Annotated in this window: 40 protein-coding genes and 1 pseudogene; 27 read left to right on the forward strand and 14 right to left on the reverse strand. The window is 70.8% G+C overall.

What is annotated here, in order from left to right:
- Positions 1-925: EamA family transporter (locus FFA01_RS11385; RefSeq protein ID WP_146856193.1), on the reverse strand; the 925-nt coding region annotated here is incomplete at its 3' end.
- A gap of 72 nt (positions 926-997) precedes the next feature.
- On the opposite strand from FFA01_RS11385, the gene FFA01_RS11390 reads away from it, so the two are divergent.
- From FFA01_RS11390 to FFA01_RS11405, 4 genes are all read left to right on the forward strand, one after another.
- A complete protein-coding gene (locus FFA01_RS11390) occupies positions 998-1,549 on the forward strand; it encodes a CGNR zinc finger domain-containing protein (RefSeq protein ID WP_146856195.1) in 552 nt (183 codons plus the stop codon).
- A gap of 124 nt (positions 1,550-1,673) precedes the next feature.
- Complete coding sequence (locus FFA01_RS11395) at positions 1,674-2,867, forward strand: PP2C family protein-serine/threonine phosphatase (protein ID WP_182501081.1); 1,194 nt, start codon at positions 1,674-1,676, stop codon at positions 2,865-2,867.
- Positions 2,867-3,283 carry a BLUF domain-containing protein gene (locus tag FFA01_RS11400; RefSeq protein WP_146856199.1) on the forward strand — a complete coding sequence of 139 codons (417 nt, stop codon included), beginning with the start codon at positions 2,867-2,869 and terminating at the stop codon, positions 3,281-3,283. The genes FFA01_RS11395 and FFA01_RS11400 overlap by 1 nt, the downstream gene beginning before the upstream one ends.
- Positions 3,284-3,656: 373 nt before the next feature.
- Positions 3,657-4,058 carry a hypothetical protein gene (locus FFA01_RS11405; protein ID WP_146856200.1) on the forward strand — a complete coding sequence of 134 codons (402 nt, stop codon included), beginning with the start codon at positions 3,657-3,659 and terminating at the stop codon, positions 4,056-4,058.
- A 61-nt stretch (positions 4,059-4,119) separates the two neighbouring features.
- On the opposite strand, the gene FFA01_RS11410 is transcribed toward FFA01_RS11405, so the two are convergent.
- Positions 4,120-5,493, reverse strand: coding sequence for a chymotrypsin family serine protease (locus FFA01_RS11410; protein ID WP_146856202.1), 1,374 nt, complete (start codon positions 5,491-5,493; stop codon positions 4,120-4,122).
- A 195-nt stretch (positions 5,494-5,688) separates the two neighbouring features.
- Here FFA01_RS11410 and FFA01_RS11415 point away from each other — a divergent pair.
- A pseudogene (locus tag FFA01_RS11415) lies at positions 5,689-6,165 on the forward strand (recombinase family protein); the annotation flags it as partial.
- 94 nt (positions 6,166-6,259) lie between these two features.
- Here the strand turns inward: FFA01_RS11415 and FFA01_RS11420 are convergent.
- Positions 6,260-7,282, reverse strand: a complete 1,023-nt coding sequence (locus tag FFA01_RS11420; protein ID WP_146856206.1) for a hypothetical protein — start codon at positions 7,280-7,282, stop codon at positions 6,260-6,262.
- Positions 7,283-7,590: 308 nt separating this feature from the next.
- Between FFA01_RS11420 and FFA01_RS11425 the strand changes: the two genes are divergently transcribed.
- Entirely contained in the window at positions 7,591-8,478 is an 888-nt protein-coding gene (locus tag FFA01_RS11425; RefSeq protein WP_146856208.1) for a DUF2268 domain-containing putative Zn-dependent protease, read from the forward strand.
- A 30-nt stretch (positions 8,479-8,508) separates the two neighbouring features.
- On the opposite strand, the gene FFA01_RS11430 is transcribed toward FFA01_RS11425, so the two are convergent.
- The 3 genes from FFA01_RS11430 to FFA01_RS11440 all read right to left on the reverse strand — a co-directional run bounded on the left by FFA01_RS11430 (position 8,509) and on the right by FFA01_RS11440 (position 10,935).
- The gene (locus tag FFA01_RS11430) at positions 8,509-9,312 is read right to left on the reverse strand and encodes a MerR family transcriptional regulator (RefSeq protein WP_146856210.1); all 804 of its coding nucleotides are present in this window, start codon (positions 9,310-9,312) and stop codon (positions 8,509-8,511) included.
- Positions 9,313-9,564: 252 nt separating this feature from the next.
- On the reverse strand, positions 9,565-9,969 hold the full coding sequence (locus tag FFA01_RS11435; protein ID WP_146856212.1) for a RidA family protein: 405 nt from the start codon (positions 9,967-9,969) through the stop codon (positions 9,565-9,567).
- Between the two features lie 450 nt (positions 9,970-10,419).
- Complete coding sequence (locus FFA01_RS11440) at positions 10,420-10,935, reverse strand: hypothetical protein (RefSeq protein ID WP_146856214.1); 516 nt, start codon at positions 10,933-10,935, stop codon at positions 10,420-10,422.
- 249 nt (positions 10,936-11,184) lie between these two features.
- On the opposite strand from FFA01_RS11440, the gene FFA01_RS11445 reads away from it, so the two are divergent.
- Positions 11,185-11,385 (forward strand): hypothetical protein, encoded by a 201-nt coding sequence (locus FFA01_RS11445; RefSeq protein WP_146856216.1) that lies wholly within the window; start codon positions 11,185-11,187, stop codon positions 11,383-11,385.
- A 736-nt stretch (positions 11,386-12,121) separates the two neighbouring features.
- Here FFA01_RS11445 and FFA01_RS11450 read toward each other — a convergent pair.
- Together FFA01_RS11450 and FFA01_RS11455 are read right to left on the reverse strand one after the other, a co-directional pair.
- Positions 12,122-12,892 carry a hypothetical protein gene (locus FFA01_RS11450; RefSeq protein ID WP_146856218.1) on the reverse strand — a complete coding sequence of 257 codons (771 nt, stop codon included), beginning with the start codon at positions 12,890-12,892 and terminating at the stop codon, positions 12,122-12,124.
- A gap of 143 nt (positions 12,893-13,035) precedes the next feature.
- Entirely contained in the window at positions 13,036-13,476 is a 441-nt protein-coding gene (locus FFA01_RS11455; RefSeq protein WP_146856220.1) for a hypothetical protein, read from the reverse strand.
- A gap of 85 nt (positions 13,477-13,561) precedes the next feature.
- Here FFA01_RS11455 and FFA01_RS15955 point away from each other — a divergent pair, with 85 nt between their 5' ends.
- Complete coding sequence (locus FFA01_RS15955; RefSeq protein ID WP_167627354.1) at positions 13,562-13,738, forward strand: hypothetical protein; 177 nt, start codon at positions 13,562-13,564, stop codon at positions 13,736-13,738.
- Between the two features lie 28 nt (positions 13,739-13,766).
- Here the strand turns inward: FFA01_RS15955 and FFA01_RS11460 are convergent, their stop codons facing one another.
- The gene (locus FFA01_RS11460; RefSeq protein WP_146856222.1) at positions 13,767-14,633 is read right to left on the reverse strand and encodes an NmrA family NAD(P)-binding protein; all 867 of its coding nucleotides are present in this window, start codon (positions 14,631-14,633) and stop codon (positions 13,767-13,769) included.
- Between the two features lie 102 nt (positions 14,634-14,735).
- Between FFA01_RS11460 and FFA01_RS11465 the strand changes: the two genes are divergently transcribed.
- The 6 genes from FFA01_RS11465 (at position 14,736) to FFA01_RS11490 (ending at position 19,645) form a co-directional block, all read left to right on the forward strand.
- The gene (locus FFA01_RS11465; protein WP_146856224.1) at positions 14,736-15,458 is read left to right on the forward strand and encodes a TetR/AcrR family transcriptional regulator; all 723 of its coding nucleotides are present in this window, start codon (positions 14,736-14,738) and stop codon (positions 15,456-15,458) included.
- A gap of 84 nt (positions 15,459-15,542) precedes the next feature.
- The gene (locus FFA01_RS11470) at positions 15,543-16,235 is read left to right on the forward strand and encodes a GAF and ANTAR domain-containing protein (protein WP_220478088.1); all 693 of its coding nucleotides are present in this window, start codon (positions 15,543-15,545) and stop codon (positions 16,233-16,235) included.
- Positions 16,236-16,386: 151 nt separating this feature from the next.
- A complete protein-coding gene (locus FFA01_RS11475; protein ID WP_146856229.1) occupies positions 16,387-17,520 on the forward strand; it encodes a fatty acid desaturase family protein in 1,134 nt (377 codons plus the stop codon).
- A 245-nt stretch (positions 17,521-17,765) separates the two neighbouring features.
- Positions 17,766-18,359, forward strand: coding sequence for a hypothetical protein (locus FFA01_RS11480; protein WP_146856231.1), 594 nt, complete (start codon positions 17,766-17,768; stop codon positions 18,357-18,359).
- A 34-nt stretch (positions 18,360-18,393) separates the two neighbouring features.
- The gene (locus FFA01_RS11485; protein ID WP_146856233.1) at positions 18,394-18,858 is read left to right on the forward strand and encodes a hypothetical protein; all 465 of its coding nucleotides are present in this window, start codon (positions 18,394-18,396) and stop codon (positions 18,856-18,858) included.
- A gap of 199 nt (positions 18,859-19,057) precedes the next feature.
- Positions 19,058-19,645, forward strand: coding sequence for a DUF1349 domain-containing protein (locus FFA01_RS11490; protein WP_146856235.1), 588 nt, complete (start codon positions 19,058-19,060; stop codon positions 19,643-19,645).
- A gap of 120 nt (positions 19,646-19,765) precedes the next feature.
- Here the strand turns inward: FFA01_RS11490 and FFA01_RS11495 are convergent, their stop codons facing one another.
- On the reverse strand, positions 19,766-20,746 hold the full coding sequence (locus FFA01_RS11495; RefSeq protein WP_146856237.1) for an alpha/beta hydrolase: 981 nt from the start codon (positions 20,744-20,746) through the stop codon (positions 19,766-19,768).
- Positions 20,739-22,283: an MFS transporter gene (locus tag FFA01_RS11500; RefSeq protein ID WP_280178076.1), complete on the reverse strand. Its 1,545-nt coding sequence runs from the start codon at positions 22,281-22,283 to the stop codon at positions 20,739-20,741. The genes FFA01_RS11495 and FFA01_RS11500 overlap by 8 nt, the downstream gene beginning before the upstream one ends.
- A 189-nt stretch (positions 22,284-22,472) precedes the next feature.
- On the opposite strand from FFA01_RS11500, the gene FFA01_RS11505 reads away from it, so the two are divergent.
- Positions 22,473-24,374 carry an ABC transporter ATP-binding protein gene (locus FFA01_RS11505; protein ID WP_146856239.1) on the forward strand — a complete coding sequence of 634 codons (1,902 nt, stop codon included), beginning with the start codon at positions 22,473-22,475 and terminating at the stop codon, positions 24,372-24,374.
- 35 nt (positions 24,375-24,409) lie between these two features.
- Complete coding sequence (locus tag FFA01_RS11510; protein ID WP_146856241.1) at positions 24,410-25,015, forward strand: class I SAM-dependent methyltransferase; 606 nt, start codon at positions 24,410-24,412, stop codon at positions 25,013-25,015.
- Between the two features lie 33 nt (positions 25,016-25,048).
- Here the strand turns inward: FFA01_RS11510 and map are convergent, their stop codons facing one another.
- Positions 25,049-25,831, reverse strand: coding sequence for a type I methionyl aminopeptidase (map, locus tag FFA01_RS11515; RefSeq protein ID WP_146856243.1), 783 nt, complete (start codon positions 25,829-25,831; stop codon positions 25,049-25,051).
- Positions 25,832-25,878: 47 nt separating this feature from the next.
- On the opposite strand from map, the gene FFA01_RS11520 reads away from it, so the two are divergent.
- The 9 genes from FFA01_RS11520 (at position 25,879) to FFA01_RS11560 (ending at position 36,045) form a co-directional block, all read left to right on the forward strand.
- Complete coding sequence (locus FFA01_RS11520; protein ID WP_146856245.1) at positions 25,879-26,169, forward strand: helix-turn-helix transcriptional regulator; 291 nt, start codon at positions 25,879-25,881, stop codon at positions 26,167-26,169.
- Between the two features lie 90 nt (positions 26,170-26,259).
- Positions 26,260-26,646, forward strand: coding sequence for an ArsR/SmtB family transcription factor (locus FFA01_RS11525; protein ID WP_146856247.1), 387 nt, complete (start codon positions 26,260-26,262; stop codon positions 26,644-26,646).
- Positions 26,643-27,695, forward strand: coding sequence for a cation diffusion facilitator family transporter (locus FFA01_RS11530; protein ID WP_146856249.1), 1,053 nt, complete (start codon positions 26,643-26,645; stop codon positions 27,693-27,695). Before FFA01_RS11525 ends, FFA01_RS11530 begins: the two co-directional genes overlap by 4 nt.
- Positions 27,696-27,925: 230 nt before the next feature.
- Entirely contained in the window at positions 27,926-29,623 is a 1,698-nt protein-coding gene (locus FFA01_RS11535) for a glycoside hydrolase family 13 protein (protein WP_146856251.1), read from the forward strand.
- A 98-nt stretch (positions 29,624-29,721) separates the two neighbouring features.
- Complete coding sequence (locus FFA01_RS11540; protein ID WP_146856253.1) at positions 29,722-30,696, forward strand: D-isomer specific 2-hydroxyacid dehydrogenase family protein; 975 nt, start codon at positions 29,722-29,724, stop codon at positions 30,694-30,696.
- 86 nt (positions 30,697-30,782) lie between these two features.
- Positions 30,783-31,391, forward strand: a complete 609-nt coding sequence (locus FFA01_RS11545; RefSeq protein WP_146856255.1) for a hypothetical protein — start codon at positions 30,783-30,785, stop codon at positions 31,389-31,391.
- Positions 31,392-31,610: 219 nt separating this feature from the next.
- Positions 31,611-33,437, forward strand: a complete 1,827-nt coding sequence (locus tag FFA01_RS11550; RefSeq protein WP_146856257.1) for a lipopolysaccharide biosynthesis protein — start codon at positions 31,611-31,613, stop codon at positions 33,435-33,437.
- Positions 33,434-34,798 carry a glycosyltransferase gene (locus FFA01_RS11555; protein ID WP_146856259.1) on the forward strand — a complete coding sequence of 455 codons (1,365 nt, stop codon included), beginning with the start codon at positions 33,434-33,436 and terminating at the stop codon, positions 34,796-34,798. The genes FFA01_RS11550 and FFA01_RS11555 overlap by 4 nt, the downstream gene beginning before the upstream one ends.
- A gap of 44 nt (positions 34,799-34,842) precedes the next feature.
- A complete protein-coding gene (locus FFA01_RS11560) occupies positions 34,843-36,045 on the forward strand; it encodes a glycosyltransferase family 4 protein (RefSeq protein WP_167627355.1) in 1,203 nt (400 codons plus the stop codon).
- Here FFA01_RS11560 and FFA01_RS11565 read toward each other — a convergent pair.
- Positions 36,033-37,037, reverse strand: coding sequence for a glycoside hydrolase family 16 protein (locus FFA01_RS11565; RefSeq protein WP_146856263.1), 1,005 nt, complete (start codon positions 37,035-37,037; stop codon positions 36,033-36,035). The two genes, FFA01_RS11560 and FFA01_RS11565, sit on opposite strands and share 13 nt — an antisense overlap.
- 411 nt (positions 37,038-37,448) lie before the next feature.
- Here FFA01_RS11565 and FFA01_RS11570 point away from each other — a divergent pair, with 411 nt between their 5' ends.
- Complete coding sequence (locus FFA01_RS11570) at positions 37,449-39,782, forward strand: hypothetical protein (protein ID WP_146856265.1); 2,334 nt, start codon at positions 37,449-37,451, stop codon at positions 39,780-39,782.
- A complete protein-coding gene (locus tag FFA01_RS11575; protein WP_146856267.1) occupies positions 39,775-41,643 on the forward strand; it encodes a DUF7402 domain-containing protein in 1,869 nt (622 codons plus the stop codon). The genes FFA01_RS11570 and FFA01_RS11575 overlap by 8 nt, the downstream gene beginning before the upstream one ends.
- A gap of 98 nt (positions 41,644-41,741) precedes the next feature.
- On the opposite strand, the gene FFA01_RS11580 is transcribed toward FFA01_RS11575, so the two are convergent.
- Positions 41,742-42,095, reverse strand: a complete 354-nt coding sequence (locus tag FFA01_RS11580; RefSeq protein ID WP_146856269.1) for a PRC-barrel domain-containing protein — start codon at positions 42,093-42,095, stop codon at positions 41,742-41,744.
- Positions 42,096-42,176: the final 81 nt, after the last annotated feature.

A 42,176-nucleotide genomic window follows, 5' to 3' on the forward strand; every position in this document is an offset into this window, starting at 1 on the left:
CGACCCGCGCGTCCGGGGCGGCGTCTCGATCGGAGCGGACGAACGCGATGCCGACGAGGATCGCCAGACCGCCCAGGGCCTGGACGAGGGTCAGGGCCTCGCCGAGCAGGAGCCAGGCCCAGAGGGCGGCGGCGGCGACCTCGAGCAGCCCGACGAACGAGGCCAGGCGGGAGCCGAGCATGGCCGTCGCCGTGACGCTGGCGGCGTACGAGACCGCGGTCGCGACGACCCCGACGATCAGGATCGGCAGCCACCACGGCACCGTCGAGCCCCAGAGTTCGACCGGGGCCGCCGAGGCGGCGAAGGGCACGAGGCCCGTCGCGCCCAGCCCGCCGAGCAGCGCCGCGCCGACGAGGAGTCCCGAGCAGGCGAGCGCGACGGGAGGCAGGCCCCGGGCCGGACGGGCGGCGATGACGAAGAAGGCGGCGCAGCCGACCATCGCGACCGCGGCGAAGGCCAGTCCGACGACGTCGAGGCCGCCTCCGCCGTCGGGCCGGACGACCAGGACCAGGCCGAGGGCCGCGACGGCCGCTCCGACGAGCACCCTCGCGCCCGGGCGTCGCCGGGTCACGGCCCAGGCGACGGCGACGAGGAGGAGCGGCGCCATGTACTCGATGAGGATCGCGGTGCCGACGGGGATGCGGCGCACCGCGGCGAAGTAGAAGACCTGCGTGCCGCCGACGCCGATGGCGGCCATGCCGAGGATGCGCCACCGAGCCGTCCAGACGGTGTGGAAGCGCCCCCGGAGGGTCACGAGGGCGAACGGGGCGAGCACGAGGCCGCCGACGAGGGCGCGGAGCGTGACGGCGGCGGCGGGGCTCCAGCCGCCCTCGAGCAGCGGTTTGACGAGCGCCCCGGAGATGCCGAACGAGGTGGCGGCGACGAGCGCCACGAGGAGGCCTGCGGTGGGGGAGCGGTCGGTCATGGCCAGCCTTCTGTCAGGAGTGAGGGGGTGTCGTGGTCCTGACAGTAGAGTGGTCGAGAATAAGGAGTCAACTTGCATTTCGCCCCTGACACGAACGATGTCCTCGCCTTCGACGTCGCGCTGCTCAACACGGTGTCGACCGCATCGCGCTCGGGCACCGACGAGCTCGCCACGGTGAGCCAGCTCGCCGACCTGCTGGCCGGGAGCGGCTTCTCGGGACGCATCGACCACGACGAGCAGGAGCTGCGGGAGGTGCACGAGACCCGCGCCGACCTCCGGCGGGTCTGGTCGCTCGACCGGGACGACATGGTGGTCGAGCTGAACGGCTGGCTGGCGACGACCGGGGCGACGCCGCGGCTCGTCCGGCACGATCGGCTGGACTGGCATGTCCACGCCACCCCCGACGACGCGCCGCTCGCGGTGCGCATCCGGGTGGAGGCGGCGCTGGCGCTCGTCGACGTGGTGCGGTCGGACGAGACCGGGCGGCTGCGGGTGTGCGAGGCGGACGACTGCGACGGCGTCCTGGCCGACCTGTCGCGCAACGGCTCGAAGCGCTTCTGCAGCGTCCGCTGCGGCAACCGCGTCAACATGATCGCGTTCCGTGCCCGCTCGGCCGGCGGCTGACGTCGTCTCGTGGGGCTCGGCCGTCGCTCCACGCCGGCGGCACCGGTGAGGGGACGCTTCGATGACCCCGGACGCGGGGTGCCTGACCGACGATCTCTCGCGTAGCGTGATGGGGGTGCGCGAGATGATGACAGACCGTTCGGATGCGCGAGAGCGCCTGCGGCTCGCGGCGCTCGATGACCTGGGGATCATGGGCACCGGTGCCGAGGAGCGGTTCGACCGGATAACACGGATGGCGAAGCAGCTCTTCGGGGTGCCCATCGCGGAGATCAACTTCATCGATCAAGATCACCAGTTCACGAAGTCGCCGCAGGCACCGGGCGGGTCGCCGTTCGGGCCTCGGGAGGACTCGTTCTGCGACGTCGTCGTCCAGCAGCCCGACATCATCGTGGTGCCCGATGCCCTCGACGACACCCGGTTCGCTCACCGGGGCACCGTCACGGGGGCACCTCACATCCGCTTCTACGCGGGTCGCCCTCTGAGCGTGTCGGACGGGGCCCGAGTGGGGACGATCTGCCTCGTCGACACGGCGCCTCGAGACCTCTCCGCCGACGAGCAGGAGCTCCTCGACGAGCTCGGTGCGTGGGTCGAACGCGAGCTGCGCCATGTGCACGCCGCCGATCACGCCCGTCGCACGCAGCAGCAGCTGCTCCCCGCACCGAGCACGCACAGCGACGGCTTCACCGTCGCGGGCTTCACGCGGCCGCATTCCGAGGTCGCGGGCGACTACTTCGCCTTCACCTCCTCGCCCGGGCGGATCGATCTGACCCTGGCCGACGTGATGGGCAAGGGGTACTCCGCCGCGATCATCGCCGCGACCGTCCGATCCGCCTTCCAGGCTCGGCCCGGCTGGGAGCCGGCGGCGGCCGTCGCCGCGGTCAACGAGCAGCTGCTGGCCGATCTCTCGGCGACCGGGACCTTCGCCACTCTGTTCCACGCGGACCTGGACACCCGGACCGGTCTGCTCCGGTACGCCGATGCCGGCCACGGCCTCTCGGTCATCATCCGCGCCGACGGGACCCATGAGCAGCTGACCTCGGCGGACCTTCCGATCGGGATCGCCGAAGGCAACGGCTGGCAGGCGCACGAGGCCACGCTCGCGCCCGGGGAGATCCTGTTCTCCTGCTCCGACGGGGCGCTCGATCTGTACGACGGCACGCTCGACGCTCTCGACGAGATGGCGGCTCTCGTCCGAGGAGCCGTCGACGACACGAGCCTGTTCGCGGAGCTGTCCGAGGTCATCGCCGCAGGCCGCCCCGAGGACGATGTGACGATGCTGGTCATCCGACGTGACGAGAAGAAAGCGATGGTTCCGTGATGCTGTCCCTGACCTACATCAGCACGGCATCCGTGCCGTTCGAACCGCCGGAGATGACGGCCCTCCTCCGGCAGAGCCGCGAGAACAACGAGCGCCGTGGCCTGACCGGGATGCTGTTGTTCAAAGAGGGTCGCTTCATGCAGGTTCTCGAGGGGCCCGATGAGGTCGTGCGCGAGAGGTACGACGTGATCGCCGCCGACCCGCGGCACACGGACGTCAGAACGCTGCTCGACGAGTCCATCGAGGAGCGCCGATTCCCGCAGTGGTCCATGGGCCTGCCCGGCCCCGCCGACGACGAGCTGCGCCGAGCGCCCGGGTACGACTCGTTCTTCGAGACGCCCGCCCGGCGTCGCCACAGCTGGGAGGACCCGTCCCGCGCCCAGCTCCTCCTCGACTGGTTCCGGCGCAGGGCGTAGGCCGCGGCCGCCCGCACAGTGTCCCGCCGTCCGGTCCGACGTGCGGCGTTACGGAGCCGCTGGAGCCCGAGCACGCTGCAGACTGGCTGGATCGGACTGTCGACTCAGCCGATCAGCCTCATCGCGACCCCATCTGTGTCTCGCAACCGACGTTCCTGACAACAACTGTCGACGACGGTTGCGACACGTGGTTATGAGACACGCCGTTCCCCGCCACTGCCGAGCTGGACGCTGGACAATCACGAGTCTCTCGAGACGTCTTGCAACCGTGAGCTTGTGAGACAGCGGTTCCAGCGCGTCTGCGACGCTTGCTCGGTGGTCTGCGGTGCTGCCCGACACGCAAGGCTCGCCGAATGGCTGGGGGGAGTGGCGGATGAGCATCAGGCTTCAGCTTGTAGTGAGGCTGCCGCGCATGGAGAGTGGTGACATGGATAGTCGAGTTGATGCCCGCGAAGATCGGACGATCGGCATGGGCAAAGTTGTCGCCCTGCTCGCTGCTGTTGCTCTTGTGACGATCGTGGCGCTTGCGTGGCTCTGGATCGCTCCAGCGTCGATGCCGACTTCTATGGGCGGTGACGTCAGCCTCTCGTCTGTGGACAATCGACGCGCTCTCGCTGTAGCTGGCATGGTTTCGGTCGCAGGGCTGGGTATCGTCGCGTCGACAGTATGCGGATTCGTGTCCGACAAACGACGTCTGGTCCTTCGTACGGGGATCCTGCTCATTCTCGTTGCAGGGGCGGGGTTCGGTATTGCGGCCATCGGCCACGGTGTCTGACTAAGAGAAGTGGGGCGCACTTCGGGGTGCGCCCCTCTCGAGGTTGTTCAGGCCACGATGGTCAGTTTGATGAGATCAACATGACGAAGTTGGACTGGGCGTTCATAAACCTTGCGACTGGGGCGAACATGACGAATTTGCTGCAGAGGCGGAAGTCCGTGTCGCTTCGCTGATAGCCGGGGTCACCTGTGCAGCTCGTGCTGCCACCAGTGATGCCACTGTTGATCCCGACCCCGTAGGCCCCCAGCGTGCCGTCGGCTCGCTGCACAATGCCGAAAACGGGTCCGCCGCTGTCGCCGTTACCCACAGCGGGCTGGCCTTGGATCTGCGTGGTTGTGGCAATCCAGTAGCACTGGAAGCCGGCGTAGCAGATGTAGGAGCTTGCGCTGGTGACCTCGTTGCCGCACACGAGGCCTGAGAAGGCGCCGCTGTAGCACAGTCGGTCACCGACGACAGTGTTGGCGTACCCGCGGATGGGTATGCCCGTCGTGGAGTCATTGTTGTTCGTCGTGTAGACGTATGGGTAGACGGCGGAGGCGGTACTGCCAAGGAAGACTTCGAGGTCACTTCCCCCGGCGGCTTGGCCGGTCGTCAGGCCGACGTTGATCGGTGCCGTGCCCTGACCTGACGTGCCCCAGGTCCACATCGAGTTCAGTGCTTTTCCGCAGTGATCCGCGGAGAGGTTGCCGTAGGTCGTGTCCTGAGCCCGCCGCACCGGCCAGCCCGTTGAGCATGCCGAGCCTTGACCCGCAAAGTAGCCACCGGTGATCATGGGGGAGGAGTTGCGAACCCGCGTAGTGGGCACGCTCTCGTCGACCTGTTCGAAGGTCACCTCGAGGCCGTCGACTTCAGAAGGCAGCGGTGCTGCCCTGCGTGCCTGGGTGGGTAGCTCTGTGACGCCCACCGTGAGGCGTGAACCGTCCGATGAAGGCGTCACGCTGACCACGTCGCCGAGGCCCTGCGGAGAAGTAGCCAGCGTGGCGACGAAGTTCTCCACGGTCGATTCAAGTTGGGACTTGGTGACGGCTGCGGGGATGTAGTCGATTTTCTGGTCGGCAGGGAACAGCCCTGTTGCGTCTGCCGCGGCTGCTACCGCTTCGATGTCGTGGGTGAAGATGCTGAGGCCGGCGTCGTCGTGGTTCCACTTGAATTCAAGAATCTCGTTGTCGAGGCTCGAATGGGAAAGTACAGAGATTGCCTCGCGCGTCTCCTCTGGGATGGGACTTCCACCCCCTGCCGGCATCTCGGTCAGGGTCGTAAGACCCTCTGGGGCACCAGGCATCTCCGCTACGTTCGCGGTCGACTCGGCTGCCTCATCTGCTGAGGCCATGCTGACCGGCAGCATGACGCCTGCCGCGACTCCGGCGCTGAGGCAAAGTGCGCCGAGACGCCTTCCCCTCCGCTTTCCTTGCTTCTTTGCCGTGCTGTTTCTCATGCGGTCTCCTCATCTTCGTGGTGGGCGCTGCATGAGGGAGCTGACTACCACAAAGACCGAGCTGGTCAGGTCTGGCGTCGTGGCCTGTTTGCTTCCCCCACTTGGAGGGTGCCGGACCCCGTAAACAAACAGAACGGTTTGGTTCTATGTGTTACATAGCTGTTACATAGTTTTGACGCCCCAAGCTGATCGCACGTGCGTGTTGACCACGGTCTCTCGGGAACGACTCGAGCCCGGCCGGGGCTTCGTGAGGCGCTGGCCGCGTGCCGGGCCGGCGACGTGCTTGTCGTCACGAAGCTCGACCGCCTCGCGCGTTCACTCCGGGACGCGACGGACATCGCGGATGAGCTGACGGAGAAGGGTGTCGCTCTGAACCTTGGGGGAGCGGTCTACGACCCTACTGACCCCGTCGGCCGACTGCTGTTCAACGTCCTCGGCATGGTCGCCGAGTTCGAGGCCGACCTGATCCGTGCGCGAACCAGGGAAGGCATGGCGATCGCGAAGGCCGCCGGCAAGCTTCGCGGCCGCAAGCCCAAGCTCACCGCCTCGCAGGAGAAGCACCTCGTGCAGCTGCACCGAACCGGCGCCCACACTACGAGCGAGATCGCTGAGCTTTTCGGGGTCGCCCGCTCGACCGTCTACCGCGCGATCCAGCGAGCGGAGCAGGCCTAGATGTCCACCCAAGAGCTAGCACGACCTCGCCGAGAACGACGCAAGAACGAGACCCAGCTCCCCTCAACACCCTCGATCCGCGTCGATCGTGCTGTCAATCGTCTTGGCTGTGTGCTGGCGAGTCAGGACTAGGAGCGGCGTAAGTTGCGTTTGCAACTCGGCCACCACTGCGGCGGGGTAATAGCCCCTCGCTCCAACCCGTGAGGTGGCCAGCCATCGCGTCGAGCGCCTGATATGCCTCAAAGAGGCTCGACCCAATAACCGGGTACTTGTCACCGTGCTTTAGGGCCGCGAGATCGAGCTCGCGCTGCAAGAGCTCGAGCTCGGGCCGTGTGTCGAACTTCCCCATGGCCTCATGGAGAAGAAAATGCACCATCCCGCGAGTGATCGGGCGTCCTGATTCCGGGTGCCTTGACTCGTCTTCACGTTCCGGGAGGCGAATGTACAGCTCGCGCCAAATAACTGCGAATGGTGTGAACTTTGGCGAATCAGGGATCGCGGTGTAGTCACCGTGCTTGATGCGCCAGCGTCGTCTCCAGCTCGACTTCTGGGGTCGCTTGGTACGTCCAGCGACGCTCACGAAGCCGCGGAGGGCCAGTTGTTTTTTCGGCGCTTCTTCCAGGAGTCGAGGAATGACGCTCCAGTAGTCGAGAAGGAACGTTACGCGTCCATAGGACTCCAACCGCACCACTGAGTCCATAACCGCCCGGTCGGGACCGAACGTATCCTCGGTCTCGAACATCCTCGGCGTCAGCGTATGCCGGCGCTTGCCATGACCGCTGATTGCGAGGCCAGGGGAGTAGATAGTGACGGGGACCCGGCCGGGGTTTTCGACTACGAGCTGGGCCAGCTCCAGAGCGCGGCCCCGCGTAACACTCGCCACGCCGTGTTCTTCCGTGAAGGAGAAGCGGCCCGTACGCATGGTTGCGACCATGAACTCCGGCTCAAGTACGGCGACGTTCAGGTAGACCTTGACTCGGCCGCCATCGAGGAAGTGCTTCGTTACTTGCCAACCCAGCGCGACCATGGCGATCCCAAAGCTCAAGAGGGAGACGAACAGCGCCCACGTAGCGGTCGGCAAGCCGAATAGTTCTGGAGCGGGAGGCGTCAGGGGCACGCCCTGATACTCCCATCTCGTTCGACCAATGTGTCCGCAGTGAGGATGCGCTTCGTGCCTTAGGCGCCGCCACAAGACGCCTCACGACCAATTGGCGAGTTCACGGCTGTCTTCTCGGTGGTTGGTGTCTCCTCCTGTCGTCATGAAGGACTTCCCCTTCCCGGCGCCGCCCCGGAGACGACTGCCGCGAGCCCATCGCGCGCACGTAAATCGCTCCGCAAGCGCCCGATAGCCGATCCTCAACTGGTCACGCGTTCAAGGCGAGGAGACTTGAGTCTGACGTTGTGTGAGGCTTTACGGTCTCGGCTATGACGATCACGGTCCTTGACACGTCCCGCGGTATGGCCGAGCTGCTGGCGACGCCCGCCCCGAAGCAGGCCGACGTGCTCCGCGAGATGCTCGCGCCCATGGCGGGGATGTTCCGCTGGTTTCCCGTCGATGTCGACCTGGTGGCCATGCACACGGCGAGTTTCGGCTTCTCCCTCGATGCCCCGCCGGTCGAGATCCGCTGGGCGCTGGACCAGCTCCGTGCCGCTGATGCGTGGCAGCGGATCGAACGGGCGCTGAACGAGGCCCTCGAGATGCAGTCGCTCACGGTTCCAGGCCTCGAGGTTCCCGACGTGACGGTCCTGCTGATGGTGGGCGATGCTAGCGACGACTATTTCGTCGGTCCCGCGCGCGGCTTCAGCGGCAACGGGAGCGTGCCCGGTTTCATCACGCTGACACTGTGGCCGACAGCGGAAAACCTCGATCGTTTAGAAGCGGCCGCCGTTCACGAACTGCACCACAACCTGCGGTACTCCCCAGGAGGCGTCGTCTGGGACCCGGTGACTGTCCGGGTCGGTGAGCAGATCGTGTCCGAGGGCCTCGCCGACGCGTTCGCGCGCCAGCTCTACGGTGAGGTCGGCTACACGCCTCTAGGGCGGCCCCATCTCGACGATGATGGGGTCCTGCGTCGCGTCGTCGAGGGTCTCAATGTGACCGGGATGCAGGAGTTCGTCGCGTGGGTCCACGGCGACACAGCAGCGCAGAGGTTCGGGGCGACGCCGGTGGGCCTGCCGACGGGGGCCGGTTACGCCGTCGGCAACCGCATCGTCGACGCCTATCTCGTATCGACGAGGACCACGGCTGCTGATGCGTTGCACGTACCGGCGAGCACGATCATCGAGATCGGAGTCGCGCGATTGATCGGCTGAGGAGCACACGAGGACAGCGAGGTGCCAAGATCACTCCCACCGCGCCTCGTCGGGCTCCACTCCGTGCTGGCGCGCGGCCTCCTCGGCAGCCAGCCGGAGCCACGCGCCGAGGCCCTGCTGAATGCCCTCGTGGTACTCGACGAACCCGGGCTCGTCGGTGAACCGTCTCGTGATGAGCACGTGCATCGACGGGCTGCAGGTGAAGTACCCGCTCATGGCGGACCGGTGACGCTCCGCGGCCTGCACGCCAGCCGGGCTCCGTGGATCGACGCCGGCCCGCATAGCCTCGGCCGCTGCTCCCGTCGCTTCCGTCACGGCCAGGGTCACGGCATGCCAGTCCTCCGCAGTGCGATCGGCGGACCGCTCGGCCCATTCTTCCCACTGGGGTGAGTCACCCCATAGGGCTCGCGCCTCGGCGGTCCTGCTCGGATCCCACCCGCTCCCGAGCGCGTGGGCTCGTTCGTTCGCGTCGACTAGGGGGCCGTGCTCGTCCGCGACGAGGAGGCGATCGAGACCAGCAGCGGCCTCCCGGAGTTCGTCGGCCCTTGAGATCACGGAGGCTCGGTGCAGCTCAAGCCGTCGGCGTCGGCCGTCAGAGTCCCCGTCCAGCAAGGCTCTGACGTCGTCCAAGGTCATGCCCAGCTGCCGGTATCGCTGCACACGACGGACCCTGTCAACGTCCAACGGAAGATAAACGCGATACCCGGCTGCTGTCCGACCTGAGGCACTCGCGATGCCCTCCGCATCCCAGTGATGCAAGGTGCGGACAGTGAGACCAGTCGCCTTAGACACCGCCCCGACGAGCTCGCCGATTCTCGCGTCCTCAGATTTCATGCGAACAGGCTCGCACGGACTCAAGTGGGCGGGCGAACAGAGAACGTAGGGGACATCCTGAGCCGCCTTACCTGCGATGCCATTCTGTCGAGGCAGCCCGGTAGGGGATTGGCTACCGGGCGTATCGAGGCAGAGACCTGCCAGTGGTCGCCCCGCGCGTTAGCCCGGACGTCGGGGTCTAGGCCGCCGTCATGTTTTCTTCGGACAGGAAGGCAGTCGGCATCGTCGAGAAGTCGTCGTGGTCGCTGCTCATCAGCGCGGTGATCGGGCCGCGATCGGCTCGATCTCCACGAGCTGCCCCGGGTAGCCAAGCACCGGAACGCCTTGCAGGGTCACGGGGACCTCGTGATCTCCGAAGTGCTCCCGCACGACCACCCAAGCGGCGCCCAACTGCTCCGGTTCGGTGGCGACTACCAACACGCGAAGGAAGGCGACATCCTCGAGCCCAACGCGGCAGCGACTCAACACCTCATCCATGTTTGCGAGGGCCTGTCGAGTCTGTGCGGCTATGTCATCGCGCGCGACAACTAGGCCGTTCCGATCGAGCGGACAAGCACCGGAGAGGAAAATGACTTCTTGGTCAGCGGGGACGATCGCCGCGTCGGCGTACTCGGCGTGATTGAGCAGGGGCGAACGGATCAGACGCACATTGGTCATGGCTCCGACGATACCTACGCCCGAACCGCCTGATGCAGGGCAGGCCGCTCAGGAGGCCAGACGGCCGACTCATAACCCGGCCCGTCCGAAACACCCTCCTGAACCGACTGGCTTTCCGGACCAGCGACTGAATTGGCGCCCGATAGTCGATGGTCTAGCGCGCCGTACGAGATGCCTGGCAGGGTCGCGCCATGACTACTGGACGTCGTGGCTTGTCGCTGGCGTCGCGTGTGCCGTGTCTTCTGGCGTACGCGAGTGACGTTGACTTGGTCAGCGGCTGCGTGGAGGGCGAGGGAAGCATCGGTGAGGTCAGGGGGCTGACCTTTGTCGTCCTTCCCGACGGTGCACCCGTTCCCGACGATGTTGACCGGGTCTGGGACAACGTCTTCGTGCGCAAGCAATCCCAATAGGGGATTGGATATCGGGAATCATCGCTCTGAGTTTCCGTGTCTAGGGCTTCATGGCCACTTGGCGGTAGGCGCTGTAAAGGGTGTCGACGTAGTCGGGGCACTCGGCCGAGCTGCCCCGCGTGTGACCCTCGGGGTTCGCCGTGAGGGTCATGCAAGCGACGAGGGCGCGTGTGTCCGAGCCGAACAGTCCGACACTGCCGGTGCTCTGATCAGCTATGAGGAAGGACACCGACACGACCCCCTGCTCGTCGGTGCTCACGTCGTAGACGACGCTCGTGGGAGGGCCGAGGGGAGAGTCGCTGGCCGGTTCGGCGCCGTCGAGCGCGAGGTCCGTGTACAGCTCGCCCGCTCGTATTCGCTGCTCGGTCGAGTCTCCGGTGGGGTCGTCGCCGATGTACTCCAGGTAGCTCCGCACCTGTTCCGCACGCTCTTCGATCTTGCCCTTGACGGTGTGATCGACCGAAGCGGCGCAACTCGTGCACGCTGCGGCAAGCACGAGGGTCACGGCGCCGGCGCCGGCCATGCGGACAGCTGACCTGGGGACGAATCGGCTCATGAGTCATCACCGTGGACCACCGACCGGACTCGGTCAACGTGACGTGACTGCGGCCCGACCACCTCTCGTCGGCACCGTCATTCGCGGACTAGGGACGGAAGACACCGTCAGCTACGGAGCGAGCGTTGATCGGCGGCCCCATGGAGCTCGATCGAAGGGCTGCGCAAAGGTGCACGTGAGACGAGGGGTTGACGCGAGCACGCGTGCGATCGGCTTGACGTGAGTCGACAGGCGGGAGAGTGTGGAGCCATGGACTCCGATGACGGCCGAAGCGTGAGGCGTTCAGTATCGCTGTTCTTGTTGATCATCGCGTCGCTCGTGGCCATCGCTGCGGTGACGCTCCTCGTTCTGGATGCGTCACGAACGGGCATGTACTTCACGTTGGCCGGCGCCTTGATCACGGTCTATCTCAACGCCCGAAACCTGAAGCGGGGCCAGGCTACCCGGTAGACGATGGCTTATCGAGATGGGCCTCTGCGATGTAGGACCTCGCGGCCGAAAGCTGCCGACGCCCCCGCGCAAAGAGGATGCCCGCGCCGTTCCTGAAGTCGGTCGCCCAGGTAAGAAGGGCGTTGAGGTCTTCCTCTTGCATCGGAAGTCGGCCTCGCGGGCTTGGTCGAAACCGGTACTAGTCGGGGCGTCCGTTCTGGGGTTCGTCAGTCGGGACCAGGACATCTCCGACCAGGACATCTGTGTTGCAGTCGAAGGGGCCGGCGGTGGCAGGGCGCGAGATCTGCCACCAGCGCCGGTCGAAGCGTTCACACACGACGCTGGTGATGTCGCCGGCGACGGCGACGTATTCAAGGGTGCCGTCCGGGTTTTTCGTGAGTGTCCCGGCCGCACCTTCTCGCTCACCTAGATCGACGATGGGCCCCGTCGTCGGGGTCGATGTAGGAAGCGCATCAGTCGCAATCGACGGTGTTCCTGGACTCGAGGACGTAGCAGGCGGTGGTACTGCATTGCTCGTGCACGAAGCGGATGCGAGCACGAGGGCCGCGGCGAGTACGGGCGTCACGAGCCAGGGACGAACCTTCATCTGATGAGAATAAGTCACTCCAGGTCGTTGGAGAGCTCCCGGCACGCAACGGCGCCGAGCATCCGGTGGCGGCCAGAGGTCAGCCACTGACCATGCAACCTCTTCGTCTAAGAGCGTCCGGGTGCGTCCCGATAGCCGATCGCTGACCGGTCAGCGGTCGTGATCTCGTCGAAGGCCGTCGATCACGGTTGCCGTGTCGTCGGCTGCGAAACGCAGCTCCGTCACACGGTGGGCCGTGGAGCGGGGCGAGGCGTTCAGGCGAACCGAGGCCGGTGCGCTGAGGGTGACCGCGATGTTGCATCCGGCGAGGGTCGCTATGCGCGCGGTCGTCCCCTCGACTGCCGGCGTCGTCGTCGTCCCGTCACGATGCACGCGGGCCGAGGCGATGTCCTTGCGGGGCACCGTCGCGACCACGTGGCGGCCAGTGCGGATGACGAGGTCGGTCTCGGTCAGGTAATGCGGGTGCTGCCACCTGACCGCCACGAAACCGAGTAACAAGACGACACCGTAGACACTCAGCGCCGTCAGCGCTGTGGCGAGAGCCGGGTACGGGAGAACGAGATGGAGCACGGTGATCTCGACGCCGCTCGCCACGACGAAGGCCGCCGGGAGAACCGCCGTCCCGCTCTTCGCAGGCACAGGCAGCGCGCCGACCGGAACTGTCGGAGGTCGTCGCTGCACCACCCACGCCAGTGCTCGAAGCGCCGCGACCTCGTGTCCGATGGCACGCGCGACGGGAGCAGGCGGGAGCGCTCGAGCGATCCGCTGCCAGCCAGCCCGGACGGGTTCACTCCGGCGGCGGAGGATGAGCCCGGTCACGAGCAACGTCATCCACAGAAGATCGAGCTCGAGCAGGAGCAGCACGAAACTGACCTCGCCGTGCCCCGTCGACCTCGCCGCGATCACGGACGCCGCCGTCATGGCCATCAGGATGAGTCCGCACCTGGCGGCTCGACCACCCGTGACAGCTGCTCCTTGCATGCCATCAGACTAGGAAGCAAGACACCGTGGCGCATCCCCAGCACGAGCTAGATCTCCCCGAAAAGTGCCCGATAGCCGATCGGCTACTGGTCGTCGGGGTCCGGGTAAGAACCGAGATCGATCGTCGCTCGTTTGCCCTCGTTGTCTGTGGCAGTGATGTCGAGCGAGGCACTTCCGTCTGGGGTGGAAGTGGTCAAGAACACCAAGGTGCTGAGTTGGTCGGTCGTTGTGACGGTGACGTCGGCGGGGTCGATCGTCCCGAAGGTGTTCGCGATGGTGCGGACGTCAGACATCGTGTATTCGAATCCCGGTGTCACGTAGCGGCAGACGTCATGAGTGTCCGACGCGTCCCTGGAGGCCGAGATCAACGCCCTCAGGGCTGCTTCGGAGGTGTGGACCCCGCGGCCGCAACTCTTCGACTGAACGGCGACGATGGTGGCGCCGACGAGGACCACCGAACCTGCCAGTGCTGCCCAACGAAGGCCCGCGCGTAGAGCCGGGGAAACGGTATCCGCAGGGTTCATGGTGATGAACGTAGCGGTATGCCTGCCCTGTCTCGTTAGGCCATCCTCGACCGGCACCGTAGTTTCGGATGGTTAGCCTTGATTGATGATGTCTCAGCTCAGTCAGCTTGCCGGGCTCACCGCCGGTCTCTCGATCCTGACCTCGTTCCTGGTGGTCATCGTCTTGGCGTTGGGCGCATACGCCCTCGTCCTCACGATCAGAGTTCTTCGATCGCGACTCGAGCAGGACGGCTCGATGCAGAGCGGTGACGATTCCCGATAGGGGATCGCCGTGCGGGACGGCAGGTGACCTAGTGGGTGGTCGTGATGGGCTGCGCGGCGAGCAGGTCGCGGACGGAGCGTGGCTCGCGACCGAGGATCTCGCCCAGCAGGGGGTCGGTGCCGGCGAAGAACCCGCCGGCGGCGGCGTGGTACATGTCGAGCATGAAGCGTGCCATGAACTCCGGCTGCCCCGACGACACCTGCTGCGCGACCCAGTCGTCGTCGCCGAGCACCACGGTCTCGACCGGTCGCCCCGCGACGTCGGCAGCGATCGCTGCGACGTCCGCGAACGTGGGAGCCGCGGGTGCGGTCAGGGTCGTCGGCCCGTCGTAGTCGCCGTCCGAGAGCAGGATGCGCGCGGCAGCCTCGGCCGCATCTTCGCGAGCCGTCCACGACACAGGCCCGTCGGCAGGCACCGTGATGACGCCCGTCGTGCTCCAGTCTCCGAGGAACCAGGTCAGGCTGTGCGCGTAGAAGCCATTGCGGAGCGAGGTCCAGGGCAGTCCCGACTCGGCGAGGAGATGCTCGGTCGCTTCGTGGTCGCGACCCGGCCCGAAGGGCGTGTCCCGGGCCGCCCCTTGGTGGCTCGTGTAGAGGACGCGGCCGACGCCCGCCTCCACCGCGGCCTCGACCGCGTTGCGGTGGAGCGCGACGGCGTCGGCCTGCGGGTCGCTCGCCGAGACGAGGAGGAGCTGATCGGCTTCCGCGAAGGCGGCAGGCAGGGACGCGCGATCGGCGTAATCGCCGGTCCGCACCTCGACTCCTCGGCTCGCGAATGTGGCGGCCTTCGCGGCGTCGCGGGCGACGATGGCGATCTCGGACGCCGGAAGGGTCTTGAGGAGGTGGTCGACGGTGGAACCGTTGAGGGCGCCGGTAGCGCCGGTGACGATGATCATAGGAAGGGCCTCTCGTTGGAACGTGGATGGGATATCTGCGGAACTCGAAAGATGTTATCGCTGGTATCACGCTGATAGCAAGAGGTGGCTATCGTTGATCTCGTGACTGATCCGACCGTTCCCGCCGACACCCGGACGCGCATCGTCGAGGTCGCAGCCCGGTTCCTCCGGGAGGAGGGCCCTGGGGCTGTCACGACGCGAGGCGTCGCCCAGGCCGCCGGTGTCCAGGCCCCCGCGATCTACCGGCTCTTCGGCGACAAGGACGGACTGCTCGAGGCTGTCGCCGAGCACGTCATGTCGTCTTTCGTCGCGGCCAAGGCGTCGACCGTGGCCGCCGCCGCCGAGGCTGACCTCGACCCCGTGGAGGAGCTCGGCGACGGGTGGCGTCGTCAGATCGAGTTCGGGCTCGAGAACCCGGCTCTCTTCGCCCTCCTCAGCGACCCGCGTCGTGTCGCGGGCTCGCCCGCTGCCCGCCTGGGCGTGGAGGTCCTGGCGGCTCGAGTCCGCCGGGTCGCCGCCGCCGGGCGCCTCGCCGTGCCGGAGGTACGAGCGGTTGGGCTCATCCAGGCGGGGGGCGTGGGCGTCGTCACGACGATCCTCGCCACTCCTCCCGCCGAGCGCGATCCCGGACTGGCAGATGCCGTGTTCGAGGGCGTCCTGGCCCAGATCCTGACGGACGCCCCCGCGGCGGCCCGGTCAGGTCACGTGGCCGCAGCCGTCGCGTTCCGCGCCGTCGCTCCCGATCTCGAACAGCTGAGCGGCGCCGAGCGACGCCTCCTCAGGGAATGGCTCGACCGGATCATCTCCGAGCCGCCCGCCCGCTAGGGGGCCGCCCAGCGGACAGGACAGCTCGTCGACGCGTTCGTCGCCGTCGCCGACAGCCTCGTCCGCGACTACGACCTCATCGATCTGCTGCAGTCCCTCGTCGACCGGTCCATCGGCCTGTTCGACGCCTCGGCCGCCGGCATCGTCCTCACGAGCGCGTCCGACGGGTACGAGGTCGTGGCGTCGACGAGCGAGAGGAGCCAGTTCGTCGGCCTCATGCAGCTGCGCGCCGACGAGGGCCCCTGCGTGGAGGCCATCACGACCGGACGCGTCGTGTCGGTCGAGTCGCCCGGCGAGATCCGCTCCCGCTGGCCCCTGTTCGCCTCCGCTTCGGAGGGCCTCGGATTCGTCGCCGTCCACGCCATCCCCCTCCGTCTGCGCGATGAGACGATCGGCTCGCTGAACCTCTTCCGCGACCGTCAGGGTCCGATGAACGACGACGACGCGGTGGCCGCCCAGGCGCTGGCGGATGTGGCGACGATCAGCATCCTGCAGGAGCGGACCGTCTCCGACCTGTCCGTCACGCAGCAGCAGCTGCAGCGGGCTCTCGACAGCAGGGTGCTCATCGAGCAGGCCAAGGGCGTCGTCGCCCACACCCACGACCTCGACATGGAGACCGCCTACCGGCTCATCCGGCACCGTGCGCGGACCACCCAGACGAAGATCGCCGAACTCGCCCGCTCGATCGTCGAGGACGGTCTCAGGCTCGAGCTCACCGAGCCGCCGCAGGCTGGCAGAACGCCGACCGGGCGGCGGCCGCACGTGTCCGAGGGCTAACCTCGAGGACAGCGCCCCAAGACCCAGGCCGTGATCTCATCGTGTGCTCCGCATCCTGCGGCACCACCATCGCAGCCACGTCGTCGTCGGCGACTCGTCATCGACGCCGTCCGTCACGTCGGCTGCCCATCGCGAGCCGGAGGCGGCCACCATGACGAACTCGACGACCACCCCGTCACCTCGACGCGATCCCGGAGCGGGCCACGCGCCTCCTGGGTTCCGCCCCACCGTCCCCGGCACGCCGACCGCCCCGGTCAGCACCTATTCCACCCTCCTGACCCAGGTGCGGGAGGCCGGTCTCCTGCGGAGGCGGACGGGCTACTACCTCGTCGCGTTCGGCCTGGTGACGCTGTGCCTCGCGGCAGCCGTGACCGGGTCGGTCCTGCTCGGCGACAGCTGGCTGCAGCTGCTCGTCGCCGCGGCCCTGGGGATCGTGTTCACCCAGTACGCCTTCCTCGCCCACGAGACCGCGCACAAGCAGGTCTTCGCCTCGGGCCGGGTCAGCGAGCACGTCGGCCGGGTGCTCGCGGCCGGGGTGGTCGGGATGTCGTACGCCTGGTGGATGAGCAAGCACACCCGGCACCACGGCAACCCGAACACGGTCGGCAAGGATCCCGACATCGCCCCCGACGTCATCGTCTTCCGCGAGGCGGACGCCGTCGGCAGGACCGGCCTGTCGCGCTGGTTCGCCCTGAGGCAGGGGTACGCCTTCTTCCCGATCCTGCTGCTCGAGGGGGTCAACCTGCACGTGACCTCGTATCGGACTCTGATCGGCCGGGCGCGGGTCGAGAAGAGGTGGCTCGAGATCGCGCTCATCTCCGTCCGGCTCGTCGTCTACCTCGGGCTGGTGTTCTGGGCGCTGGACCCCGGCATGGCCCTCGCGTTCGTCGCCGTGCAGCTCGGCGTCTTCGGCCTGTACATGGGAGCCTCGTTCGCCCCCAATCACAAGGGGATGACGCTGATCCCCGAGGGGGCGCGGGTGGACTTCCTCTCGAAGCAGGTGCTCACCTCCCGCAACGTCGGGAGCAGCCCCTTCATGAACGTGGCCCTGGGCGGGCTGAACTTCCAGATCGAGCACCACCTCTTCCCGAGCATGGCCCGACCCCACCTCCGCCGAGCGAGCGCACTGGTCAGAGCGCACTGCGCCGAGAACGGCATCCCCTACACGGAGACCACGCTCTGGCAGTCGTACGGCATCGTCATCCGGTATCTGAACAGAGTCGGGCTGGCCGCGGGCGGCGACCCCTTCGACTGCCCGGCTGCGACCCGGCTGCGACCCCGCTGACGCATCGACTCCGTCACGACCAGGGAAGTCGCTGACCGTGCATCCTCGGGTGCGCCCTGTCTGGTGGGCTGCTGGTTTGCGTGCATGACCTGGCCTGTCGTGCATATCTCGCGTGCGCTCGATCACGACGTCGCCAGCGTGTCCAGAGTCGCCGGGAACCCGGAGAACCTCCCTTCGTGGGCGCATGTCGCAGGCGGACTTCGAGTCCTGGATGACTCCCGCGGGCTGCCTCGTAGTCTCGACGCATGAGCTCATTCACGTGGCCAGGGTCCGCCCAGCACGACGCCGCGCCGGTGGCCGTCCTCCTTCCCGGTACGGGTTACACGGTCAAGGCCCCGTTGCTCTACTGGTCCGCCACCCTGCTCTGCCGACAGGGGTGGCATGTTCAGGCGGTCGAATGGGATGCGGATCGACCGGAGGGCGACGACGTGCAGGCCTCCGTCGAACGTGAGGTGGAGCGGGCCGGCGAGGCCGCGGGTGGCCGCATCGATCTCGTCGTCGCGAAGTCGTTCGGGACCCTCGGCCTCCCGTGGGCGATCGCGCACGGTGTTCCCGGGGTGTGGCTGACGCCGGTCCTCACGGAGGCGGTCATCCTGGGCGCTCTGGCCGCCGCCTCCTCGGCTCATCTCGCCGTCGGTGGCGGTCGGGACGCTCTGTGGGCACCTGCGACGCACCTCCATTCGGACGCGATCGTCCACACGGTGGACGGGGCCGATCACAGCTTGCTCACGGACGACTGGCGGGGTTCGATGGAGCTGCATCGTGAGCTCCACCAGGCCATCGCGGAGCATGCGCAGCGTGTTCGTCAGAGGATCCCCCGGTGGTCCGATCGGCGGTAGTTCGCGGCACTCCGCAGCGCCCTAGGGTGGCCGGGTGACCGACACGCTCGACGATCTGCTCTCCGCGGATCCGCACCGCATCTGGCAGGCATCCTGGGAGATCATCACGACGCGCGACATCGTGCTCCTCGAGGACCTCCGTGCCGCGCTCCCGACGATCCGGCGGGCGACGGCGGACGTCGAGCTCGGCGGGATGATCCGGCCTAACCGCGACGCCCTCGATCACGCCCTCCGGAAGGTGCGGGACTACCGCAGCTGGCGATGCTGGTGCGACGACTATCCGAGACTCCTCGCCTTCTCCCCCGACCGGGAGGAGGAGCGCGGGCATGCCAGGGTCCTCCGTCGAGACCTCTCCGGGTGGCCGGCGACCTACGAGTGCGCATGCGCCGTCTGCGGCAGACGGTTCGGCGTCGAGGAGGGCGAGCACCATGCGCTCTGGTGGAGATGGAGGGCCAGCCGGACTCCGAGGCCCGCTTCATCATCCTCGGGACGACCGTGACGTCGAACGGCGCCGGCGGAGAAGCCCGAGTGGAGCTTCACCGCGACCGTGTGAGCCCCGCCCGTGAGGCCGCGGGTGGCGATCGCGGGCAGGACGCCCACGGGAAGACCCGTGCGTGCTCCGAGGTGCACGTGCGGCTGCCGCTGATAGATCCGTGTGCCTCGGCGAGAGACATGTGTACGTGCGTACACTCGCCGTCATGATCGACATCGACTGGAGCACCGGCACCTGGACGACGCCTCCCGCCCGCGTGGACGTCGCCGACGACGGCATGCAGGTCACCGCCGTCGAGGGCAGCGACGCCTGGCGCACCACCTCCTACGGGTTCGTCCACGACACGGAGCACGCGCTGCTCGCCCCGTTCGGTCAGGACACGGCGGTGGAGGTCTCGTTCCGCCTCGACTTCACCGAGCAGTTCGACCAGGCGGGTGTCTTCGTCAAGGTCGACGACGCGACGTGGATCAAGACCGGAGTCGAACGCAGCGACGGTGTGGACAGCCTCGGGGCCGTGGTGACCCGAGGCATGTCGGACTGGTCGCTGTCGCCCGTCCCCGACTGGCACGGGCGGGTCGTGACCGTCCGCGCCAGCCGCTCCGGCGATGCCCTGACCGTGCGTGCCCGCGTCGACGACGAGCCGTGGCGGCTGGTGCGGGTGGCGCCTCTCGACCCCGACGCCGAGGTCGCCGCCGGACCGATGTGCTGCAGCCCGTCCCGCGGCGACCTCACCGTGCGCTTCACCTCGTGGCGCACCGGCCCGGCCGACGAGGGTCTGCACCCCGACGGCTGACGTGCGGTCGACAGCTCCCTCCTCCCCGGGTTCGCCGCGTCCTGCAGGCGGCCGAGGTGGGAGTCCTGGACGCCGAGCCGGAAGCCGGCCGTCGTCAGGCGCCCGCCGGGGGCCGAGCCGTCAGGGCGTCGGCTCGAGGAGGCGCCTGGTCCAGTCGCGCAGGGCGGCGACCGCCCTGCGCGACAGCGTCGCCTCCGGCAGCATGCTCGTCGAGCCATGGAACGCCCCCGGCCACACGTGCAGCTCCGCCTGGACTCCGGCGGCCCAGAGCGCGCCGGCGTAGGCGACGGTCTCGTCGCGGAACACCTCGGCGCTGCCGCAGTCGACGTAGGCGGGCGGCAGGCCGGCCAGGTCGGTCGCGCGGCCCGGTGCGGCGTAGATGGAGACGTCGTCACCGCCGCGCCGATCGCCGAGGTAGGCGTCCCAGCCGAAGCCGGTCATCTCCCGGTCGGCGACGCCGACGCCGTCGAACTGCCGCGCGGAGAGGGTCGCGTCGCGATCGTCGAGCATGGGGCTCACGAGCACCTGCCCGATCACGGCCGGGCCCTGCCGGTCGCGGGCGAGGAGCGCGGTCCCGGCCGCGAGGCCCGCACCGGCGCTCTGGCCCACGACGACGACGCGCCCGGGGTCGATGCCCAGCTCGGCGGCGTGCTCCGCGGTCCAGACGAGACCCGCGTAGCAGTCCTCGACGGGGTACGGGTCGGGGTGCTCGGGGGCGAGACGGTAGTCGGGGCTGACGAGGACGACGTCGTGCACGAGCAGCCACTCGTCGTAGGAGTCGAGGTTGCCGAGGTGATGGCCGAACATCATGCCGCCGCCGTGGATCGCGTAGGCGCAGGCAGCCGACCCCATGCGGCCGATGCGCTGGACGACGGCTAGGGCGATCGGGTCGCCGAGGTGCCCGGGCACGGTGATGCTGCGCCTCTCGAGGCCGCGGGCGCGCAGTCCCTCGTCGAGCTGCGCCTCCGTCATGTCCAGCTGACGCATGCGCGGCAGCATCTCGGCCGTGAGGCGGAACCGGCCGCGGGCGTCCATGGCCTCGAGGAAGGGCGCGAGCTCGGGGTCGAACGGCGGGCGGGGGATGGGCGTGGCGTCAGGCATGGGAGGTCTCCTCGGCGAGGGCGGTGAGGGCGGTGAGGGCGATGGTCGGGGTGGCCACGGTGGTGGGGTCGCTCGGGGGCGTCGCGGGCGGCGAGCTCCGGCCGCGGACGATGCCGGCCACGACGAGCACGGCGGCGACGGCGGCGAGCCCGAGCCCGGAGCCGCCGAGGGCGTCCTGGAACGCCGCGAGGCGGGGCGCCGTCCAGGTCGCCGTGGTGATGCCGCCCGTGACCGACGCGGCCACGACGGTCCCGGCCGCGACCACCGCCACGGCGCCGGCGAGCTCGCTCGCCGTGTCGACGAGCGCGGCGCCGACGGAGGTGCGGTCCGCGGGCAGTCCCGTCAGCACCGAGGTGCCGGCGACCACGCCGACCACGCGCATCCCGGCGGCGACGAGCACGAGCGCGACGAGCACCCACGCGTATCCGTGACGGCCGAGGGCGCCGAACACGGCGAGGCCCGCGACGACCGCGGCGGCGCTGATCCAGGCGGCCCGGCCGAGGCCGACGCGCTGCACGAACGGTCCCACGAGTCGGCCCCCGGCGAGCAGCACGACGACCTGCGGCAGCGTCCCCACGGCGGCCAGCACCGGCGGCCAGCCCCAGGCGAACTGCAGTTGCAGCGTCACGAGGTACGACAGGCCGGCGACGGCGAGGCCCGAGGCCGCCTTGACCAGGAGTCCGCTCGACACGAGCGGCCGGGCGAGCAGGGGCAGGTCGATGAGCGGGTGCGCCGCCGTGCGCTGCCGCACCACGAACCCGACCCCGCAGGCGACGACGATCACGACGCCGAGCCACCCCCACGCGGAGGCGCGGTGGGCCCCCACGAGGACGGTCGGGATCACGAGCGCCCCGGCCACGGCCGCGGTGCCGAGCAGGCCCCCGACCACGTCGACCGGGTCGCGCCGGAGGTCCGCGGGCTCGTCGCGGGCGACGCCGAGCCGGATGCCGACCAGGGCGAGCAGCGCGATCGGCACGTCGGCCAGCAGCAGCACCTGCCACGGTGCGACGGCGAGCACGAATCCGCCGACCGTCGGCCCGACGGCGAGCCCGACGAGCCCGGCGGTCGAGATGACGGTGAGCGCTCTCACGCGGAGCCCCTCGTCGTCGAACAGTCGGAACGCCAGCGCCATCGACCCGGGCGTTGTCATCGCCGCGGCGACGCCCATCAGCACCCGGACGGCGATGAGCTGCTCGGTCGTCGTGACCGCGGCGGTGGCGAGACCCGCCGCCGCGAGCAGCACGAGCCCGACCAGCATGACCCGGCGGCGGCCGATGCGGTCGGCGACGGCGCCGAAGAGCAGCATGAGGCCGCCGAAGGCGACCGAGTAGGCCCCCGACACCCACTGCAGGCCGGTCGTCGACGAGCCCAGGTCACGGCCGATCGTCGGCAGCGCGACGTTCAGCACCGAGCCGTCGAGCATCTCGAACAGGAACACCGCCGACAGTCCGGCGAGGGCGACCCACGCGTCGGACAGCCGAGGAGGCGCGTCACCGGCCGACAGGCGACCGGCGGAGAGAGAGGGGCTGGGGGACACGATGGCGCACTCCTTCGAGGGAAGAAGTGGCGACTCGTTCGATGCCGCGTGCGGGTGCGCCGCGGACCGCGACGCCTTTTACCTCAGTGGTCGAGACCCTACACGGACCACCGCCGATGATCAACGTCCCCGGTCCGGCCGCTCGTCCCGCCGTCTAGATTGGGCCGGGCGCAGACGGAAGGAAGCACGATGAGCATGGAAGGCGCGGCCTGGAGCTCGCTGTACAAGATCTCCAGCGCCAGAGACGGCGAGCACGGCTTCTCCCGCGAGTCCGTGAGGCGGATCCTGACCTTCGCGGTGCCCTATCGGTCCAAGCTGCTGATCTTCATCGCCCTCTCCGTCGGGGGAGCGTTCCTGGCCGTCGCGACGCCGGTGCTCGCCGGTCGGGTGGTCGACGTCATCGTCGCCCGGGGCGACGAGGCCACGATCGTCCGGCTCGCCGTCCTCATCGCCGTCGTGGCCGTGGCCGACGCCGGGGTGTCGCTCGTGACGCGCTGGTACTCGGCACGGATCGGCGAGGGCGTGATCCTCGATCTCCGCACCGCCGTCTTCGACCACGTGCAGAAGATGCCGATCGCGTTCTTCACCCGCACCCGGACGGGCGCCCTCGTCAGCCGTCTCAACAACGACGTGATCGGGGCCCAGCAGGCCTTCAGCGGCACCCTGTCGGGCGTCGTCACCAACGTCGTGGCCCTGGTCCTCACCCTGATCGTCATGCTCAGCACGTCCTGGCTCGTGACGGTCCTCGCCGTCGTCATGCTGCCGATCTTCCTGGTGCCCGCGCGGCGCATGGGCAGCCGTCTCGCTGCGCTGCGCCGGGAGGCCGCCGACCACAACTCCGCGATGAGCACGCAGATGACCGAGCGCTTCTCCGCGCCCGGCGCGACCCTCGTCAAGCTGTTCGGCCGCCCCGACGAGGAGTCGGACGAGTTCCGCGTGCGCGCCGCCCGTGTCCGCGACATCGGCGTCCGGACCGCGCTGCTGCAGTTCGTCTTCGTCACCGCGCTGACGCTCGTCTCCGCCCTCGCCCTCGCGCTCGTGTACGGTCTCGGCGGCGCCCTCGCGCTCGGAGGCAGGCTCGACACCGGGGACGTCGTCACCCTGGCGCTCCTCCTCACCCGCCTCTACGTCCCGTTGACCGGTCTCGCGAACGCGCGGGTGGAGATCATGAGCGCGGTGGTCAGCTTCGAGCGCGTCTTCGAGGTGCTGGACCTCGAGCCGCTCATCCGCGAGAAGCCCGACGCCGCCTCCGTCCCCGAGGGGCCGGTGAGCGTCGAGTTCGACGACGTCCGCTTCGCCTACCCGTCCGCCGACAAGGTGTCCCTCGCCTCCCTCGAGGAGGTCTCCACCCTGGACACCCGCGGCGGCGAGGAGGTGCTGCACGGCGTGTCCTTCAGGATCGAGCCGGGGCAGACCGTCGCCCTGGTCGGCACGTCCGGTGCCGGCAAGTCCACGATCGCGCAGCTGCTCTCGCGCCTGTACGACGTCGACGGCGGTGCCGTGCGCCTCGCGGGCGCCGACGTGCGCGACGTGACCTTCGCCTCCATGCGGCACACCCTCGGCATGGTGACGCAGGACGGCCACCTGTTCCACGAGACCATCCTCAGCAACCTGCGGCTGGCGAGGCCGGAGGCGTCCGAGGACGAGGTGTGGGACGCCGTCCGCCGTGCGCGGCTCGAGCCGCTCATCCGGTCCCTGCCGGACCAGCTGGACACCATGGTGGGAGAGCGCGGTTACCGGCTGTCCGGGGGTGAGCGCCAACGGATGACCATCGCGCGGCTCCTGCTCGCCCAGCCGCGCGTCGTCATCCTCGACGAGGCGACGGCGGCGCTGGACTCGACGTCCGAGGCCGCCGTGCAGGCGGCGCTCAGCGAGGCGCTGGAGGGACGGACGGCGATGGTGATCGCGCACCGCCTCTCCACCATCCGCAGCGCGGACCTGATCCTCGTGGTCGAGGACGGCTCGATCTCGGAGCGCGGAACGCACGAGGAGCTGCTGGCCCTGGGCGGGCGGTACGAGGAGCTGCACCGGACGCAGTTCGCCGTCGAGAAGAACGTCGCGGCCGACGAGGAACCGGCGAGCGGTCCCTAGCTCCTCTGCCGGCGCCCCCTCCTATGCTCGGACCCATGACGAGCGAGGTGCGGGACGCGTACGCGGCACGCGCCGTCGAGTACGGAGAGCATCTCGGGTCGATGGCCGCCGTGCACCCCTCCGACCGGCAGCTGGTCGACGACTGGGCCGACGGGCTCGACGGCGAGATCGTCGACGCGGGCTGCGGGCCGGGTCACTGGACGCATCACCTGACCACGCGCGGCCTCGCCTGCCGGGGCGTCGACCAGGTGAGCGGATTCGTCGACCTGGCCCGCGCCTCCTACCCGGGCGTCCGGTTCGAGGTCGGCGACCTCGACGCCCTCGAGGCGGCGCCGGCCTCGGTCGGCGGCGTGCTCGCCTGGTATTCGCTCATCCACCACGAGCCGGACGCGATCCAGCGGCCGCTGGCCGAGTTCGCCCGCGTGCTGCGACCCGGCGGCGGACTGCTGCTCGGGTTCTTCGACGGGCCGATGGTCGAGCCGTTCGACCACGCCGTCACGCGCGCCCACCGCTGGCCGATCGACCGCATGGCCGAGGAGGCGCGGGTCGCCGGATTCGAGATCGTCGAGACCCGCAGGCGCACCGGTGTCGGGCATCGTCCGCACGCCGCGATCGTCGCCCGCCGGCTCGAGGGCGGCTGACCCGTCGAGCTCGGCGGGTCGTCGCAGGAGAGGTCAGCGCGCCGAGTCCGTCGGCAGCGTCATGATCTCCGCGCCGGTCTCGGTGATCGCGATCGTGTGCTCGCTGTGGGCGGTGCGGCAGCCCGTCACGCTGCGGAGCGTCCAGCCGTCGGGGTCGGTGACCAGCTCGGCCGTGTCGGCCATGATCCACGGCTCCAGTGCGAGCAGCAGCCCCGGGCGGAGCTTGTAGCCGCGGCCCGCGCGGCCGGTGTTCGAGATGTGCGGGTCCTGGTGCATGGTCGAGCCGATGCCGTGCCCGCCGAACTCGACGTTGATCGGGTACCCGGCCTCGGACAGCACCGTGCCGATCGCCGACGACAGATCGCCGATGCGCGCGCCGGGGCCGGCGGCCGCGATGCCGGCGGCGAGAGCTCGCTCGGTCGTCTCGATCATGGCGAGGCTCTCGGGCGGCGCGGTCTCGCCGACCACGAAGCTGATCGCCGAGTCCGCCGCCACGCCGTCGAGCACGACCGCGAGGTCGAGCGTCAGCAGATCGCCCTCGGCCAGGGCGTGGTCGTGGGGGAGGCCGTGCAGGACGGCGTCGTTGACGGCCGTGCAGATGTAATGGCCGAACGGCCCGCGGCCGAACGACGGCGCGTAGTCGACGTAGCAGGAGACGGCGCCGGCATCGAGGATCATCTCGCGCGCCCACCGGTCGAGCTCGAGCAGGTTCGTGCCGACGCGGGCTCGACCTCTGAGGCTCTGCAGGATGTCGGCGACCAGAGCGCCGGTCTTGCGGGCACGGACCAGTTCGGCGGGGGTCAGGATCTCGATCACGGCGATAACTATACCGCTGAGGGTCTCGGGGGCGCTACGATCGGCGCATGGTCCGACTGCCGCTCACCCCCGCCGAGGTCGAGCGCGGCCGCCGACTCGGCGCGCTGCTGCGGCGAGCGCGCGGCGACCGCCCGATGCTCGACACGGCTCTGGCCGCCGGGGTCTCGCCCGAGACGCTCCGCAAGATCGAGACCGGGCGCATCGCGACCCCCGCGTTCTCGACGGTGGCGGCGATCGCCGACGTCGTGGGCGTCTCCCTCGACGCCGTGTGGGCCGAGGTCAGCAGGGCGGACCCCGCTCGCGGGTCGGTCGGCGTCCGCGGGATCGCGGCGTCGTAGGGGCTCCTCCGCGGTCGGGCGAGGGACCTGTGGGGCTCGACCCGCGCCTCCTCGGTGGCCTCCTGACGTCCATCGTGTAAGAATCTGCGTATGGATGCAGATAAGCAGGTGTGCGGGCGATACCCGGACAGCCAGTACGTCGAGCTCGCCGTCGAGATCTTCGGCATGCTCGCCGACGCGACCCGGGTGCGGATCATCCTCGCTCTGCGCGACGACGAGCTGTCGGTGAACCACCTGGCGGACATCCTCGACAAGACCCCGGCCTCGGTCTCGCAGCACCTCGCCAAGCTCCGCCTCGCGCGCATCGTCTCGACCCGTCAGGACGGCACCCGCGTGTTCTACCGGCTCGCCGACGAGCACGCCAGTCAGCTCGTCAGCGCCGCGATCTTCCAGGCGGAGCACAGCCTCGGCGGGTCGCCGCGGCACCACCACGCGGTCGACCCCGGCGACACGGTCGACGGGCGGGGTGGGGTGTGAGCGGCCGGCGGCGACCGGGCGGGGCCGGTGGGCACTCGGACCCCGAGGAGCACGCGCACGACCACCACGACCACGTTCACACGCACCCCGGCGGGCTGAAGGGGTTCCTCCACGGCCTCCTCGTTCCGCACACGCACGACGCGGCCGACTCGATCGACGACGCCCTCGAGTCGAGCGTGCAGGGGGTCCGAGCGTTGAGGATCAGCCTGCTGATCCTGCTCGGGACGACGATCCTGCAGTTCGCGGTGTTCCTCGCGAGCGGCTCGGTGGCCCTGCTGGCGGACACCGTGCACAACTTCGCCGACGCGCTGACGGCGGTGCCGCTGTGGATCGCGTTCGTCCTCGGCCGACGCGTCGCCACGCGTCGCTACACCTACGGCTTCGGGCGTGCCGAGGACTTGGCCGGGCTCGTCATCGTCCTGGTCGTCGCGCTGTCGGCGGTCGTCGCGGCGTGGGAGTCCGTCGGCCGGCTGCTCCGGCCGCAGGTCCTCGACAACCTCTGGCTGGTCGCCCTGGCCGGCCTGATCGGCTTCGTGGGCAACGAGATCGTCGCCGTCTACCGCATCCGGGTCGGTCGACGGATCGGCTCGGCCGCGCTCGTGGCCGACGGCGTCCACGCTCGGCTCGACGGATTCACCTCGCTCGCGGTCGTGCTCGGCGCCGTCGGGGCCCTGCTGGGGTTCCCGCTGGCCGACCCGATCGTGGGGATCGTCATCTCCGCGGCGATCGTCGTCCTGCTCTGGGGCACCGTCCGCAGCATCGGACGGCGCCTGATGGACGGCATCGACCCCGGGCTCGCCGATCGGGCCCGGCAGGCGCTCGACGAGACGCCGGGGGTCCTGGCCGTGCCGCGCCTCCAGCTCCGCTGGGTGGGCCACCGGCTGCAGGGAGCAGCGGTCGTCGAGGTCGCCGACGCTCCCGTGTCCGTCGTCCAGCGCACCCTGGAGCTCGCCGAGCGCAACGTCGGGCGGGCCGTGCCGCACCTGGACGAGCTGGCCATCCGCCCGGTGGCCTCGCCTGCGGTCGGTGAGCCGCGCCTCCTCGGCTGATCGTCGCGGAGCCGGGCCGCCGCGTGCCGCCGTGTGCCGCCGCGGGCCGCCGCGTGCCGGACCCGACCTCGTGCGCGGACCGAACCCGACGGATGAGGGTGCTGACAGCCCCGAGAACCCCGTTCCGACGGCGTGTCGCGACCGGGGTGTCGCGAAGTGCCCATGATGGCAGGGGAGGGGCGCTCGACGGCGCCTCATCCGCCGCGCCATTCGAAGGAGAACCGCACCGCATGACGGACACCACCGCCACCTCGACCACCCCCGCCGCCGACCCGGCCGGCACGAGCGACCGGGACTGGTGGCGTCAGGCCGCCGTCTACCAGGTCTATCCGCGCAGCTTCGCCGACATCGACGGCGACGGCCTGGGCGACATCGCCGGGGTGACGTCCCGGGTGCCGTACCTGTCGGCGCTCGGGGTCGACGCGATCTGGCTGAGCCCGTTCTACCCGTCCGAGCTCGCCGACGGCGGCTACGACGTCGCCGACTACCGCGACGTCGACCCGAAGCTCGGCACCCTGGCCGACTTCGACGCGCTCGTCGCGGCGGCGCACGGGGCGGGGCTCAAGATCATCGTCGACATCGTGCCGAACCACACCTCCGACCAGCACGTCTGGTTCCAGGAGGCGCTCGCCGCCGAGCCCGGCAGTCCCGCCCGGTCGCGCTACATCTTCCGCGACGGCCTCGGCGACGACGGCGACGTGCCCCCGTCGACCTGGGAGTCGAACTTCGGCGGCAGCGCCTGGACCCGCCTGACCCGGCCCGACGGCACGCCCGAGCAGTGGTACCTGCACCTGTTCGCCCCCGAGCAGCCCGACCTCGACTGGAGCCACCCCGAGGTCCGCGAGGACTTCCACACCACCCTGCGGTTCTGGTCGGACCGCGGGGTCGACGGGTTCCGCGTCGACGTCGCCCACGGCCTGGCGAAGGACCTCGCGGAGCCGCTGCGCGACGCCAACCCGCGCGAGTTCGGTCTGCCGATCGACGGCAGCGACCCGCTCTACGACCGCGACGAGGTGCACACCATCTTCGAGGGCTGGCGCCGGGTCTTCGACGAGTACGACCCGCCCCGCACGGCGGTCGCCGAGGCCTGGGTCGCCCGCGAGCGGGTCTCGCTCTACGCGCGGCCGACCGAGCTCGGGCAGGCCTTCAACTTCGAGCTGACCCGGGCCGAGTTCGACGGGCCGGCCTTCCGCACGATCGTCGAGTCGAACCTCGAGCTCGCCGCGCAGAGCGGCGCGTCGAGCACCTGGGTGCTGTCGAACCACGACGTGGTGCGCCACCCGACGCGCTATGGTCTGCCGGCCACGACGGACGGCGACGCGTTCCTCCTCTCCGGCGGCACCGAGCCCGCCCTCGACGAGGCCACGGGCCTGCGCCGCGCCCGTGCCGCCTCGCTGTTCATGCTCGCGCTGCCCGGGTCGGCCTACGTCTACCAGGGTGAGGAGCTCGGTCTCTTCGAGGTCGCCGACATCCCCGCCGACCAGCTGCAGGACCCGGTCTGGATCCGCACCGAGCACGCCCGCAAGGGCCGCGACGGCTGCCGGGTGCCCATCCCGTGGGACACCTCGTCGCCGGCCTTCGGCTTCGGCGAGCACGTCGCGCATCTGCCCCAGCCCGCCTGGTTCGCCGACTCCGCCGTCTCGGTCGAGGACGGCGACCCGGCCTCGACCCTCACCCTCTACCGCGAGGCCCTGTCGCTCCGGCACCGTCTGCAGCGGGGCGAGGAGCTCGCCTGGACCGACTCCGAGTCGGCCGACGTCGTGCACTTCGCCCGCCACGACGGCTGGCACGTGGTGACGAACTTCGGCACCGCGCCCGTCGCTCTGCCGGCCGGCGACGTGCTGCTCGCGAGCGGTCCGCTCGAGTCCGACGCGTCGGGAGCCCCCGTGCTGCCGGGCGAGACGACGGTCTGGCTGAGCACGGACTGACCATGGCGAGCCGAGGAGGCGCGGGTCGGCCGAGCAGGACGACCCGCGCCTCCCGCGTCACCGGTCCCGGCCCGCGGGGCCGTGGTTAGGGTGGATCGATGACCGACCTCGCCGTGAGCATCCTGCCCGTCACCCCCGCCGACGACGGATCCGGCGGGGGAGGTGCCGCCGGATGGGGCGTCGCCCCGGCGCGGCGCGCGCTCGACGAGACCGGCGCCCGCGAGGTCGAGCTCGGCGACGAGACCCGGATGATCGTCGTCGGCGGCCGGGTCGACCAGGACGAGCTGCGCCGGGCGATCGACGAGCACCCGGCGGTCGCCGTCGTGCAGCTGCCGAGCGCCGGCGTCGACGCCTACGTCGAGACCATGCGCGCGACCCGTCGCGACGGCCTCGTCTTCACCAGCGCCAAGGGCGCCTACAGCGCACCGGTGGCCGAGCACGCGCTGGCCCTCACGCTGGCGACGCTCCGGTCGCTGCAGATCCGGGCCCGCGCCTTCTCGTGGGAGGAGCGTCAGCGCGGGATCACGCTGAACGGCTCCCGCGTGCTGATCGTGGGAGCGGGCGGCATCGGCACCGAGCTGCTGCGACTGCTGCAGCCGTTCGACGCCGAGGTGACGATGGTCGTGCGCACCGCGCGCGAGGTCGAGGGGGCCGCCCGCACGGTCACGACCGACCGGCTCGACGAGGTGCTGCCGGACGCCGACGTCGTCGTGATCGCGGCCGCCCTGACCGAGGGCACGACGAGCCTGATCGGCGCCGACCAGCTGGCGGCCATGAAGGAGACCGCGGTGCTGGTCAACATCGCCCGCGGTCCGCTGGTCGACACCGACGCGCTCGTCGCCGCGCTCGCCGACGGCTCGATCGGCGCGGCGGGGCTCGACGTCGTCGACCCCGAGCCGCTGCCCGACGGCCACCCGCTGTGGAGTGAGCCGCGCGCCCTCCTCACGCCGCACCAGGCGAACACGAACGACATGACCGAGCCGCTGTTCCAGGAGCGCGTGCGAGCGAACATCGAGGCGCTCGCGTCCGGCGGCGAGCCCGTCGGCGTGGTCGACGTCGACGCCGGCTACTAGGCCGGGTCGTCGCCGTCGCCGTCGCCGTCTCCGCCGGGGTGCGGGAGCCGGGGGCGTCCGCAGGGGCGCGGCGTACGGTCGGGCCCATGAGCCGCCGAGCACCGTCCGACCGTTTCGAGGGACGCATCGCCGGAGTCGGCACCGCGTCGGGCACGCGCATCGTCGTCGGCATGTGGCAGCGGTCGCCCCTGGGGCGCTTCACCGACGTGATGGTCGAGGACCCCGCCGGCCACCGCCTCCTGCTGGCCCCCTCGGCGGAGGTCGCGGACTACGTGTCGGCGACCTACTCGTTCGACGAGGTGCGCGTGGTCGACGTCGAGACGAGGCGCGTCGACGGCGGCCTCGCGGTGCGCGCGGGGGATCTGTCGGTCCGGCTCGTCGTCGGCCGCATCTCGCCGCTCGGGATGCTCCTGCGCGTCGTGCCCGCCCGCGTCGCGACGGCGCCCGCGTGGCTCCGGATCATCGACCCGATCGCGCGCGTGCTCGTGCCCGGCGCCCGGACGGCGGGGTCGGCGGGCGGCGGCAGACGCGAGTACTACGGCGTGACCCTGGTGCGCGACGTGGTCGCGATCGAGGCGTCCGACGGCGGGCGCGACCTCGGACGGCTCGCCCCGCTGAGCCCGCCGGTCCGGTTCGGCTTCGGCTCGGCGCCGGCCCGGCCGAGCCTGGTCGACGTCGTCACCACGATCCGCTGAGGCCGGGATCACCCGCCGGGTGAGCGTCCGCTCACCCGGGACGGGAGGATCCCATGAACCCCGAACGCGGCGTTGTCCGTCGAACGGCCATGAGATAGCTTCGGACTCCGACGCTCGACTCGGCTCGCTTACCCCTCGGACCGGTCGACGCGGCCGACGCGATCCCCGACGCGTCCGGCTGCCCGCGTCCAGGACCCGAACCTGACAGGACATCACGCCATGCGGCCAGCCCCGCCCGAGAGACCCGACGACGACGCCCGCGCGCCCGACCAGCGCACCTCGTCGCCCCGCCACGCCGCCGAGCCGTGGACCGACGACGACCCCGCCCGGCCGGATCGGCCCCTGCTCGTCACGTCCGACGCCGACCTGGCGTGGAACCCCGAGGCGACGGGTGCGTTCGCGATGCCCGCGCTCGCACCCCAGACGCTCGGCGCGTCGGTGCACCTGCCGCAGCCCGAGGCCGAGGCGAAGGCCGAGGAGGCGCGGGCCGAGGCCCGGGGCGCGGTCGCCTCGACCTCCGGCGGGGACGGCGCGGGTGATTCCGCGACGAGCGGGTCGAGCACCGAGGCGGCTCCCGACCAGTCCCGGCTGTTCGGCCGCGGCCTGCTCTACGTCGTCATCTGGTCGCTGCAGCTCGTCGTCGGCACGGTCGTGTCGCCCGTGCTCGCGCACCTGCTCGGCGTCACCGAGTTCGGCGCCTTCTCGTCGGCCCAGGCCGTGTACCAGGTGCTGGCCGTGCTGGCGCTGCTCGGCCTCGACCAGGCGCTCGTGCTGCAGCACGCCGAGGACGGCAAGGCGCGGAACGCGCGCGGACTGGTGACCGTCGGGCTGGTCGTGTCGTTCGTCGCAACCGGGGCGGCCCTGCTGACCGTGCCGCTCTGGGCCGAGCCGCTCGGGTTCGGCAGCGAGCACGACCTCGTGCTGGTCGTCATGCTCTGGGCCGCGCCCTCGGCGGCGGTGCAGGTGATGCTCGCCCTGCTGCTCGCCGAGGACCGGTTCCGGGCCTTCGCGACGACGAGCATCGTGTCGGCCGTCGGCGGCCAGGCGATCGGGCTCACCCTGCTGCTCACGCTCGGCGGGGGCGCCCTGACCTACGCCTGGGGCAGCGTCATCAGCCAGACCCTCGCGATGCTCATCGGGCTCGTGTTCACGAGGCCGCTGATCTCGGGGCTGGTCAACGGGGCCGTCACCAAGCGGGCCCTGTCGTTCGGCGTGCCCCTCGCCCTCGCGAGCCTCGCCTACTTCGTGCTGAACGCCGGCGACCGGATCGTGCTGCAGCGCCTGATGGGCCCGGACGCCGTCGGGCAGTACCAGGTGGCGTACGTCGTCGGCTCGTCGGTGATCCTGCTGCTGTCGTTCACCAACAACGCCTGGGCGCCGCACTTCGCGAAGATGCGCGACGAGGCGGCCCGGTTCGCGCTGGCCATGCAGGCGCGCGACGAGATCTACCGGCTGCTCAACCCGATCATCATCGCGCTGACGCTGGTCTCGCCGCTGGCGATGCCGATCCTCGTGCCGGCCAGCTTCGACCCGGTCAGCCTCACGATCGTCGTCTACGTCGTGGCCCTCACCGCCTATCCGGCCACCGCCGGAGGGGCGAGCGGCCGCCTGCTCACGATCGAGCGCCGGGCGAAGACCCTCGGCGTGATCACCGGCATCGCCGCGATCGTCAACGTCGGGCTCAACCTCGTCTTCGTGCCGTGGCTCGGGATCCTCGGCGCCGCCGTGGCGACCGTCATCGCCTACTCGGTGCTCTCGGCCCTCCAGCTCGTGGCCCTGCCCAAGCGCGTGCCGTGGCGCGGCTCGTCGGCCGTGCTGCTCTGGACGGTGCTGGCGAGCGTCGTGTTCGCGGGCGCGACGACGGCCCTGCCCCAGACCCTCGAGTGGAACATCGGCCGCGTCGTCGTCGCGCTCGCCTGCCTGCCGTGGTTCTTCCGCCGCCTCGCGGCCGCCCGGCGCCCACCCGCGGTCGTCGACGCGGAACCCGACGTCCCCCTCCATCCCGCCACCCCCTCGCGACCGACCCACGATCAGGAGACCCCATGACCCGCCGCCGAACCCCGGTCGCGGAACCGGCCCCCCGTCGCGTCGTCGTCGTCGACCTCGCCGAGCCCCTGCCCGACCTCGTCGCCGACGCGCAGTACGACTCGGCCATGGTCATCGGCACCTGGCACGGTCGCCCGGTGGGCGTCGCCGACGTGCATCTCTCCGCCGAGGCGGACGGCACGCGGGCCGCTCTCACGCCACTCACCGACCTCCGCGAGGACGCCGCCCGGGAGGAGTCCGCGCGACCGGCGCGACTGCCCGACGACGCGCTGCCCCCGGTCACGGTGGTCGTCTCGACGATCGTCGGGCGACGCGAGGACCTCGAGCTGATGCTCGACGGCTTCGCCGCGATCGACTACCCCGACGTCGAGTTCCTGATCGTCGACAACCGTCCGGTCGTCCCCGCCGACGACGTCCTGCCGGGCCTCGTCGCCGGGCGCGACCGGGTGCGGGCCATCCACGAGCCCCGCAAGGGCATCTCGGCCGGCCGCAACGCCGGCGTCGCCGCCGCCCGCGGCGAGGTGATCGTCTTCACCGACGACGACGTCCGGGTCGAGCCCGACTGGCTGCGCGAGCTCGCCCAGCGGTACGTCGACGATCCGACGCTCGACGCCGTCACCGGTCTCATCCTCCCCGCCGAGCTCGACACGGCCGCGCAGATCTGGTTCGAGCGCTACTACGGCGGGTTCAGCGGCGAGCGCACCTGGCGTCCGCTCGTGCTCGAGCCCGAGCGTCGAGCCCCGCGTCTCGTGCGCGGTGCCCGCATCACGGTCTCCGACGCCGGACGCGCGGTCAAGCGGTTCGCCGTCTACGGGGTGGGCGCCTACGGCGCCGGCGCCAACATGTCCTTCCGCAGGACGGCCCTCGAACGGATCGGCGGGTTCGACCTGGCCCTCGGCACGGGCACGCCCGCGCGCGGCGGCGAGGACCTCGCCGCACTGATCGGCGTCCTGTGGACCGGGGGCCGCATCGGCTACGAGCCGGCCGCGGTCGTGCACCACCGGCACCGCCGGGGCACCGATGAGCTCCTGCACCAGCTGCGGGGCAACGGCCTGGGGTTCACGGCGATGCTGACCTCGCTCGTGCTCGGCGATCGACGCCATCTGGCGGGGCTCGCCTGGCAGCTGCCGCTGGCCGTCCAGGCGATGGCCGCCCAGAGTCTCTCCCGGATCGGAGGAGGCGCGGCGGACGCCGCCGAGACGCGTCCCGCCGGTCTCGAGGACGAGTACCCGCGGTCGCTCGTGCTCAACGAGCTGCGCGACTACCCGAAGGGGCCGCTCGCCTACCTGCGGAGCCGGCGCCTCGCGAGGCGGATGGACGCCCGCGCGACGAGCGGTGCGGGGGCGGCGAGGGGACGATGACCGCGCCTCCTCGGCGACCGTCGGTCCCGTCGCGTCCGGGCCGCGTGCGCGCGCCGGCCCTCACGGTGCTGACGACGGCCGAGCGTCTGCGTCCGGTCGGCGGCATCGAGCTCTGCATGCTGCAGGACACCCGGAGCCTCGTGGCCCGGGGGCATCGGGTCGAGGTGCTGTTCCACGACGACGGCGTCCACCGGGACGAGTACGAGCGGCTCGGCGTCGACCTGCACGGCCCGTACCCGTTCGACTTCAGCACCGGGCGCGCGGTGACCGACCTGCGCCGGTTCGTGCCGTCGCTCGTCCGGTCGCGGCGCCTCCGGGCCGACGTGCTGTGGCTCAACCGGCCCGAGCAGATCGTCTGGGCCCAGCTCGCCTCGCGGTGGGCCGGCATCCCCGTGGTCTGCCACCTGCACCACGCCCCCAACTACGAGCGCACGCGCCTCGTGATGACCGGCGTCGCGCACTTCGTCGCGGTCTCGGAGTACATGAAGGCCCTCTGGGTCGAGGCGGGCGTCGACGCCGACCGGATCACCGTGGTGCACAACGCCGTGCCCTTCGACGAGTACCCGGCAGGAGGCGCGGCGGAGCTGGAGCGGGCCCGTCGCGATCTCGGGCTCGGCATCGCCCCCGGCGCCCGCGTGGTGCTCAGCTACGGTCGCCTCTCGGCCGAGAAGGGCGTGGTGACGCTGATCGAGGCGTGGCGCTCGCTGGCGCTGCCGCCCGAGCGGGGCGTCCTCGTGCTGGCCGGACCGACCCCCGTCGACCCGGAGGTCGCCGCGGCCCTGGCGACGCTGCCCGAGGGGAGCCACCGGCTCCTCGACGCGCGTCGCGACGTCGTGCCGCTGCTGCACGCGGCCGATCTGGTGGTCATGGCGTCGCAGCTGCCGGAGGCCTTCGGGCGGGTGCTGATCGAGGGCATGTCCACCGCCCGCCCGGTCGTCGGAACGGCCGTCGGGGGTGTGCCCGAGGTGCTCTCCGGCGAATTCGCACGGCTGCTCGTGCGGCCCGGCCACGCCGGGGAGCTCGCCGAGCGCATCGGCTCCGTGCTCGACTGGCGCACGGACGACCCCGGGCTCGGCGAGCGCTGCCGCCGCTCGGTCGAGCAGCGGTTCCCGTACGACGAGCACGTCGACGCCCTCGAGGCCGTGCTGCTCGCCCACCGCCGCCGCCGCAGCCGCAGCCGCGCAGGCCGCCGCCCGCAGGGGGCCCGGGCCGGGCAGGGCGGTCGCCGCGCCGGTCAGCCCTCGTAGCGGTAGATCGTCGCCCAGTCGACCTGCACGGCGCCCTCGGCGCCGTCGGGCGGCGTGGTCTTCGTCGTCTCGATCTGCATCACCCAGTGCAGCTTGGCGGTGGGGATGTCGTGGCTGGTCGTGCCGATCGTGACCCCGTCGATCGAGAACGCGATCTCGTCGGGGGTCCAGTCGATCGTGTAGGTGTGCCAGTCCGTGAACGGCACGGCGGTGCGTCGCGCGAACGAGTTCTCGGACGGGTTCCCCGGAGTGTGGTTGTAGGCCCGCACGTTCTTGTCGAGGTGCCCCTCGGGGAAGTCCACCTCGCCGTCGTTCCAGTCGTTGTCGTCGCTCCACAGCAGGAACGCGGCCGAGTAGCCCGGCACCGGGTCGGCCCGGAGCCGGACGCTGTACCGGCCGTAGGTCTGCCCGCCCCAGAGCCCGTCGACCAGCGGCACCACGGCCGACGAGGTGACCTCGTCGCCGTGAGTCGAGACGCCGAGCGACAGGACCCCGTCGGCGGCCGAGACGGCGCTCGCCCGGTACGTGCCGACGTCGGCCGTGTCGGTGAAGCCGTCGTAGGCCAGCCACGAGTCGGAGTACGGGCCGGGGAACCCGCCCTGCTCGACGGACTCGTCGAAGTCGTCGACGAAGATCTGGGACCAGCCCGGGAGGTCGCCCCGCGGGGCCGCCTCGCCGCTCGGCGACGCGGCGTCGGCGGCGGTCGGCGTGCGGGAGTCGCCGGTGGCCTCGGTGATCGAGGGGGTGGCCGTCGCCGTGCCGTCGACCGCGTCGTCGGCGGACGAGCCGCTCGCGTCGTCGGTCGACGGGTCGGCCGCGGCGTCGTCGGGGGTGGCCGTCACGGTGCTCCAGGGGGTGATCGCGTCGGAGTCCTCGCCGAGGACCACCATCGGGACGCCCACGACGGCGACCGCCATCACGGCGCCGGCGACCGCGACGACTCTCGATCGCCGTCGACGAGAGCGCGCGGGAGACCTCTCGTGGAACGGCACGGCGTCGGATCCTTCGGGTGCGGAGTCGTCGCGGCTCGGGGGTCGGGTGGCACCCGTCGCTTCTCGACGATCGAACGATCATCGCTCGCGAACCGTGTCCGGTCAAGGGGGCTCCGGGCCACGGGCGACGACCCCCGATCGAGGGGCACCCGTCGTGCGGGGCGGGGACACCCCGATCTTCACCCGCATCGAGGGTCTCCCCGCCGTATCGCCGGGAGGGGTGGGCAGGTTACCCTGTGATGACCTGCCGTGCTCGCATCCCGAGGGTGCGGCGGACACCCGAACCACGCCGACCCGAACTCGGCGCTCTGACACCCCGCCGACGGGCGGACCCCCACCCAGGGTCCGACACCCCCCTGTCGGTCGAGCGCGCCGCCCGTCCAGGCCGGCGGCTACCCCTGGAGATCACTCGTGACCCGAGCTGACTCTGCCCTGACGAGCGCGCGCCCCGACAGCGCGATCCCCGACCTCGTGAGCCGCAGCGAACCCACCCTCGTGCCGACGCGCGACGCCTACACCGTGATGTCGCCCGCGTGGCGCCTCGCGGCCGCCGGCCTCGTCTGGCTGACACTCCTCGTGATCGGCCTGGGCTTCGCCACCCAGGCCTCGATCCTGCGCGAAGCGGCCGTGCCCGTCTTCCTGCTCCTCGAGCTGGGCATCGCGCCGACCCTGCTGGCCGCACCGATGCGCGCCTCCCGCTTCACCCTGGTGGCCGTCGTCACGAGTCTCGCCTCGACCGTGCTGATCGGCTCGGCGATGTCGCGGACGCACGTCTGGCAGCCCGCCGAGCTGATGACCACCGTCACCATGGTGACGATCGTGCTGCTGACGACCGCCACGGTGCGGGAGGCCATGACCCTCGGTCTCGACCGCGCGGCCCGCCTCGATGCGGCGGCGCGGTCGTCGGCCACGGTCGATCAGGTCGAGGGATCCGCCGACCCGGACGCCGAGGAGGCGCGGCTCGTCGCCCTGCGCCGCCGGCCCTGGGTGCCGATCGCCACGGCCGTCGGGCTGGTGCTCGTGATCGCGTCGTCGCTGCTCGTCCGCAGCGACCCCACGCCCGGGGGGCTCGTCTCGCTGGAGGGACCCGGCTGGTTCGTCGGCATGGCCCTGCTCGTCGCGGCGGCCGCGTTCGCCCTGGCGACCCACCGCAGCCCCGCGCTGCCGCTGACGGTGCTGAGCGGGGTCGTCGTGCTGTCGCAGGCGATCGTCTACGGCACCCCCACCATGGTCAGCGCCGCACGCCACGTCGGGATCATCGACTCGATCCGCGTCAACGGGGGAGTCACGCTCGGGCAGGACATCTTCCAGTCGTGGGCGGGCCTGTTCTCGGGCGTCGCGTGGGTCGCCGACGTCGCCGGAATCCGCGACGTCATGGTGATCGCCACCTGGTGGCCGGTCATGATCACGCCGATGATCGCGATCGCGGCGACCGTCCTCGCCCGGAGATTCCTCGCGCACGACGGGCGCGCATGGTTCGCCGGCTCGCTCTTCGCCCTCACGCTGACCCTCAACACCATCTACTTCTCGCCGCAGTCGCTCGGCATCGTGCTCGCCCTCTGCATCCTGGCGCTGGCGCTCGGCGCCGGACGCCCGTCGGGCCCGACGTCGTTCGCGGCGACGAGTCGGGCGGCGGCTCCGGGCGAGCTGATCGCGGACGGCGACCCGGCCCACTCGGCCAGGCCCCGCGCCTCCGGAGTCGTCGGCTGGTGGCGCCTCGGCGCGATCCTCGCCCTCGGCTGCACCCTCGCCATCACGCACCAGATCTCGCCGTACCTGACCACGGCCGCCCTCGGCGTCTTCGTGGTCTTCCGCCTCGTGCGCCCGTGGTGGACCCCGGTGCTCGTCGTGGGGCCGGCCCTCCTCTGGGCGGCCGCGAACCGGTCCGTGCTCGGGACGTTCATCACGCCCGCCGCGGCCGGCAACGTCCTCGACAACGCGGCCCCGCCGGTGCACGACGGGGCGACCCTGGCGAAACCGCTCGTCAACACGCTCGCGTTCGGTCTGCCCGCGGCCGTGCTGGTCCTCGTCGGCGTCGCCGCCCTCGCGGCGTTCCTCGTGCACCGCAAGGGGCGGCAGCAGTGGGCCCTCGTCCTGGCGGCCGCCAGCCCGGTGAGCCTCATCGTGGCGACGAACTACGGCGCCGAGGGGATCTTCCGCGTCACCCTGTTCGCGGCGCCGTGGCTGTGCATCCTGGCGGCGATGCTGCCGTGGCCGCAGCGCCTCACCCGCCGTGCGACGACCACCGCCGTCGCGGCCGTGCTCGTCGTGGTCGTCGGGGTCAACGTCTACGGGAACACCGCCCTCGACTGGAACCGCGTGGCCAGCGCCGACACCACGCGCGCCACGCTCGCCTTCGAGACGGAGGCTCCGGCCGGGTCGGCCCTGCTCGTCCCGGGCAACGGCAACGCGACGCCGGGCGCCCGCACGGCGAAGTACTCCGAGCTGCAGTACGTGCCGCGCGACTCGCTCGGCGGCTACGCCGACACCGGGCCCGGCTACGACGCCGAGGCCGACGAGCGCGAGCTCACCCGCGAGTTCGCCCTCGGGTGGGAGGCCACCGACTACTACGTGATCGTCTCGGACGTGCTCGGCGCCTACGACGAGCGCTACGGGTTCCAGAGCTACGCCGACTACGAACGACTCGGACGCGCCTTCGCCGGCGACGTCCGGTGGCAGGTGGTCTACACCAGCCCCACGGCCACGCTCTACCGTCTCACCGACCCCGCCGCCGTCCGTGGCTGAGCGTCGTCGCCGCAGCGGGCGAGGGATATCCGCTGCACTCGCCGCCGTCGCGCTCGTCGTGGCCCTCGTCCCGTCGGTCGCCACGGCGCGGCCGGCGACGGCCGACACCGCCCATTCCGCGCCCCAGCCCGCGTCCTCCCTGACGCCGTCGGGCTGCACGGCGGGCACCACCCTGAACGTCGTCGCCCACCAGGACGACGACGTGCTGTTCCAGAGCGCGACGCTGGTCGCCGACCTGCGCGCCGGGCGCTGCGTGACCACGGTCTACGTCACCGCCGGCGACGGGGGCCACCCCGCCGCCTACTGGCAGGAGCGCGAGCTCGGTCCCCGGGCGGCCTACGCCGGGATCCTCGGCCTGGCCGACGTCTGGACGACGTCGACGGTCGAGGTCGGCGGTCACGTCGTCGCGGTCGCCCGGCTCGACGCCGACCCGCGGGTGCAGCTCGTCTCGCTGCGCCTGCCCGACGGCGGCACCGACGGTATGGGGTTTCCCCTGACCGGCGACACGAGCCTGCTCGAGCTCTCCACGGGCGAGATCGACTCGCTCGCCGCCGTGGACGGCACGGCGACCTACACGCTGGCGTCGCTGTCGTCGACCCTCGACGCCCTGATGGCGGCCGTGCAGCCGACGAACATCAACACGCTCGACCACGTCGGGGCGATCGACGACGGCGACCACCCCGACCACCACGTGGTCGGCGCACTCGTCGACGCCGCCCAGCAGCGGTACACCACCCCGCACGGCTTCGCGGGCTACCAGGGGTACGGGATCCGCGACCGGCCCTCGAACCTCACCATGGCGCAGATCACCGACAAGTCGCAGGCGTTCTTCCGCTACGCCGAGCACGACCCCGCGACCTGCGGGGGCTGGGACGCCTGCTGGAACAAGCCCGAGTACGACTGGCTGAGCCGCCAGTACGCCGTCGGCACCCCCACCACGACCGCGCCCCCCGCGGCGACGCCCGTCGACCCGCACGCGCCGCTGTCGGCCTTCGACGTCACGGGCGGCGCGACCGTCACGGCGAGTTCGGAGAACACGGCGGACGGCCAGACCGCGGCCAAGGCGGTCGACGGGGTCGCCGACGGCTACCCCGGCGACCACCGGGCCGAGTGGGCGACCGTCGGCGGCCGCTCGGGGAGCTGGCTGTCGCTCGCCTGGCCGACCGCTCGGACGATCGACCAGGTGGTGCTGCACGACCGGCCCAACGGCGACGACCGCGTCACCGGCGCGACCCTCGTGTTCTCGGACGGGTCGACGGTGGCCGTCCCGGCGCTCCCGGACGATGGATCCGCCGCCACGGTGACGTTCCCGGCCCGCGCCTCCTCGTCGCTGCGGATCACGGTCACGTCGACCTCCGGCACGACGCGCAACGTCGGTCTCGCCGAGCTGGTCGTCCGGTCGCCGTCGGCCGCGCCGACCTCGACGCCCGCGCCGACCCGGACGGACGTCACCGCCGGCGCCGTCGCCACCGCCAGCTGGGACAATCCGGCCGACGGCCAGACGGCCGCGAAGGCGATCGACGGCGTGGCCGACGGCTACCCGGGGAACGCCGCGAACGAGTGGGTGGCCCCGTGGGGTCGCACCGGCGTCGCGCTCACGCTCACCTGGTCGACGGCGAAGGCGATGGACACGGTCGTGCTGCACGACCGACCGAACCTCAGCGACGGCATCACCGGCGGCACCCTGACGTTCTCGGACGGCAGCACCGTGACGGTGCCCGCTCTCGACGACGCAGGAGGCGCGACGACGGTGAGCTTCCCGTCGCGGGTCGCGTCGTCGGTCACCTTCACCACGACGTCGGTGAGCGCCAGCACCGTCAACGTCGGCCTCGCCGAGATGCGGGTGCTCGTCACGGGCTGATCCCGCGACCGGGCGCCGCCCGGCGCCGACCGGACGACGGACGCCCTCCCCGTGGAGGCGGAGGGCGTCGTCGGACCGGCCGGAGCCGGTGGGCCGGGCTAGCGGCGGCCGAGGCGGCGTTCGCCCGTGGAGCCGAGCGCGTACTGGAGGCCGTAGTGCTCGAAGACGGCGGGTTCGCGCGACGCCTCGAGCTCGCCGTCGGTGTCGATCGAGGGCGCGTCCTTGACGATCTTCTTGTCGAACTGCACCTTGAGGTGCTTGGGGGCGACGACGGCGCCCTGGAGGGGCACGAAGACGAGCTTCTTGCCCATCAGCCCGGTCTGCACGGTGGCGAACGCGGGGGTGTCGGTCGACGTGTCGAAGTAGACGCTCTCGAGCGTGCCGACCTTGTCGCCGTTCGGGTCGACGACGGCCAGGCCGATCCAGTCGCGCAGGTTCTCGGCTTCGAACATGGCATGCCTCTCTGTCGACGCGGTCAGGGCCGGGCGCGACCCCTCCGACGCTAGTCGGCCCACCCGCCCCCCGCCCCCCCC

It is taken from the genome of Frigoribacterium faeni (assembly GCF_007988805.1).
In the GTDB taxonomy this organism is placed as follows: domain Bacteria; phylum Actinomycetota; class Actinomycetes; order Actinomycetales; family Microbacteriaceae; genus Frigoribacterium; species Frigoribacterium faeni.

Excerpts from the sequence above, each read along its gene's own strand:
- FFA01_RS11395 (WP_182501081.1), top strand. The coding sequence starts at position 1,674 with ATGATGACAGACCGTTCGGATGCGCGAGAGCGCCTGCGGCTCGCGGCG.
- FFA01_RS11400 (WP_146856199.1), top strand. The coding sequence starts at position 2,867 with ATGCTGTCCCTGACCTACATCAGCACGGCATCCGTGCCGTTCGAACCG.
- FFA01_RS11405 (WP_146856200.1), top strand. The coding sequence starts at position 3,657 with ATGAGCATCAGGCTTCAGCTTGTAGTGAGGCTGCCGCGCATGGAGAGT.
- FFA01_RS11410 (WP_146856202.1), bottom strand. The coding sequence starts at position 5,493 with ATGAGAAACAGCACGGCAAAGAAGCAAGGAAAGCGGAGGGGAAGGCGT.
- FFA01_RS11425 (WP_146856208.1), top strand. The coding sequence starts at position 7,591 with ATGACGATCACGGTCCTTGACACGTCCCGCGGTATGGCCGAGCTGCTG.
- FFA01_RS11430 (WP_146856210.1), bottom strand. The coding sequence starts at position 9,312 with ATGAAATCTGAGGACGCGAGAATCGGCGAGCTCGTCGGGGCGGTGTCT.
- FFA01_RS11435 (WP_146856212.1), bottom strand. The coding sequence starts at position 9,969 with ATGACCAATGTGCGTCTGATCCGTTCGCCCCTGCTCAATCACGCCGAG.
- FFA01_RS11440 (WP_146856214.1), bottom strand. The coding sequence starts at position 10,935 with ATGAGCCGATTCGTCCCCAGGTCAGCTGTCCGCATGGCCGGCGCCGGC.
- FFA01_RS11445 (WP_146856216.1), top strand. The coding sequence starts at position 11,185 with ATGGACTCCGATGACGGCCGAAGCGTGAGGCGTTCAGTATCGCTGTTC.
- FFA01_RS11450 (WP_146856218.1), bottom strand. The coding sequence starts at position 12,892 with ATGACGGCGGCGTCCGTGATCGCGGCGAGGTCGACGGGGCACGGCGAG.
- FFA01_RS11455 (WP_146856220.1), bottom strand. The coding sequence starts at position 13,476 with ATGAACCCTGCGGATACCGTTTCCCCGGCTCTACGCGCGGGCCTTCGT.
- FFA01_RS15955 (WP_167627354.1), top strand. The coding sequence starts at position 13,562 with ATGATGTCTCAGCTCAGTCAGCTTGCCGGGCTCACCGCCGGTCTCTCG.
- FFA01_RS11460 (WP_146856222.1), bottom strand. The coding sequence starts at position 14,633 with ATGATCATCGTCACCGGCGCTACCGGCGCCCTCAACGGTTCCACCGTC.
- FFA01_RS11475 (WP_146856229.1), top strand. The coding sequence starts at position 16,387 with ATGACGAACTCGACGACCACCCCGTCACCTCGACGCGATCCCGGAGCG.
- FFA01_RS11480 (WP_146856231.1), top strand. The coding sequence starts at position 17,766 with ATGAGCTCATTCACGTGGCCAGGGTCCGCCCAGCACGACGCCGCGCCG.
- FFA01_RS11490 (WP_146856235.1), top strand. The coding sequence starts at position 19,058 with ATGATCGACATCGACTGGAGCACCGGCACCTGGACGACGCCTCCCGCC.
- FFA01_RS11495 (WP_146856237.1), bottom strand. The coding sequence starts at position 20,746 with ATGCCTGACGCCACGCCCATCCCCCGCCCGCCGTTCGACCCCGAGCTC.
- FFA01_RS11505 (WP_146856239.1), top strand. The coding sequence starts at position 22,473 with ATGAGCATGGAAGGCGCGGCCTGGAGCTCGCTGTACAAGATCTCCAGC.
- FFA01_RS11510 (WP_146856241.1), top strand. The coding sequence starts at position 24,410 with ATGACGAGCGAGGTGCGGGACGCGTACGCGGCACGCGCCGTCGAGTAC.
- FFA01_RS11520 (WP_146856245.1), top strand. The coding sequence starts at position 25,879 with ATGGTCCGACTGCCGCTCACCCCCGCCGAGGTCGAGCGCGGCCGCCGA.
- FFA01_RS11525 (WP_146856247.1), top strand. The coding sequence starts at position 26,260 with ATGGATGCAGATAAGCAGGTGTGCGGGCGATACCCGGACAGCCAGTAC.
- FFA01_RS11535 (WP_146856251.1), top strand. The coding sequence starts at position 27,926 with ATGACGGACACCACCGCCACCTCGACCACCCCCGCCGCCGACCCGGCC.
- FFA01_RS11540 (WP_146856253.1), top strand. The coding sequence starts at position 29,722 with ATGACCGACCTCGCCGTGAGCATCCTGCCCGTCACCCCCGCCGACGAC.
- FFA01_RS11545 (WP_146856255.1), top strand. The coding sequence starts at position 30,783 with ATGAGCCGCCGAGCACCGTCCGACCGTTTCGAGGGACGCATCGCCGGA.
- FFA01_RS11550 (WP_146856257.1), top strand. The coding sequence starts at position 31,611 with ATGCGGCCAGCCCCGCCCGAGAGACCCGACGACGACGCCCGCGCGCCC.
- FFA01_RS11555 (WP_146856259.1), top strand. The coding sequence starts at position 33,434 with ATGACCCGCCGCCGAACCCCGGTCGCGGAACCGGCCCCCCGTCGCGTC.
- FFA01_RS11580 (WP_146856269.1), bottom strand. The coding sequence starts at position 42,095 with ATGTTCGAAGCCGAGAACCTGCGCGACTGGATCGGCCTGGCCGTCGTC.